Origin of the sequence: Acinetobacter sp. SH024 (assembly GCF_000163635.1) — a bacterium.
Lineage (GTDB): Bacteria > Pseudomonadota > Gammaproteobacteria > Pseudomonadales > Moraxellaceae > Acinetobacter > Acinetobacter pittii.
Map to the genome: position 1 here is coordinate 47,525 of NZ_GG753600.1, position 41,131 is coordinate 88,655.

At 40.1% G+C, this 41,131-nt stretch carries 39 protein-coding genes; 34 read left to right on the forward strand and 5 right to left on the reverse strand.

Going from position 1 to position 41,131, the window contains the following annotated elements; all coding sequences use genetic code 11:
- Positions 1–126 precede the first annotated feature (126 nt).
- The 17 genes from HMPREF0013_RS06190 (at position 127) to HMPREF0013_RS06270 (ending at position 17,251) form a co-directional block, all read left to right on the forward strand.
- Entirely contained in the window at positions 127–798 is a 672-nt protein-coding gene (locus HMPREF0013_RS06190) for a 3-oxoacid CoA-transferase subunit A (protein WP_005069060.1), read from the forward strand.
- Between the two features lie 18 nt (positions 799–816).
- Entirely contained in the window at positions 817–1,470 is a 654-nt protein-coding gene (locus HMPREF0013_RS06195; protein WP_005802097.1) for a 3-oxoacid CoA-transferase subunit B, read from the forward strand.
- 12 nt (positions 1,471–1,482) lie between these two features.
- Complete coding sequence (pcaF, locus tag HMPREF0013_RS06200; RefSeq protein ID WP_002121083.1) at positions 1,483–2,694, forward strand: 3-oxoadipyl-CoA thiolase; 1,212 nt, start codon at positions 1,483–1,485, stop codon at positions 2,692–2,694.
- A gap of 2 nt (positions 2,695–2,696) precedes the next feature.
- Positions 2,697–4,055, forward strand: coding sequence for a 3-carboxy-cis,cis-muconate cycloisomerase (gene pcaB, locus HMPREF0013_RS06205; RefSeq protein WP_002121047.1), 1,359 nt, complete (start codon positions 2,697–2,699; stop codon positions 4,053–4,055).
- Positions 4,052–4,837: a 3-oxoadipate enol-lactonase gene (pcaD, locus tag HMPREF0013_RS06210; RefSeq protein ID WP_002121023.1), complete on the forward strand. Its 786-nt coding sequence runs from the start codon at positions 4,052–4,054 to the stop codon at positions 4,835–4,837. Before pcaB ends, pcaD begins: the two co-directional genes overlap by 4 nt.
- 42 nt (positions 4,838–4,879) lie before the next feature.
- Positions 4,880–6,235, forward strand: a complete 1,356-nt coding sequence (locus HMPREF0013_RS06215; RefSeq protein ID WP_002120905.1) for an MFS transporter — start codon at positions 4,880–4,882, stop codon at positions 6,233–6,235.
- A gap of 15 nt (positions 6,236–6,250) precedes the next feature.
- The gene (gene pcaC / locus HMPREF0013_RS06220; RefSeq protein WP_002121127.1) at positions 6,251–6,664 is read left to right on the forward strand and encodes a 4-carboxymuconolactone decarboxylase; all 414 of its coding nucleotides are present in this window, start codon (positions 6,251–6,253) and stop codon (positions 6,662–6,664) included.
- Positions 6,665–6,674: 10 nt separating this feature from the next.
- Positions 6,675–7,400 (forward strand): protocatechuate 3,4-dioxygenase subunit beta, encoded by a 726-nt coding sequence (gene pcaH, locus HMPREF0013_RS06225; RefSeq protein WP_002120975.1) that lies wholly within the window; start codon positions 6,675–6,677, stop codon positions 7,398–7,400.
- Positions 7,401–7,414: 14 nt separating this feature from the next.
- The gene (pcaG, locus tag HMPREF0013_RS06230) at positions 7,415–8,044 is read left to right on the forward strand and encodes a protocatechuate 3,4-dioxygenase subunit alpha (protein ID WP_002121089.1); all 630 of its coding nucleotides are present in this window, start codon (positions 7,415–7,417) and stop codon (positions 8,042–8,044) included.
- Between the two features lie 69 nt (positions 8,045–8,113).
- Positions 8,114–8,941 carry a type I 3-dehydroquinate dehydratase gene (gene aroD / locus HMPREF0013_RS06235; RefSeq protein ID WP_005802098.1) on the forward strand — a complete coding sequence of 276 codons (828 nt, stop codon included), beginning with the start codon at positions 8,114–8,116 and terminating at the stop codon, positions 8,939–8,941.
- A 19-nt stretch (positions 8,942–8,960) separates the two neighbouring features.
- On the forward strand, positions 8,961–10,415 hold the full coding sequence (locus tag HMPREF0013_RS06240; protein ID WP_002121121.1) for a right-handed parallel beta-helix repeat-containing protein: 1,455 nt from the start codon (positions 8,961–8,963) through the stop codon (positions 10,413–10,415).
- Positions 10,416–10,484: 69 nt separating this feature from the next.
- Positions 10,485–11,804 (forward strand): carbohydrate porin, encoded by a 1,320-nt coding sequence (locus HMPREF0013_RS06245; RefSeq protein WP_002120967.1) that lies wholly within the window; start codon positions 10,485–10,487, stop codon positions 11,802–11,804.
- Between the two features lie 82 nt (positions 11,805–11,886).
- A complete protein-coding gene (locus HMPREF0013_RS06250; RefSeq protein WP_002121035.1) occupies positions 11,887–14,316 on the forward strand; it encodes a glucose/quinate/shikimate family membrane-bound PQQ-dependent dehydrogenase in 2,430 nt (809 codons plus the stop codon).
- Positions 14,317–14,945: 629 nt separating this feature from the next.
- Positions 14,946–15,413: a DUF6438 domain-containing protein gene (locus tag HMPREF0013_RS06255; protein WP_001211835.1), complete on the forward strand. Its 468-nt coding sequence runs from the start codon at positions 14,946–14,948 to the stop codon at positions 15,411–15,413.
- A gap of 135 nt (positions 15,414–15,548) precedes the next feature.
- Positions 15,549–15,962 (forward strand): YeeE/YedE family protein, encoded by a 414-nt coding sequence (locus HMPREF0013_RS06260; RefSeq protein WP_002120948.1) that lies wholly within the window; start codon positions 15,549–15,551, stop codon positions 15,960–15,962.
- 4 nt (positions 15,963–15,966) lie between these two features.
- Entirely contained in the window at positions 15,967–16,380 is a 414-nt protein-coding gene (locus tag HMPREF0013_RS06265; RefSeq protein ID WP_000789128.1) for a DUF6691 family protein, read from the forward strand.
- A 4-nt stretch (positions 16,381–16,384) separates the two neighbouring features.
- Entirely contained in the window at positions 16,385–17,251 is an 867-nt protein-coding gene (locus HMPREF0013_RS06270; RefSeq protein WP_002120908.1) for an MBL fold metallo-hydrolase, read from the forward strand.
- A 94-nt stretch (positions 17,252–17,345) separates the two neighbouring features.
- Here the strand turns inward: HMPREF0013_RS06270 and pcaU are convergent, their stop codons facing one another.
- Together pcaU and HMPREF0013_RS06280 are read right to left on the reverse strand one after the other, a co-directional pair.
- Complete coding sequence (pcaU, locus tag HMPREF0013_RS06275; RefSeq protein WP_002120879.1) at positions 17,346–18,158, reverse strand: IclR family transcriptional regulator PcaU; 813 nt, start codon at positions 18,156–18,158, stop codon at positions 17,346–17,348.
- 42 nt (positions 18,159–18,200) lie between these two features.
- Entirely contained in the window at positions 18,201–19,121 is a 921-nt protein-coding gene (locus tag HMPREF0013_RS06280) for a LysR family transcriptional regulator (RefSeq protein WP_002121073.1), read from the reverse strand.
- A gap of 88 nt (positions 19,122–19,209) precedes the next feature.
- On the opposite strand from HMPREF0013_RS06280, the gene HMPREF0013_RS06285 reads away from it, so the two are divergent.
- Genes HMPREF0013_RS06285 through HMPREF0013_RS06300 form a run of 4 tightly spaced genes read left to right on the forward strand, consistent with a single transcriptional unit; the run spans position 19,210 to position 23,044 of the window.
- Positions 19,210–20,451 carry an acyl-CoA dehydrogenase family protein gene (locus tag HMPREF0013_RS06285; RefSeq protein WP_002120889.1) on the forward strand — a complete coding sequence of 414 codons (1,242 nt, stop codon included), beginning with the start codon at positions 19,210–19,212 and terminating at the stop codon, positions 20,449–20,451.
- Between the two features lie 17 nt (positions 20,452–20,468).
- Positions 20,469–21,590 (forward strand): phosphotransferase family protein, encoded by a 1,122-nt coding sequence (locus HMPREF0013_RS06290; RefSeq protein WP_002121055.1) that lies wholly within the window; start codon positions 20,469–20,471, stop codon positions 21,588–21,590.
- Positions 21,587–22,285 (forward strand): histidine phosphatase family protein, encoded by a 699-nt coding sequence (locus HMPREF0013_RS06295; RefSeq protein ID WP_002121108.1) that lies wholly within the window; start codon positions 21,587–21,589, stop codon positions 22,283–22,285. Before HMPREF0013_RS06290 ends, HMPREF0013_RS06295 begins: the two co-directional genes overlap by 4 nt.
- 15 nt (positions 22,286–22,300) lie before the next feature.
- A complete protein-coding gene (locus HMPREF0013_RS06300) occupies positions 22,301–23,044 on the forward strand; it encodes an SDR family oxidoreductase (protein WP_002120998.1) in 744 nt (247 codons plus the stop codon).
- Between the two features lie 37 nt (positions 23,045–23,081).
- On the opposite strand, the gene HMPREF0013_RS06305 is transcribed toward HMPREF0013_RS06300, so the two are convergent.
- The 3 genes from HMPREF0013_RS06305 to HMPREF0013_RS06315 all read right to left on the reverse strand — a co-directional run bounded on the left by HMPREF0013_RS06305 (position 23,082) and on the right by HMPREF0013_RS06315 (position 26,665).
- On the reverse strand, positions 23,082–24,338 hold the full coding sequence (locus HMPREF0013_RS06305; protein WP_005074147.1) for an OprD family outer membrane porin: 1,257 nt from the start codon (positions 24,336–24,338) through the stop codon (positions 23,082–23,084).
- A 110-nt stretch (positions 24,339–24,448) separates the two neighbouring features.
- Positions 24,449–25,798, reverse strand: a complete 1,350-nt coding sequence (locus HMPREF0013_RS06310; protein WP_002120978.1) for a spinster family MFS transporter — start codon at positions 25,796–25,798, stop codon at positions 24,449–24,451.
- 399 nt (positions 25,799–26,197) lie between these two features.
- Entirely contained in the window at positions 26,198–26,665 is a 468-nt protein-coding gene (locus HMPREF0013_RS06315) for a MarR family winged helix-turn-helix transcriptional regulator (RefSeq protein WP_002121038.1), read from the reverse strand.
- A gap of 150 nt (positions 26,666–26,815) precedes the next feature.
- On the opposite strand from HMPREF0013_RS06315, the gene HMPREF0013_RS06320 reads away from it, so the two are divergent.
- From HMPREF0013_RS06320 to HMPREF0013_RS06380, 13 genes are all read left to right on the forward strand, one after another.
- Entirely contained in the window at positions 26,816–27,925 is a 1,110-nt protein-coding gene (locus HMPREF0013_RS06320; RefSeq protein ID WP_002121119.1) for an amidase, read from the forward strand.
- Between the two features lie 36 nt (positions 27,926–27,961).
- Entirely contained in the window at positions 27,962–29,110 is a 1,149-nt protein-coding gene (locus HMPREF0013_RS06325; protein WP_078210529.1) for an acyl-CoA dehydrogenase family protein, read from the forward strand.
- A gap of 28 nt (positions 29,111–29,138) precedes the next feature.
- Positions 29,139–29,498 (forward strand): hypothetical protein, encoded by a 360-nt coding sequence (locus tag HMPREF0013_RS06330; RefSeq protein ID WP_000387554.1) that lies wholly within the window; start codon positions 29,139–29,141, stop codon positions 29,496–29,498.
- A 4-nt stretch (positions 29,499–29,502) separates the two neighbouring features.
- Positions 29,503–30,036 (forward strand): nuclear transport factor 2 family protein, encoded by a 534-nt coding sequence (locus tag HMPREF0013_RS06335; RefSeq protein WP_078210525.1) that lies wholly within the window; start codon positions 29,503–29,505, stop codon positions 30,034–30,036.
- Between the two features lie 29 nt (positions 30,037–30,065).
- A complete protein-coding gene (locus tag HMPREF0013_RS06340) occupies positions 30,066–31,343 on the forward strand; it encodes an aromatic ring-hydroxylating oxygenase subunit alpha (RefSeq protein WP_002120952.1) in 1,278 nt (425 codons plus the stop codon).
- Positions 31,344–31,353: 10 nt separating this feature from the next.
- Complete coding sequence (locus tag HMPREF0013_RS06345; protein WP_002120925.1) at positions 31,354–31,839, forward strand: aromatic-ring-hydroxylating dioxygenase subunit beta; 486 nt, start codon at positions 31,354–31,356, stop codon at positions 31,837–31,839.
- A 10-nt stretch (positions 31,840–31,849) separates the two neighbouring features.
- Entirely contained in the window at positions 31,850–32,587 is a 738-nt protein-coding gene (locus tag HMPREF0013_RS06350) for an SDR family NAD(P)-dependent oxidoreductase (protein ID WP_002121069.1), read from the forward strand.
- A 34-nt stretch (positions 32,588–32,621) separates the two neighbouring features.
- Positions 32,622–33,575 (forward strand): PDR/VanB family oxidoreductase, encoded by a 954-nt coding sequence (locus tag HMPREF0013_RS06355; RefSeq protein WP_002121017.1) that lies wholly within the window; start codon positions 32,622–32,624, stop codon positions 33,573–33,575.
- Positions 33,576–33,620: 45 nt separating this feature from the next.
- Positions 33,621–34,577: a p-hydroxyphenylacetate 3-hydroxylase reductase component gene (locus HMPREF0013_RS06360; protein ID WP_002121008.1), complete on the forward strand. Its 957-nt coding sequence runs from the start codon at positions 33,621–33,623 to the stop codon at positions 34,575–34,577.
- A 198-nt stretch (positions 34,578–34,775) separates the two neighbouring features.
- On the forward strand, positions 34,776–35,690 hold the full coding sequence (feaR, locus tag HMPREF0013_RS06365; RefSeq protein WP_002120995.1) for a transcriptional regulator FeaR: 915 nt from the start codon (positions 34,776–34,778) through the stop codon (positions 35,688–35,690).
- Between the two features lie 208 nt (positions 35,691–35,898).
- The gene (gene tynA / locus HMPREF0013_RS06370) at positions 35,899–38,214 is read left to right on the forward strand and encodes a primary-amine oxidase (protein ID WP_078210526.1); all 2,316 of its coding nucleotides are present in this window, start codon (positions 35,899–35,901) and stop codon (positions 38,212–38,214) included.
- A 144-nt stretch (positions 38,215–38,358) separates the two neighbouring features.
- Entirely contained in the window at positions 38,359–39,576 is a 1,218-nt protein-coding gene (locus HMPREF0013_RS06375) for a hypothetical protein (protein ID WP_078210530.1), read from the forward strand.
- A gap of 33 nt (positions 39,577–39,609) precedes the next feature.
- Positions 39,610–41,097 (forward strand): NAD-dependent phenylacetaldehyde dehydrogenase, encoded by a 1,488-nt coding sequence (locus HMPREF0013_RS06380; RefSeq protein WP_002121058.1) that lies wholly within the window; start codon positions 39,610–39,612, stop codon positions 41,095–41,097.
- The last annotated feature ends 34 nt before the right edge of the window (positions 41,098–41,131 follow it).

The following is a 41,131-nucleotide window of genomic DNA, read 5'->3' on the forward strand; positions in this document are numbered from 1 at the left end:
AATGTTTAAAAGGGAAATCTAAGGGAAACACTCGGGATTGAGTGAAATATTTATCTATTCTTCTCGCCTCAGTGTGCCTAACTCTCTTATCTCTCTCTTCTTCAATGAGCACAATGGAGTTGTCTAATGATTGACAAAAGTAAGTCCTCACTAAGCGAGGTTCTATCGCAGATTAAAGATGGTGCAACCATTCTGATTGGTGGTTTCGGTACCGCAGGACAACCCGCTGAACTCATTGATGGCCTTATTGAACTCGGTGTTAAAGGCTTAACCATCGTCAGTAACAATGCCGGTAATGGTGACTATGGTTTGGCGAAACTGCTTAAAGCCGGTTCGGTTAAAAAAGTCATCTGTTCTTTCCCGCGTCAGTCAGACTCTTATGTGTTTGATGAACTTTACCGTGCCGGAAAGGTTGAACTTGAAGTGGTACCGCAAGGTAATCTGGCGTGTCGTATTCAGGCAGCGGGTATGGGCCTAGGCGCTGTGTTTACACCAACAGGCTTTGGAACACTTTTGGCCGAAGGTAAAGAGACCCGTGAGATTGATGGGAAAGATTATGTACTTGAATATCCGATCAAGGCTGACTTTGCCTTGATTAAAGCCTACAAGGGCGACCGCTGGGGCAATCTGGTTTACCGTAAATCTGCACGTAACTTTGGCCCGATTATGGCGATGGCTGCGGATGTCACCATTGCTCAGGTTTCTGAAGTGGTAGAGCTAGGTGGATTAGACCCAGAGCACATCATCACCCCAGGTATCTTTGTACAGCACGTTGTACAAGTAGCGCCAGCACAGTAAGCAATAAGGAGAAATAACATGAGTTACCAGAAACTCAGCCGTGACCAGATTGCACAACGTGTGGCACAAGATATTCCAGATGGCGCCTATGTGAACCTAGGCATTGGCTTACCGACCAAGATTGCCAGCTACCTACCTAACGACAAAGATATTTTTCTTCATTCTGAAAATGGGCTGTTGGCCTTTGGTCCTCCTCCAGCTGCAGGTGAAGAAGATCCTGAACTGATTAATGCGGGTAAAGAGTTTGTGACCATGCTTGAAGGCGGCAGCTTTTTCCACCATGGCGACTCGTTTGCGATGATGCGTGGTGGTCACCTTGATATTGCAGTACTCGGTGCATTTCAGGTTGCTGCGAATGGTGACTTGGCCAACTGGCACACGGGAGCACCAGATGCGATTCCTGCGGTAGGTGGTGCGATGGATTTGGCTGTAGGGGCCAAGAAAGTATTTATCACCACAGACCATGTGACCAAACAAGGTGAACCAAAGATTGTCGCTGAGCTGAGCTATCCGGTTACAGGTAAAAAATGCGTGGATCGTATTTACACTGATCTGTGTGTGATTGACGTGACTAAAGATGGGTTAAAGGTGATTGAGAAAGTGGAAGGTCTTAGCTTTGATGAGTTACAGGCTTTAACGGGTGCAACTTTGATCGATGCGACTCAAGGGTAAGGAAGTAGGGAAATGACATTAAAAAACGCTTATATCATCGATGCCATCCGTACTCCATTCGGTCGTTATGCCGGTGGCCTTGCACCTGTCCGTGCCGATGACCTTGGCGCTGTGCCGATTAAAGCCCTCCTGCAGCGTAACCCGAATGTAGATTGGGAACAGGTCGATGATGTGATCTATGGCTGTGCCAACCAAGCCGGTGAAGACAACCGTAATGTTGGTCGTATGTCGGCACTGCTTGCAGGTTTGCCGTATCAAGTACCGGCAACGACTATTAACCGTTTGTGCGGTTCTTCACTCGATGCCATTGCCATTGCTGCCCGTGCCATTAAAGCAGGTGAAGCGAATCTAGTGATTGCAGGTGGCGTAGAAAGTATGAGCCGTGCACCCTATGTGATGGGTAAGTCTGACAGTGCTTTTGGCCGTAGCCAGAAGATTGAAGACACCACCATGGGTTGGCGCTTCATTAACCCAAAACTCAAAGAATTGTATGGTGTAGACACCATGCCCCAGACTGCCGAAAACGTGGCTGAACAGTTTAACGTGAATCGTGCAGATCAGGACCAGTTTGCCTTGGTGAGCCAACAACGCACCGCAAGCGCGCAAGCCAAAGGCTTTTTTTCTAAAGAAATCGTGGCAGTTGAAATCCCTCAGCGTAAGGGTAATGCCATTGTCATTGATACCGATGAACATCCACGTGCATCAACCACACTTGAAGCTTTAAGCAAACTTAAACCTGTCGTAAAAGCAGATGGTTCTGTGACTGCAGGGAATGCTTCAGGTATTAATGATGGTGCAGCAGCTTTGCTGATTGCTTCTGATGAGGCAGTTCAAGCCTACAATCTCAAACCACGTGCCAAGATCATTGCTTCAACAGCAGTCGGTGTAGAACCACGTATTATGGGCTTTGCTCCGGCACCAGCCATTAAAAAATTACTGAAACAAGCCAACCTGACTTTAGAGCAGATGGATGTGATTGAGCTTAACGAAGCCTTTGCTGCACAAGCTTTAGCCGTGACCCGTGATTTAGGTTTACCAGATGATTCTGACAAGGTAAATCCAAACGGTGGTGCAATTGCTTTGGGTCATCCACTTGGTGCATCAGGTGCCCGCCTCGTAACTACAGCCCTAAACCAGCTTGAGCAAACAGGTGGTCGTTACGCTATGTGTTCAATGTGTATTGGTGTGGGACAAGGCATTGCTTTGATTATTGAGAGAGTTTAATCATGAGCCAGTTATATGCCAGCTTGTTTTATCAAAAAGACGTCACTGACATCTTTAGTGACTCATCTTTAATCAAATACATGATTGAGGTTGAAGTTGCCTTAGCTCAAGCACAGGCAAAAGTTGGCGTGATTCCTCAAAGTGCGGCTAATACCATTGCCCAAGTAGCTGAGCAGGCAATAGAAAAGTTTGACTTTTCAGCTTTGGCTGTCGCAACTGGTTTGGCTGGAAATATCGCAATTCCATTTGTAAAACAGCTTACGGCAATTGTTAAAGATGTAGATGAAGATGCTTCACGTTATGTGCATTGGGGTGCAACGAGTCAGGATATTTTAGACACAGCCTGCATTTTGCAATGCCGCGATGCGTTAAACATTGTGGAAGCACAACTTCAACAGTGCTACAGCACTGCATTACAACAAGCTAAGCAATATCGCTATCAAGTCATGATTGGACGTACATGGTTACAGCAAGCTTTGCCAATTACTTTAGGGCATAAACTCGCTCGCTGGGCTTCTGCGTTTAAACGTGATTTAGACCGTATACAAGCTATGAAATCACGTGTATTTACTGCTCAGTTAGGTGGCGCTGTGGGTTCATTAGCATCTTTGCAAGATCAAGGTTCACTTGTGGTCAGTGCATTTGCTCAGCAGCTGAATCTGACTGTACCGACAAGCACATGGCATGGTGAGCGCGACCGTATTGTAGAAATCGCAAGTGTGCTTGGCATGATTGTTGGGAATACGGGCAAGATGGCACGTGATTGGTCACTCATGATGCAAACTGAAATTGCCGAATTGTTTGAACCAACTGCAAAGGGCCGTGGTGGTTCATCAACCATGCCTCATAAGCGGAATCCAGTTGCAGCAGCTTCAGTACTTGCAGCAGCAAATCGTGTACCAGCACTTATGTCTAGCATCTATCAAAGCATGGTGCAGGAACATGAGCGTAGCTTAGGCGCATGGCATGCTGAATGGTTAGCAATCCCTGAAATTTTTCAGCTTTGTGCTGGAGCATTAACCCGTACTGGTGAAGTTTTACAAGGTTTCGAAGTTAATGCTGAGCATATGCAGCAGAACCTTGACTGTACCAACGGGTTGATTATGGCAGAAGCTGTGATGATGGCACTTGCTCCAAAAATTGGACGTTTAAATGCTCATCATGTTGTTGAAGCAGCTTGTAAAACAGCCGTAGCTCAAAAGCAGCATTTATCTGAGGTTGTTAGTCAGTTAGATGAAGTAAAAGAACATTTTAGTCAAACAGAAATTTTGGAAATATTTAAAGCAGAAAACTATTTGGGCAACATTCAAGCTCAAATTGATGCTGTTCTGCAAGAAGCACAAGGAGGAGACATAAAGTGAAACAGCTTATAACCAATCGACAAGGTAAACAGCTCGCTGTATATACCGATGGATTAAAAGATGCTCCAGCACTTGTGTTATCTAACTCGTTAGGAACAGATCATGGAATGTGGCAGCCGCAAGTAGATGAGCTTAAAAGTCATTTTAATGTCATTACATACGACACACGTGGTCATGGCGAAAGTGATGTGATCGCTGAAACATCTTTACACAATTTAGGTGAAGATGTTGCTGATATTTTAGATGCCTTAGATATTGAAAAAGCTCATTTTTGTGGCATTTCAATGGGCGGAATTACGGGGCTTTGGTTAGCTATCCATTACCCAGAGCGCTTTTTAAGTATTACTGTTGCGAACTCGGCAGCCAAAATTGGTCAGGCGGAGGCTTGGTTGAGTCGTGCTGATTCTGTGGAGCAGAATGGTTTAGCTGAGTTGGTTAAAACCACGCATACACGTTGGTTTAGTGAAAAATTTGACTATCAACATAATGTGGTTGCACAAACGACGATTCAAAGTCTGGCAAACACACCAGCACAAGGTTATGCCAATGCGTGTCGTGCTTTAGCACATGCTGATTTAAGAGATGAAATTACGCAAATCCAAGTTCCGGTATTGCTCATTGCAGGAACGGCAGATCCAGTGACAACAGTAGCGGATGCTGAGTTTATGCAGAATGCTATTAAGAACAGTCAAGTTGCTAAATTGGAAGCATCTCATCTTTCTAATATTGAGCAACCACAAAGATTTACTCAGGAATTGACTAGGTTTATTCAGCAAATCTAATAGCTTAGTAGTTTAAAAGGAATTGGCCTTAAGGAGGCAAATATGGCGTCTCAGGATTACGCTGCACCAAATAAAAGTATCGATGCTCAAGCATTAATTAATGATGCTCCCCTCAGTAAGTATCAATGGATGATCGCAATCATCTGTTTCTTAATTATTTTTACTGATGGTATTGATACTGCTGCAATGGGTTTTATTGCACCAGCTTTGGCACAAGACTGGGGAGTTGATCGCTCTCAGTTAGGACCAGTGATGAGTGCTGCACTTGGTGGAATGATTATTGGAGCTTTGGTTTCTGGTCCGACAGCTGACCGTTTTGGTCGCAAAATCGTACTGGCTTTTTCGATGCTTGTATTTGGTGGCTTCACCTTGGCATCTGCTTATGCAACCAACTTAGATAGCCTTGTCGTTTTACGCTTTTTGACAGGTATTGGTTTGGGTGCAGCTATGCCAAATGCCACTACATTATTTTCTGAATACTGCCCAACACGCATTCGTTCACTGCTGGTGACATGTATGTTCTGTGGTTACAACTTAGGTATGGCAACCGGTGGTTTTATCAGTAGCTGGCTTATCCCGACTTATGGTTGGCACAGTTTATTTTTACTTGGCGGCTGGTCACCTTTGATCTTAATGATTTTAGTGATTTTGGTTTTACCTGAGTCTTACCGCTTTTTAATTGTTAAAGGTAAGAACCCAGAGAAAGTACGCAAAATCTTAAATCATATCGCGCCAGCTCAAGTTCAAAATGCGACCGCATTCCACGTACCTGAAGAGAAAACTGAAACAGCTCAAAAGAAAAATGTCTTTGGAATTATGTTTTCTAAACCATATGCGAAAGGAACGCTTTTGCTTTGGTTGACCTATTTCATGGGCTTGGTGGTTGTTTACTTGCTTACAAGCTGGTTGCCAACACTTATGCGTGAAACAGGTGCGTCAATGGAGCGGGCTGCATTTATCGGTGGATTGTTCCAGTTCGGTGGTGTGGTAAGTGCATTGTTCATCGGTTGGGCGATGGACAAATTCAACCCTAACCGAGTGATTGCTATTTTCTACTTTGCTGCAGGTCTATTTGCGATTGCTGTTGGTCAAAGCTTAGGAAACTCAACATTACTTGCAGTATTGGTGCTTTGTGCAGGTATCGCGATTAATGGTGCGCAATCTTCAATGCCAGCTTTAAGTGCTCGTTTCTATCCAACGCAGTGCCGTGCAACTGGTGTTTCTTGGATGACGGGTATTGGTCGTTTCGGTGCGGTATTTGGTGCTTGGATTGGTGCCGTACTACTTGGTAATGATTGGTCGTTTACTGCCATTCTCAGTTTATTACTAATTCCAGCAACTGCTGCGGCTGTTGCTGTATTTGTTAAATCACTTGTTGCGCATACCGATGCAACTTAATAGAGGTCTATCACAATGAATGATGAACAACGCTATAAACAAGGCATTGAGGTGCGGACTGAAGTTTTGGGTGAAAAGCATGTTGGTCGGTCTTTGCAAAACTTAAATGACTTTAACCAAGATTTTCAAAACTTTATTAGCCGTTACGCATGGGGTGAGGTGTGGTCTCGTCCGGGCCTACCGCGTCATACACGTAGTTTAGTCACTATCGCAATTTTATTGGCGCTTGGTCGTGAAGACGAACTACGCATGCATTTACGTGCTTGCTTTAACAATGGTGTAACTAAAGAAGATTTAAAAGAGCTGATCTTACACAGTTCACTCTATGCAGGTTTACCTGCTGCAAACGCTGCAATGCATATGGCTGAAGAAGTCTTTAAAGAGTTGGGGATAGAGGTAAACCCAATTGCAGCGAAAGAACGGGATTAAGGAGATAAAGATGTCACAACATAGCTGGGGTGCTTACGCCCAACGTAATACTGAAGACCATCCACCTGCATATGCGGAAGGTTATAAGACAAGTGTATTGCGTTCGCCAAAAAATGCATTGATCTCAATTAATGAGACTTTAACTGAAGTCACTGCACCGCATTTTTCTTCAAATTTGTTTGGCCCAAAAGATAACGATTTGATTTTGAACTATGCCAAAGATGGTTTGCCAATTGGTGAGCGTGTCATTGTTCATGGCTATGTTCGTGACCAATTTGGTCGTCCTGTAAAAAATGCACTTCTAGAAGTATGGCAGGCCAACGCTTCTGGTCGTTACCGTCATCCAAACGACAAGTTTATTGGTGCAATGGATCCTAACTTTGGTGGTTGTGGTCGTACCTTAACTGATGAAAACGGTTTTTATATTTTCCGTACCATTAAACCGGGTCCATACCCATGGCGTAACCGTATTAATGAATGGCGTCCTGCACATATTCATTTCTCTTTAATTGCTGATGGTTGGGCTCAGCGCCTAATTTCGCAGTTTTATTTTGAAGGCGATACGCTCATTGATACTTGCCCGATCTTAAAAACGATTCCTTCTGAAGATCAACGTCGTGCCTTGATTGCACTAGAAGATAAAAATAACTTTATCGAAGCTGATAGCCGTTGTTACCGTTTTGACATCACTTTACGTGGCCGTCGAGCGACTTACTTCGAAAACGAATTGACTTAATCGGGAGCACGAGCATGAATAACTGGAATTTTCAGGAACTAAAAGAAACTCCATCTCAAACAGGTGGTCCTTACGTTCACATTGGCTTATTGCCACAACAAGCAAATATTGAAGTGTTTGAAAACAACTTTAATAACCAGTTAGTACAAGATCAGACCAAAGGTGAGCGTATTCGTCTTGAAGGTCAAGTGTTTGACGGGTTGGGTTTACCGCTACGCGACGTGCTGATTGAAATTTGGCAGGCTGATGCGAACGGTATTTATCCAAGTCAGGCAGATACGCGTGAGCAAAAAGCTGACCCAGCATTTCAAGGTTGGGGCCGTACAGGTGCCGACTTTGAAACAGGCGTTTGGAGCTTTAATACAATTAAGCCAGGTGCAACAGCAGGCCGCAAAGGTTCAACTCAAGCACCTCATATTGCATTAGTCATTTTCGCTCGTGGTATTAACTTGGGTCTTCATACACGAGTTTATTTTGACGATGAAGCTGAAGCAAATGCTAACGACCCAATTCTAAATAGCATTGAATGGGCACCACGTCGCCAAACACTTATTGCAAAACGTTTTGAAGAAAATGGTGAAGTTGTTTACCGCTTTGATATTCGCATTCAAGGCGATGACGAAACTGTATTTTTTGATATTTAAGAAACACCTAAGGCTACACCTGATTATTCAAGGATGCGTGTAGCCTTTTTAAGGACGAACGATATGAACATGAAAACATTATTAAGCCTAAGTTTGCTTGCACTCCCATTTTTTACAGCACAGGTGAATGCTGAACCTGTTGCTTTAGCCGCTCAAACACAACCTGCTAATACAGTCGTTAAAACGATTGTTCCGATTACCGCAAAAACCAAAGAACAAGCTTTGGCACAAGCTCAAGTCATTGCAAATACAGCAGATGCTGATTTGGCAGAGTTTCGTATCGATTTACTCAGTTTTGCGAGTGATACGAAACAAGTGATTGCATTGGGGCATGAATTAAAAAAGATTCTAGGTAATAAACCAATGATCGCCACAATTCGTACGAAAAACGAAGGCGGCCAGCTTGAAATTAGTGATTTGGATTATGGTAAGACTTATCAAGCTTACTTAAAGAATCCATTCATGGATTGGTTAGATGTTGAAATGTTCCGTGATCAAAAAGTAGTTTCAGAAATTGTTCAAAAAGCACATCAAAAGAAAGTGCTGATTGTCATGTCTAATCACGACTTTCAAAAAACACCAAGCCAAGATGAAATTGAAAAACGCTTGTTAAAACAAGACCAGATGGGTGCAGATATTCTAAAAATTGCCGTTATGCCAAAATCTAAACAAGATGTTTTCACTTTAATGAACGCAACTTTAAAAGTAAGTCAGCAAACCACTAAGCCTTTATTGACGATGTCGATGGGGCAATTAGGTACGATTTCTCGTGTTGCGACTGCCAACATGGGCGGAAGTTATAGCTTTGGCATGATTGGTCAGGCTTCTGCACCGGGTCAAATTGATGTGACCAAGCTCAAACAGATTTTACAAACAGTTCAACCAACAAACCCATAAATCATAAGGATATGATGAAATGAATACATTACGTTTAACTACTCTTGCATTAGGTTTGATGGTTTCAGGCATAGCTGCGGCTCAAACTTATGTGGTTGACCGTTATCAAGACGATAGCAATAAAGGCTCTTTACGCTGGGCAATTGAACAAGCTAATGCAAACCCAGGCGAAGCTAGCGACATTTTGATTCAAGCAGTAGGCAAGGCGCCTTACGCGATTAAATTAAACAGCGCTCTTCCTGAAATTAAAGCACCTGTCAAAATCATTGGTACTCAGTGGGATAAAACTGGCGAATACATCGCAATTGATGGTTCAAACTATATTAAAGGTGAAGGTGCAAAAGCTTGTCCAGGTGCAAACCCTGAGCAGTACGGCACCAATGTACGTACTATGACTTTACCGGGGTTGGTACTGCGTGACGTCAACAATGTCACTTTAAAAGGTTTAGACATTCATCGCTTCTGTATTGGTGTATTGATTAACCGTTCAAGCAATAACCTCATCCAACACAACCGTATTAGTAATAACTACGGTGGTGCCGGTGTCATGCTTACTGGTGATGATGGTCAAGGTAACCCAACTGCAACCACGACCAATAACAACAAAGTTTTAGACAACATTTTCCAAGACAATGGTGATGGCCTAGAACTGACACGTGGTGCAGCATTTAACTTAATTGCGAATAACCATTTTGTTTCAACGAAAGCAAATCCAGAACCATCACAAGGTATTGAAATTTTGTGGGGTAATGACAATGCTGTAGTCGGTAATAAGTTTGAAAACTACTCGGATGGCTTACAGATTAATTGGGGTAAGCGTAACTATATTGCCTACAACGAAATGACCAATAACTCGATTGGTTTCAACATGACGGGTGATGGCAATATTCTTGATAGCAATAAAGTACATGGTAACCGTATTGGTGTAGCCATCCGTTCTGAAAAAGATGCAAATGCAAAAATTACACTGACTAAAAACCTGATTTGGGACAATGGTAAAGATATTAAACGCTGTGAAGCCGGTGGTTCATGTGTACCAGATCAGCGTTTGGGTGCAATTGTATTTGCTGTGCCTGCACTTGAGCATGCCGGATTTGTAGGTTCTCGTGGCGGTGGTGTGGTTGTTGACCCATCTAAACAACAAAAAACATGTACTCAGCCAAATGAACAAGGCTGTAATGCTCAACCTAATCAGGGTATTAAAGCTCCTAAATTAACTGCGAACAAAGGTTCATTGGCTGTAGAAATTAATGGTTTACCAAATCAACGTTACCAAGTTGAATTTTTTGGTAATCAAAATGCGGCATCAAAAGAAGCTGAGCAATATTTAGGAGCAATAACTGTTGCTACAGATGCACAAGGTAAAGCAAAAGCGAATTGGAAGCTGTCTGTAAAAGTTGCCTCAATTACAGCGAATGTAACTGATCGCTTTGGAGCGACGTCTGAACTGAGTTCGGCCTTGCAAACTAAATAATAACAATAAGGAAAGCGCCTCAAACTGAGGCGCAGCATAGAAATATAGAAATGATAAAAGGGACTTGAAATGCCAAATTTAATGAAATTGAGTGTTTTAACGCTCGCTGTATTAGGTAGCCAATTTGCGCTCGCGAATGAGCCTTGGTCACAAGACCGTCAATGGTTGCTAGGTGACTGGAATGGAAAACGCCAGCAATTAGAGCAGCAGGGCTATAAATTTACAGCTTCTATTATGAGCCAAAGTGCTACAAATTTAGATGGTGGTTACAACGACAGCAATACTTTTGAAAATGCTGCACAACTTTCTTTAGGTGCAAACCTAGATTTAGAAAAAATTGCTGGATGGAAAGATACAACAGCGAGCCTAGTCGTGACCAAACGTGATGGAAATGCGCTTACTTTGGAGCGTATTAAAGATCCACGTTCTAGCCAATTGGGTAATGCTCAAGAGATTTATGGTCGCGGTAAAATCTGGCGTTTATCTCAAGCATGGGTGAAGAAGGGCTTTATCGATAATACTGTACAGGTCAAATTTGGCCGTATGGGAATGTCAGAAGACTTCAATAGTTCTCAATGTGAGTTTCAGAACTTATTGCTTTGCGGTGGGCAGCTAGGAAAATCAATTGGTTCAATTTGGTACAACTCACCAGTTGGTGTTTGGGCTGCAAACGTTAAATATCAATTTGCGCCTGAGTGGACTTTGGGTGTCGGTGTTTATGAAGTAAATCCAGACAACATTAAAACCGAATCAAATAGTGATGGTTTTAATCTGGATATGAACAACGTGAAGGGTGCAACCATACCAGTTGAGCTCGCATGGAAACCAAAACTTGCTGCTTTTAATGGTTTACCGGGTGAATATAAAGTAGGTGCGCTGTATTCAACCGCAGAAGCGAATGATATTAAAACCGCGGGTAAAGTTCATGACGGAAAACAAAGTTTCTGGATTAATGCACAACAACAACTGACGAATAACGGCCAAGATCCGAAACGCGGTTTATATGTAAGTTTTAATGGCGTTGTAAATGATAAGGCAACAACTTTTGTTCAAAGTACGCAACAGCTTGCTCTTTGGTATAAGGGACCATTTGATAGCCGTCCAAATGATTCGATTGGTTTTGGTATAGCTAATTATGTAGTTAATGACCGTGCTAAAGATAAACAGATCGCAACAAACGAAAGTCGTGGATATTACAGCTATGATTCGATTGCATCTGACTATATTCCAATTCAAGACGACGAACTAAATGTCGAGTTGAACTATACCTATCAATGGTCTCCGGCCGTCATGTTACGTCCAAACATTCAATATATTCATCAACCTGCTGGTGTAAAAGAGGTTGATGATGCTTGGGTGGCTGGTCTTAGTGTGAAAGTCAATTTTTAACAATATTGATGGCTGGTTAGACATAGTTTAACTGGCCCAAATGCTTGAACTATTCGGGTTCAGTATATGTGGAGTAGGATCTATGTCTGAGTCAGATTCTAAGTTTCATATCTTATTCAAAATATGGTGTTTTATATTAGGTCTAGTTTTATTGGCTACTGGTGTTTTTTACATCGTAGGTGGTGGAAAGCTAGTATCTCTTGCTGGTTCTTGGTATTTCCTTATAGCAGGATTATTTATTACCATTTCTGCAATTAGTATTTTCCGAAAAAAAGCGCTGGGTGTCTGGATTTTTGCGGCTGTTTTTGTTGGTACCGTAATTTGGTCATTTGTTGATGCTGGATGGGAATTTTGGCCGTTATTTTCGCGCTTAATGTTTCCTGCTGGTCTTTTTGCTGCCTTGCTATTTACTTTGCCTTCAATCCGACGTTACCAATTTCAAACGAGTTTGGCATCTTCATCCTATGCGGTAGGTGGATTAGTTGTTGTGGGAATGTTGATTGCGCTCTATCAAATGTTCCAACCACATCCAACAGTAGCAAGTTCAGGTGAAAAACTACCTCTAGTACCAGTTGATCCTGCAAAAAAACAGGTAAATTGGGAAAATTATGGTAATGATGCAGGTGGTAGCCGCTTTGTTGCTCTCGATCAAATTAACCGAGATAACGTTCATAAATTAAAAGAAGCTTGGCGCTTTAGAACGGGCGACTTTACAACGGGTAGCGGTAATGGTGCCGAAGACCAAATGACTCCGCTACAAGTTGGAAATAAAGTGTTTTTATGTACACCACATAACAACATTTTTGCGATAGATGCCGACTCGGGCAAACAACTCTGGAAAGCTGAGGTGAACTCTACAGCCGATGCTTGGGAACGTTGCCGCGGTGTTGCATACTTTGATTCAACAAAACCGCTTGTACAACCAACTTTAGCTGGTGCAAATGCAGTAACTGCGGTTGCAACCAATACGGCATGTCCACGCCGTGTATATACCAATACACCTGATGGTCGTTTAATTGCAGTGAATGCAGATAACGGTCAGCGCTGTGCTGATTTTGGTGTAAATGGAACGGTTGATTTGCTAGAAGGTCTTGGGGCTGGAACAAAAGCGCCACGTTTTGAAGTAACTTCTGCACCGACTATTGCGGGTACAACCATTGTGGTGGGTAGCCGTATTGCCGACAACGTAGCCGCAGATATGCCAGGTGGTGTTATTCGTGGTTATGACGTGATTACGGGTAAACTTCGCTGGGCATTTGACCCGCGTAATCCAAATCCTAACTATGTTCTTAAACCGGGTGAAACCTATAAACGTAGTTCGGCAAACTCATGGGCTGCAATGTCATATGACCCGCAAATGAATACGGTGTTCTTACCTATGGGTAGTTCATCTGTCGACATTTGGGGGGGTAACCGTAATCCATTAGATCACAAATACAATACTTCTGTGTTAGCACTTGATGCGACAACAGGTAAAGAGAAGTGGGTATATCAAACTGTTCATAACGATTTATGGGACTTTGACTTACCAATGCAACCGAGTCTAGTCGACTTCCCATTAAAAGATGGTACGACTAAACCAGCTGTTGTCATTGGAACCAAATCAGGCCAATTCTTTGTTCTTGACCGTGTAACGGGTAAACCACTGACTAAAGTGATTGAACAACCAGTTAAACCTGCCAATATTCCGGGTGAACAATACAGCTTAACTCAACCTCGTTCAGTTGAAATGCCTCAAATTGGTAATCAGACTTTAACTGAATCAGATATGTGGGGCGCAACGCCGTTTGATCAACTGATGTGCCGTATTAACTTTAAGTCAATGCGTTACGAAGGTTTATTTACTGCACCGGGTACTGATGTTTCATTAAGCTTCCCTGGTTCTTTAGGTGGTATGAACTGGGGTAGTATTGCTTTTGACCCGACACATCGTTACATGTTCGTAAATGATATGCGTCTTGGTTTATGGGTTCAACTCATTAAACAAACACCTGAAGACATTAAGATTCAGGCGAGTGGTGGCGAAAAAGTAAATACAGGTATGGGTGCTGTACCAATGAAAGGTACACCATATAAAGTGAATAAAAACCGCTTTATGTCCGCTTTAAGTATTCCTTGTCAAAAACCACCGTTTGGTACCATGACAGCAATTGACATGAAAACTCGTCAGGTTGCATGGCAAGTACCACTTGGTACAGTTGAGGACACTGGACCACTTGGTATTAAGATGGGCTTGAAAGCCCCAATTGGTATGCCAACTATTGGTGGGCCAATGGCAACTCAAGGTGGCTTAGTCTTCTTTGCTGCAACTCAAGATTATTACTTGCGTGCTTTTGATTCATCTACAGGTAAAGAGCTGTGGAAGTCACGTATGCCAGTAGGTAGTCAGGGAACTCCAATTAGCTATGTTTCACCTAAAACAGGTAAACAGTATGTTGTGGTTACCGCGGGTGGTGCACGTCAGTCTCCGGACCATGGTGATTATGTGATCGCATATAGTTTAGAGAAATAATGAAAGAGGGCAAAAGGATAAATTCTCTTTTGCCCTTATTTTTTAATATCTTTTTTCTATTAGAGTATTTGCGTAAATTCTGTAATTTTAGTGAGATAGCTTTACCAAATAGTAAAAAAGTGCTTGAAGTTATTGCTAAACTTAAAATATTCCTATAATTGATTCATCCTGAACACTAGATATAGCCGAACTATTAAGCATTTTTTTATAATGTTTTACCTATAAATAAAATTTTAAAATTTATTAAGTTTTGTTTAACTTAAAGTTGTGAATTTTAATTAAAAATAAACATTATTGAGTTTTTAACCTTGAAAAACAGGTTTTTTTTGTTGGAAAAACGAGCGTAAATATATACTTATATTATATTTAAATAATGTATTGCATTAAGATAGAATGGTCGGCGCAGGTTATTACTACCCAGTAATAATTTGTATTTCAGGAATTTAAGCTTTAATTGGCTTAAGGCTCATCTAACGATGGGCCTTTTTTTATGTGCTTTATATCTTAATTTTCTTGATAGCTAAAAATAGCCTAAGTAATAGCAAATAAAACTATGAAAAATGAGTCTTTAATGACAATTTGGATATGATTTGTTAGATTAATGCCACTTGATAATAATAGGTGATGTAATGAGATTTTTAGTTCTTGCAACTTTATCCGGTTTGGCTTTAATGGGTTGTGCTTCTGTTCAACAAGCACCTAATACACAAGAAACCATTCGTTATGCTTCTAGTCCATGTTTCGGCGCATGCCCAATTTACTCAGTAGAAGTAACACCTACAGGTTTAATTCGTTTTGAAGGTAAGCAATATACAAAAGCAATTGGCGTTAAAGAAATTCAAGGTAGCGTAAAAGATTATCAAAAACTTGCTGATGAATTAAAAACTTATCGTCCGCAAACAGGAACCCAATCTAAAACTGCAGGTTGTCAGCAAACTGCGACCGATATGCCTAGCTATTACATCACCTGGATTCAACCCAATGGTACAGAAACAAAATTAAGCCATTACACAGGTTGTATCTCTCCAGCAAATAATAGATTAAATAAAGTTATGGAAAAATTACCTGAACAATTAGGCATTAAAGATCTAATTTAATGATAAAAGCCCCAAAATCTTGGGGCTTTTTCTTTTTAAGAAGAATTATAAACTCAAAAGTTTTATATTAAGTATTTCTAAAAGAATCAGCGTATAATACAGATTATAAAAACATATATTGTTAAGAGTGCTTATATGTCAAGTATTGTCTATGCCTTTGTGGGTGGTTTATTACTCGGTATCGTAACAGTTGGGTATTTATATATAAATGGTCGTATAGCTGGAATTAGTGGTTTGCTTGCTCAATTCATTAGCCCATCTAGAGATATATTTAAAAGTTCTGCATTCTGGTTCATAGCAGGACTCGTGATTACACCTTTCATATATGGTTATTTCTATCAGCCTGAAATCGAAATTAAAGCCAATTCATTTGTACTTATTCTGGCAGGGTTACTTGTTGGTTTTGGTACACGACTTGGATCAGGCTGTACAAGTGGGCATGGCATTTGTGGAATGAGCAGGTTATCAAAACGCTCAATAATAGCAACAGCAGTTTTTATGTTTGCCGGCATGTTAACGGTTTATATCATTCGCCATGTGTTGGGGTAATCTTATGAAAAATATCTTTGCTTTTATATTTGGTGGTTTGTTTTCATTGGGGTTAATGATTTCTGGTATGTCTAACCCTGCAAAGGTTTTAGGGTTTCTAGATATTTTTGGGCAATGGGATATTAGCTTAATGTTTGTGATGCTAGGTGCTATTGCTGTGGCATTTATTCCGTTTCAAAGGGCCATTAAAAAACCAAAAACGATTTTTAATGAACAAATTCAATTACCAACAAATACACAGATTGACCAAAGGTTAATTGTAGGCGCTTTTATTTTCGGTATAGGCTGGGGAATAGCAGGTATATGTCCAGCGCCCGCTTTAACTCTTATTGGATTAGGGCATTTTGAAGCACTTTATTTTATTGTCGCGATGTTAGTAGGAATGTTTATTTACCGAATTTTAAATAAAGGAAATTAAGCCTATGCAACAACCTCTAGTAAAAGATTTTTTTGATGAAAACACCAATACTTTTAGCTATGTTGTTGCGGATTTAGCGACTCTTCAATGCGCTATTATTGATAGCGTGCTTGATTACGATGCCGCATCGGCCACTACAAAAACATCCAATGCTGATCTGATCGTCGATTATGTCTTGGCGCAAAACTTTAAAGTACAATGGATTTTAGAAACCCATGTACATGCGGACCATATGACTGCGGCTCAATATTTAAAATCTAAATTGGGCGGTACAATTGCGATTAGTCAAAAAATCTCGGTAGTACAAGAAACATTTTCGGCTATTTATAATTTTGACTTTAAGAAATTCAATGAAAATCAACCTTTTGATTATTTGTTTGAAGATTATGAACATTTCAAAATAGGGGAGATAGAAGCCTATAACATTCCTACACCAGGGCATACACCCGCTTGCTTAAGCTATGTGATTGCCGATGCTGTTTTTGTCGGTGATACTTTATTTATGCCTGATTATGGTTCGGCCAGATGCGACTTTCCTAAAGGAAGTGCTGCTGAGCTTTATGATTCGGTACAAAAACTTTATACACTTCCCGACAATATGCGCATGTTTTTATGCCATGACTATAAGCCCGAAGGTCGTGATGAATATGTCTGTCAAACAGATATAAAAACTCAAAAGCAAAGCAATATTCATTTAAATCGACGAGTTTCTAAAGAATCATTTATCAAAATGCGTCAAAAAAGAGATGCTACTTTGGCAATGCCAAAATTAATTTTGCCTTCAATTCAAATTAATATGAATGGTGGAAATTTTCCAGAACCTGAAGCGAATGGGATCCGTTATTTGAAAATTCCGTTTAATTATTTTTAGAAATAGCCTAAGCATTCATCCGCGATCATTCTATCTATTCAAATAGCCTAAGCAAACAATAAAATTTACCCTGTCGAAATAGCCTAAGCAAGATTTAAAGAACTTGTCTTAAATCCCGCGAAGTCTCTTGCAATAGCGGCAGAATATGTTGAATTAAATATTCTTCAGTTGTTTTCATAGTTGGAGAAACAATATTTAAAGCTGCAACCACTTTAAAGTCTTGTCCATAAATTGGTACGGCGAGTGCATGAACTCCTAATTCGTGTTCTTCACGCGAATAACACCAATCTTGTTCTCGAATCTCTTGTAGTAACTCTAAAAATTTATCATTTTCGACATGCGTATATTTAGTTAAACGCTGAAGAGGATATTTTTGGAGCCAGTCCAATTGTTCTTCTTGGCTTAAATGTGCCAGTAAAATTTTACCCGCAGATGTCGCATGAGCAGGCAGACGGTTACCTAAGTGTAAGCCGTATGGATTTACACGGTCAGTTTGTTGGTGGGCCGCACTACGAGCAATAGTAATGGCTTCATAACCATCAAGTACCATCACCGAATAAATGAGAGAAGTTTGGTTAGTTAACAGATTTAATAAAGGCTGAGATACTTTCGGAAGCTGGGCTGCACCTAAATAAGCTCCTGAAAATTTAAGAACTTTCGGAGTTAAATAGTAATAGTGACCATCTGACTCAAGATAACCTAAATATTCTAAAGTTAATAAATGACGTCTTGCTGCTGCTCGGGTAAGCCCAGTTTTTTCAGCAGCCATAGAAATGTTTAAACGATGTTGATTACTACTAAAGCTATCTAAAATCGCCATGCCTTTACCAATACCAGCAATGTAATCTTCATGACGAATCGTTTTTTTGTTGTCCTGATTCTGGATTATCCGTTCATCTTTACTCATTACTGATCCTTGTACGATAGAAGCTTAGTAGATCAATTTGCTTTACTGAAAAAGTTTAATAATTTCATGTCGCAGAAATTGATGTCTTAAATTATCCCTTAAATCTTCGTGCCAAAACATACCCATTTTAATGTTGGTTATCTCAAAAGGCAGAGAATGTAAGCAAATTTCATGACTATAAGACAAATGCTGCAAAATCATTCGAGGCATGGTGAGTATTGCGTCGGCTTGGGCTCCTAAAACTTGTAACGCCGTTGAATAGTTTTGACAGCGCATAAATACATTTCTTGAAATTTTTTGGTGTTGGTTTAAATAAATATCTTCAAGTAAAGCGCCCGTACGGCGTGACGAAACACCAATGTGCCGACCACTGATATAACTAGCTAAATCGACTTCTTTAAGTTGGCTGCAAATGACAAACTCATCTGTTACCAAATGATCAAAGGTAATTTTTGGAGATAAGTATTGTTCTAGGTCAATCACGAAATCGAGCTGTTGTGTCGCCAAGTCCGCCATAATATGTTTTCGATCTAGCTTCATACTCACAAACTGCAAATCTAAATTAAGATTTTGAAAATGTTGAGCCAGTCTTGGAAGAATAATCGGCTCAATTTCATCATGCACGGCGATTTTTAAGCTTTTTAAACTGGTTGGATCAAAAACATGTTTCTGTTGGCTAATATTTTGAATCGTTAAAAGTGCTTGCTTAACAGTTGGGTAAATCTGCTCGGCAAAAGGAGTGGCAGACATTTTATTGCCTACTCGTATGAATACATCATCTTCAAGTTGCTGGCGTAAACGCTGCAAAGCATGACTTGCCGCTGACTGCGTAATATTAAGGCTACTTGCGGCATTCGAAATACTTTTTTGTTCATAAATCGCGATAAAAAGCGGATATAAATTGATATCAATCCGGTGGAAAAAACTTAGATCTAGGCCATGTAAGTTATGAATATTATTCATGAGGTGTTATTTAATAAAATCATTTCATTCATATTAAGTTTCAAGTTATGTTGATGTAAAGACCAGATAATGATGTAAAGGAAAAAGAATGTTTGAACTCTCAAAAAAAGCTCAGGATTTTGCTGAGCGAACTAAAAAATTTATTCAAGAAGAAATAGAACCTGTCGAAGCAAAATTTTGGGAAGAAGTTCATGAGTTAAATCCAGATGGAAACTGGAAAAAATGGCAATGGCCAGACCTTTTAGAAACTCTGAAATCTAAAGCTAAACAAGCCGGTCTTTGGAATATGTTTTTACCCGATGAAAAGCTGGGTGCTGGGTTATCAGTTCAAGAGTATGCGCATATTGCTGAATTGACTGGCCGCAGTTTATTGGCACCAACCGTTTTTAACTGTAATGCACCAGATACAGGAAATATGGAGGTGTTATGGCGCTATGGCAGTGAGCAGCAAAAACAGCAATGGTTACAGCCTTTACTAGACGGAAAAATTCGTTCGGTTTTTTGTATGACTGAACCCGATGTTGCGTCAAGCGATGCAACCAATATGCAAGCGACTGCACTCATCGACGGTAATGAAATTGTTTTAAATGGCAAAAAATGGTGGTCGTCTGGTTTAGGTGACCCAAATGCTAAAGTCATTATTTTTATGGCGCATACCCCAGATGAAACCAAAGACCGCCATCATCAACACTCCATGGTTTTAGTACCGATTGATACCGCAGGCGTCGAAATTCAACGGATGTTACCTGTGTTTGGTGACTACGATGCGCCGCATGGACATGGTGAGGTTCACTTTAATAATGTTCGAGTGCCTATTGAAAACTTTATTGGTGGAGCGGGGCAAGGCTTCGAAATTGCACAAGGTCGTTTAGGGCCAGGGCGTATTCACCATTGCATGCGCTGTATTGGAGCTGCTGAAAAAGCTTTAGAGCTTATGATTGATAGAGGCATGTCTAGAACGGCGTTTGGCAAAGAAATTCTAAAACTTGGCGGAAACCTCGAACGCGTGGCTGATGCTCGAGTCGCCATAGATCAAGCCAGACTTTTAACCTTGTATGCTGCTTATAAAATGGATACTTTAGGGAATATGGCTGCTTTAACAGAAATATCTGCAATTAAAGTGGTCGCTCCGAGCGTTTTAGAAAAAGTAGTTGATATGGCAATTCAGCTACATGGCGGTGCAGGTGTTTCAAGAGATACACCATTAACGGGTTTCTTTGCCCAAGCACGCAGTTTACGTTTAGCTGATGGTCCGGATGAAGTGCATAAAGGCATGATTGCCAAATTAGAGTTAGCCAAACGTGGTTATGGTCGTCATAAGAAAGTATAAGTTTAAAGGAAGTGAATATGTCGGTAATTGATGTAGGCGGTGAAGTACGTGAAGGTGAAGAACTTGATATTGGGGCAGTTGAAAACTGGTTAAAGAACCAAGGGGTTGAGCTGGTTGGCCCAGCAGTTGTTACTCAATATACGGGCGGGGCGTCGAACTGGACTTATCGTTTAAAGTATAAAAATACCGATTTAATTTTGCGTCGTCCTCCAAAAGGAACTAAAGCGAAGTCGGCCCACGATATGGCCCGTGAATATATGGTGCAGAAAAATCTTGCGCCTTATTATCCAGTGCTTCCTAAAATGGTTGCACTTTGTCAGGATGAATCGGTCATTGGCTGTGATTTTTATGTCATGGAACGCATTGAAGGTATTATTGCTCGTGCAAAATTACCGCCTGAGCTTGGCTTTAATGAAGAAGATGTTCATGAGCTTTGTGTAAATGTTATTGATAAGCTGATTGAGCTACATCAAGTACCTTATGAGAACACGCCTTTAGCTGAATTAGGCAAAGGTGCGGGATATTGCCGTAGACAAGTTGAAGGTTGGGATAAGCGCTATGAAAAAGTCCGCACAATTAACGTTCCTTCATTTAAATATGTTCGAAAATGGCTAAACGATAATATCCCTCAAGATTCTACGACTTGTATTATTCACAATGATTGGCGTTTTGATAATGTGATTTTAGATCCAGAACATCCAACAGAAGTGATTGGTGTGCTCGATTGGGAAATGGCAACTTTGGGTGATCCATTAATGGATTTAGGCAGTGCTTTGGCCTATTGGGTTGAGCCAACGGATAACATGATTTTTAGATCGACGCGCCGTCAGCCGACTCACTTAAAGGGAATGTTCTCACGAAAAGAAGTCGTTGACTATTATTTGCAGAAAACAGGATTGGAGCCTCAGAACTGGGCTTTTTATGAAGTCTTCGGTGTATTCCGTTTAGCAGTGATTGCCCAGCAAATCTATTACCGTTATTACCATAAACAAACCCGAAATCCTGCATTTAAAGATTTCTGGATCGTGATTCATGCGCTACATATCCGAGCTTTAAAACTTATCGCACAGCAAAAATTGCAAGAATCTGAATTTGCTCAGCAATCTCTACAGAAAATACAGGGTATTTTAAGAAGATGACCACAATTTATCTGGTAAGACATGGACAGGCATCATTTGGTAAAAGTAACTATGATGAGCTGTCTGAAAATGGCGAGGCTCAGGCGACTTTGTTAGGTCGTTATTTTAAGCAAATATTGAAAGAACAACCGTATGTGGTTGCTGGAACTATGCAGCGTCATGAGCAGACTGCAAAGCTCGCACTTGATGAATGCTTTCCAGATGCGGTGATTCATCATAATAATTTATGGAATGAGTTTAACCATCAACAGGTTTTTGCCCGTTATGAACCGCGTTTTGAACAGCCTGAACTGTTAAAAGCTGACGTAGCACAAGAACAGAATCCACGCGCATATCTTGCCAAAATATTCGAAGGTGCCATTGGACGATGGACAGATGGTGACTTTCATCATGAATATGATGAGTCTTGGCCACACTTTAAAGAAAGAGTCGAAACGGCGTTGCAGCAACTTTGTGATGAGTTAGCAAAAACCGAACCTCGCTATGCAGTTGTTTTTACCTCTGGTGGAGTGATTTCTGTAGCAATTGGCAAGCTGCTTGAACTTAGCCCTAATCGAACTTTTGCGTTGAATTGGGCAATCACGAATACAAGTCTCACGACTTTGCGTTTGATTGGAAATGAAGCTCAGGTTTTAAGTTTAAATGAACATCATTTTATAAAAGCTAAGCGTCCAGATTTACTGACATGGATTTAAAATAAGGATAAAAGCATGGCAAAGACGATTTTAATTACAGGCGCAAGTTCTGGATTAGGCGCAGGTATGGCGCATGAATTTGCAGCGAAAGGTTATAACTTGGCGATTTGTGCACGCCGTTTAGACCGATTAGAGACTTTAAAAACCGAACTTGAAAATGAGTACGGTATAAAAGTCATTGCAAAAAGTCTGGACGTAACTAATTACGATCAGGTTTTTGAAGTATTTCGTGCCTTTAAACAAGAATTTGGCTATTTAGACCGAATTATTGTAAATGCCGGAGTAGGCAATGGCCGTCGTATTGGTAAAGGTAATTTTGAAATTAACAGAGCCACAGCTGAAACAAACTTTATCTCTGCCTTAGCACAGTGTGAGGCGGCGACTGAAATTTTTAGAGAGCAAAACGCTGGTCATTTGGTGATGATGTCATCCATGAGTGCGATGCGTGGATTACCAAAACATTTATCGACTTATGCGGCAAGTAAAGCTGCAGTTGCTCACTTGGCCGAGGGTATTCGTGCTGAATTACTAGATACTCCAATTAAAGTCTCAACCATTTTCCCAGGTTACATCCGAACTGAAATGAATGAAGGTGCTAAACATTTACCTTTTGAAGTTGACGCCAAAACAGGATGTAAAGCTTTAGTAAAAGCTATCGAAAAACAACCTGTAAAAGCTTATGTGCCACAGTGGCCATGGTTACCCATGAGTATTGTTATGAAGGTTTTACCATTAAAGTTGGTCAATAAATTAGGATAAAAAAATTACCCCCTAAGTTTTAGGGGGTAATTTTTATTTAGAATTTTTTGGTGTAATTGACGAATAAACGGTCTTCGCCAAAGTCATTGCCATGTTTTACATTGTAATCAATACGAATATATTGCAGGGCCACGCCTTTTAGGAACGGTTGCTGAAATGCGTAGTTTAAAATCACATTCGATTCGGTTTCATGGTTTTTTTCACCATTGGCAGCTTTAAAGTCATGTCCGTAAACATATTTCACCATCGCATTTAGGCCCGGAACATAATCTTTAAAGTCATAGCCGTACATGACATGGTAAGACTTTTCATCTTCTTTAAAGAAGCCCGTAGCATTCCAGTTAATAAAATAAGTTTCTGGTAAGAAACCATCTGGTAATGGGTAAGCTGATTCACCAATAATTTGTTGGTAGCCCAAGCCAAAGGTATGGTTTTTTACTTTGAGCGTTTCTAGCACCCCGATGTTCTGCGCATCAATATCAAAAGTATTGCCATCATCTTTTGCATTAAAGTATTTAAACTTAGAGGTCAGAGCAAAACTTGGTTGCTTCCACGTATGTTCCAGTCCTACATAGTGTTTGTTATACAGATCTTCTAAATTACCGAAGTAATATTCACCCTTTAAAGACGGCGTGAATTGATAGCGCAGGTCAATGTAGTTCAAACCATCAGATTCTTTAGTAACCCCATTTGATGTGAAAGAAAACTTTTTAAAGTCTTCTTCATTTCGTGGAGATACTTTTTCAACCCGACCAATTTCTGCGTAGAGTTGGTCTGAAAGTTGTGACTTTAGGTTGGTTCCCCAATACGAAGTGAGTAACTGACGACTAGCATCTACGGCAGTTACAGGTAAATCTAGCCAGAGTTCACCGACACTTAAAAGAGTTTTGTCATAACCCAGCTTTAAAGTCGCACCGTATTTTAAGAAGTCAGAGGCTTGAGATTGTGTTTCTTTATTAAAAGGCAAAACTGTATCCGCAACATGTTTGTCTGAACTTAAGCGCACGGCGTATTGGACAGAAGCATCAGCCCCAATCGTGATTGGCTTGTCTGCAATGACTAACGGGGTGTCATGCATTTTCGATTTATAAAATAATGACGCTGCCTGAGACCAACTACCAGTGTCTTTGAGTGCATCATTATCAAAATCACGGTTAATGTAGGCATTTTTTAAAGTGAATTTCCATTCATCTTCAGTTTGCTGATTTGGATTTGCGGCCCATGAGTTGCTACACATAAGTATTAAAGTGGCAACAGCTAAAGTGCGTGGTTTAAAACGGTGAAATAATTCCATAATCCATTTCCAAAAAGATGCGCCAGTCCTCGGCACTACGTAATTTTGAATATTTCGGTACTCTCTAAGCGTTTAGTTAGAGAGTAGATTTTTGCAATTTGTGAGATCTATTAATTTAATTTTTCAAGCTTCATACTTTCACTAAAGAATTTGCAGCCTTTGAAAAGCAGAATTAAAGCAAGTACACAAGACAAACCACCTACAATAGATAAAGAAGAGCCCACCATTAACGTACTACCAAAAACTTTATCTGTAATAATGGCTACCAGTGTTGTGCCAATACCGAGTCCAATTAAGTTACTCACCAAAAGGAAGAGGGCAGAAAGGCGTGCTCTAAACTGGTTTGGGGCTAACATTTGCAAAGCAGTTGCTGAAATCACTAAAGGGAAAGATGCAAAGAACATTGCAGGAATCAGTAAGCTAACTGAAAGCCAAAGCTGATCTGTTTGGGTAAAAAATGCAATTGGAATAATCAGGCCAACAATACCAATTACACCCGTGAACATCGGCGCATCTTGACGACCTTTTTTAATAAACCAGTCATTTAGCCAGCCTGCACAAAATACGCCTAATGTATTTGCGACTAACAGAATGGTACCAAGCATATAGCCTGTTTCAGTCGGCGCGAGTTGAAACTTACGAATATAAAATGCAGGTGTCCAGCTAGTTAGGCTATAGAGTGCCATTGCATAAAAGGTAAAACCTAAATAATGACAAGCAAATGTTTTCGAATGTTTTTTAATAAACTGAAGACATTGTGTGAATTTAACTTGGTCAACTTGTCCATTTTGGTTGAGCTGTTGGCCTTTACGTGCAGGATCTTTAACGGTCAAAATAAACAGCAAACCAATAATGATGCCGGGTAAACCCACCACTAAAAAGGCAATTTGCCATGCTTTAAGGGCCCCTAATAAAGGAACTTCAATGAGTGTCACGCCTTTAAGCAGATTAATGACATAACCGCCAACTAAGAAGGCAATACCTCCACCTAAAAAAGCACCAATTGAATAGATCCCGACAGCACGCCCCAGTTTGTCCTTACTAAACATGTCGCTAAACATTGAATAAGCCGCTGGAGATAAAGCCGCTTCACCGACACCTACCGCCATACGGCTTAAGAACAGTTGAATAAAGTTTTTACTTAAACCGCAAGTTGCTGTTGCCAGACTCCAAACAATAATCCCGATTGAAATTAGTTTTGGTCGTGAAAAACGATCGGCAATGTAGGCTAAGGGTAAACCCATAACGGCGTAAAACAGTGAGAAGGCGAGGCCATGTAATAAGCTAAATTGAGTATCTGAAAGTTGGAGATCTGCTTTGATGGGTTCAATCATCAGCGCCAGAATTTGGCGGTCAATAAATGAAAATATATATGCCAACATACAAAGTATGACCACATACCATGCATATGCATTGCTTTTCTTCTGTGTCCTTTCAACAGCGATATTACTTTGGTTCATACACTTAATCCTTATGTATAAAACGCTTAAAGAAATTGATATCTAACTTTTATTATTCCTCTAAAGTTTTCGATATTTCCCCCTTTTAGATAAGAATAATAAATAGGCTAGAAATGAGTAATTTGGTCTCGTACAGACCGGAAGAGTGCGTCTAAACCCAATTACGAGTTAATGGGATTTTTAAGATCATGGAATTATTATTTTCTTTTTATATGTAAAATTCCATTACTTATTGAGTATGTTAGAATACCTAAAAAGTATGTTAAGTAATTATATATAGATAAGTTTACGATATAAAAAATTGATTTTATTTATTTTTATTGTTTTAACGAAAGAGCAGCTAAAGAAAAGGAAATTTTTAACTGCTTAAGAGAGCTAATTTATCATGATGAGAAATATTTAGCTGGATGGCATCAGGTCAAATAATTTCTTTAACTGGGTATTTAAATTATGTAGCTCGTCTTCTGAAAAAGCATTCAGGATGCCTGCCAAGGTGACCACACTAATTTGATTAATCTGTTCAACCAGTTCAATACCTTTGGCCGTTAATTTCACCATCGAGATCCGTTCATCAGAAGTAGAAGAGTAGACCTCGACAATTCCATCTTCTACCAAGCGATATACAGCTTTTGTTGCCGTCGTTAACTTTAAAGTAGAAAGATTGGCAATGTCGGTAATACTAGCTTCCCCAAGGGCATTAGTACTTAAAATAATTTTACGGCGTGTATTATCAATACCTAGCTTTTTTATTGATTTTTCAATCAGTTGTGAATACTTTCCATTCACTTGGGAAACCCAAAAAAAAGGAAAATTTTGAATACTCGACGGTTCTTTATTAGGAAGAAATTGTTCTAAATGATCAAGCATAGCTAAGCAATAACTTAGTGAAAAAAGGGTAATCCTATTATAAACAAAATTTTGCATATTTCCTTGAGAACAAATTATAAAAAAATACTTGACAATTCCATTAAATTTTCCGATATTTTAATTAATCAATAAAAATACATGGAAAAGTGAATGAATATTGTTAGCCAAAGCGTGCACAAAGGAAGTGGCAAGCTCAAGGTCATGGTGAAAGACACAATTGATATTCAAGGTCTAAAAACCATTGCTGGCAGTCGAGCTTTATTAAATGTTGAACCTGCTCAAGATGATGCCGAGGTTGTTAAAAACATTCTAAAAGCAGATTGTGAAATTATTGCGAAAACAAATTTGCACGAATTGGCTTTTGGTATTACAGGCATTAATCACGCTTTTGGTACACCCATCAATCCTAAATATCCTGAACTTATCCCAGGCGGATCTTCAAGTGGTTCGGCTGCGGCAGTTGCTGCTAAACAAGCTGACTTTACTCTAGGCACAGACACGGGTGGCTCTATTCGTATGCCTGCTGCATGCTGCGGAGTTTTTGGTTTAAAACCGACTTTTGGTCGCGTGAGCAGAAAAGGTGTATATCCGCCGTCAAGTTCTTTAGATTGCGTTGGTCCTTTTGCGAATTCAGTCGAGATGATTGAAAAGGCCATGCAAATTATTGATCCAACTTTCAAACCTACTGAATTTACTAGTGCACCAAAACTTGCTGTTTTAGATGTAAGCGCAGATGAAGTCGTTTGGAACTGTATTCATCAAGCACTTCAAAAAGCAAATTTAGATACCACCTTAGAAAAAGTTGAATACTTTGAAGCGGCTTATGACGCAGGCATGCAGATTATTAATTATGAAAATTGGCAAGCTTTTGGTGAATTAACTGAAACGGGTTTAATTGGTTCTGATGTAAATGGTCGTTTATTAAAAGCGGCACACACCACTTTAGAGCAAGTAAAACAAGCAGAAGTTGTGAGAGCGCAGCTGACCCAAGAACTCGATGCTTTATTAGAAAAATATGATGCATTGGTTCTACCGACACTTCCGCAAATTCCACCGAAAGTTTCTGAAGCTGAAAACACGGTCGCTTTTTTGAATCTTACAGCTTTAGTTCGACCATTTAATTTATCAGGTCATCCAGCCATTTCAGTGCCACTTGAAACCAGTGAAGGTTTACCAGTGGGCTTACAGATCGTATCAAAGCATCAAAAAGATGAGCAATTATGCGCTATAGCTAAATTTTGTGTTGATGCAATGCAATAAATTACAAGGAGTTAGATGATGAATAAGTTGTCTAAAATGGAGTTTGCTTCTCAAGACAAAGCAGTTGACTTAGACGCTTTGTGTCAAGAAATTCGTGAGCGTGCCTGTACAGGTGAATTTGATAATCAGGCGTATGTGAGCCAAGACATTATCGAAAAACTTAAACAGATTGGCGTTTACCGTGCATTAGTTCCTAAGCGTTTTGGTGGTGAAGAATGGTCTCCAAGGCAGTTTTGTGAATTGATCGAAACTTTATCTAAAGCTGATGGTTCAGTCGGTTGGGTGGCAAGTTTCGGTATGAGCCCTGCGTATTTAGGAAGTTTGCCTGAGGAAACACTTAAAGAATTGTACCAAAACGGGCCAGATGTGGTGTTTGCCGGAGGTATTTTCCCGCCACAACCTGCTGAAATTACTGATGAAGGTGTCGTAGTTCGTGGACGTTGGAAATTCTCAAGTGGCTGTATGGGAGCTGACATTGTTGGTGTAGGAATTTCACCGCTTAAAAATAATGAAATGCAAGGCTTACCTCGCATGGCAGTGATGCCTGCAAAAAAAGCTAAAATCGAAATGACTTGGGACACCGTTGGCCTAAAAGGTACGGGAAGCCATGATTTGGTGGTCGAAGATGTATTGGTCGAAAAGAAATGGACCTTTGTACGTGGTGAACCTTCGAAACTCAGTGAGCCATTTTTTAAATATCCGTCACTGTCTTTAGCGACGCAAGTATTAACCGTGGTGGGTATTGGTGTTGCAGCTGCTGCATTAGAAGAATTTGAAAAATTAGCACCGGGTAAAGCATCTATTACAGGCGGTTCAGAAATTGCAAATCGTCCAGTGACTCAATATGAGTTTGCTCAAGTTGATGCAGAATTTCAGGCTGCAAAATCATGGTTTTATCAAACCATGGATATTGTTTGGAATGAAATTATTGCTGGTCGTGAAGCCACTGCTGAACAAATTAGTGATATGCGTCTGGCATGTACCCATGCAGCGCGAGTTTGCGCCAAAGTCACCCGAAAAATGCAAATGCTCGCGGGCATGACAGCAATTTATACCAACAATCCATTTAGCCGTTTTGTGAATGACACCAACGTGGTGACTCAGCATGCCTTTATGGGCGATGCGACCTTACAAAATGCAGGCTCAATCAGTTTCGGGTTAAAGCCAACCCCAGGTTATTTATAAGTTTTAATTTTTAAAAAAGGATATTGAAATGGAAGCTAAAAAATCATTACGCGTTTTGTTCTGCATGGGTATTAACCAAAACTTTTTTGACGCGGAACCTGCTGAAGCAAAAGCAGTTTGGGCAGCATTTGGTGAAATGTGGAATGGTATTCATGACTTACCGGGCGTACATGTTTTTGGAAATCTTGATGATGACCAAAGCATGGTTGGCCCAAGTGCAGGTTGGCCTTGGACAACTTATTTGCTTGCTGATGTTCCGGATATTGAAACCGTACATGCCGCTTGTAACTTGTTTAGAACGACCGTGGTGGGTGAAGGGCCATACAAACTTTGGAAATATTGCAAAGTTGAAGCTCGTGTTGGGCGTGAATTGATTATCCAACGTTAAGGCGATGGCAATGAATGACAAAGTGAATATGGCAGAAATCATAGAGCGGCTAGAACAGTTAGAAGCGCACAACGCCATTCGTAACTGCCTGAACCGCTATATGGAAATCTGCGACGAGCTCAATGCAAATACAGACCTTGACGAGCTGATGAATCTTTTTGATCAGGACTGTATTTGGGAAGGTATTGGCGAGAAATATGCCAAATCGTTTGGCCGTTATGCTTCTTGGCAGTCGATTTACGACATGTTTAAAAGCTATACCCAAAAAGAATCTCACTTTGTCATGAATGCACACTTTGTAAATTCAGAACAAATTTATGTAAATCAAAATGATGCAAATGCTTCATGGCTGATGTTGCAGACTTCAACGTTTAAAGATGGCCGTAGTCATCTGAATACAGCAAAGCTCAATGTGAAGTTTCAAAAGCAAGCAGATGGAACATGGAAAATTAAACATTTCCAAACACAGAATATTTTCAGTCGTCCCGTATCGCATTGGCACAGTGAAGCTGAATTGCCGCTACCTTCCCCGGAATGACCCAGGACATATTTAAAAGGACTATTGATATGAACAGTATTATCCCGACGCATAACATTGGCACTGATTACGATGCTTTAGTTCAAAGTGACCGTGCCCATACTTCTCTTTATAAAGATGAACGCATTTTTGATGAAGAAATGGAAAAAATCTTTTATAGCACTTGGGTGTGGGTTGCACATGCAAGTGAAATTCCAGAAGGTGGAAGCTATAAAACCATTAATATCGGTAAACAGCCTGTGGTTGTGGTGCGTGACCGTAAAAAGAAAGTCCATGTACTTTTAAATCGTTGTCGTCATCGTGCAGCAACCGTATGCGAACATAAAAAAGGAAAAACTAATAGTTTTGTATGTCCGTACCACGGTTGGAGTTATGCACTTGACGGTAGTTTACGTGGTGTGCCATCTCCGGAAAGCTACGGCGATTGTTTAGATAAATCAGAATTACCACTGGTGAGTCTACGGGTAGAAGAATATAACGGCATGATCTTCGCTTCATTTAAAGAAGACATTCAACCGCTTGAAGAGTTCCTTGGGCCAGCAAAAAAATGGATTGACCTGTTTATGAAACAAGGTGCGGGTTATCCAATTAAAGTGTTGGGTGAACACCGTTTCCGTTTTCCGGGTAACTGGAAAATTCAGCTTGAAAATACCACCGATGCCTATCACTTTCCATTAGTACACAAGTCATTCTTAAGTTCTGTCGATGAAAAAACAGAAGAGCTCTTTAACTTCGAAAACCAACCGGGCTTTGTTGAAGACTTAGGAAACGGTCACAGTGTCATGGTGATGATTCCTGAACTGGTCGATTTAGACGAAAAACTCATGGAACGTCCAATTCAAGAGCGTTTCGAAGACTTGGCTCAAGCTTTGCGCGACGAAGGCCATGAAGAGTTAGAAGTACGCCGTATTGTTCGAGCAGTTGGTGGTTCTGGCTTTAACTTAAATTTATTCCCGAATATTGCATGTTCGATGGCGTTCTTCCGTGTGTTACAGCCAATTTCAGTTGCTGAAACAGAAATTCATCACTCGGTGATTACGATGGATGGTGGCCCGCAAATTGCCAACCAATATCGCTTACGTTTGCATGAACATTTCCAAGGTCCATTTGGTTTTGGTACGCCAGATGACTCAGAAGCTTGGGAGCGCGTACAACACGGTGCCAATGCGGGTAATGATTTATGGATTATGCTCAACCGCGGTTTACCGGGCGAAGTCAAAACCGAAGATGGCTTAAAAAGTGATGTTAGTGCTGAAACAGGTATGCGTGCAGCATATCAGCAGTGGAAAAAGATGATGACGGCTTAAGGAGAGAGCAATGAATATGAATCTGCAATTATTAAATGAAGTCACTGCTTTCATCTGGGCTGAAGCAGATATGTTAGACCACAGCGAGTACCGTGAATGGCTCAATTTATGGAATGAAAAGGGCGTTTATATCATTCCGATTGACCCGAACCTTACTGACTACGAGAACAACTTAAATTATGCCTATGACGATAATCATATGCGTACTTTACGTGTACAGCGTCTTGAAAATGGTGAGGCAATTTCTACGGCACCAAAGGCGAATACGGTACGCAGTATTTCGCGAGTACGAGTCATTCAAGACCAAGATGATGAAATCGTTTTGCGTTGTGCTCAAAACTTACGTGAATTCCGTAAAGAAAACCTTAAGCATTACACAGCTGATATTACCTACCATCTAACTCGTGATGCGGCTACAGGCTTTAAGATTAACCGTAAAATCATTAACTTGGTTAACTCAACCGATACCTTAGCTGGTATTAGCTACATTCTTTAGGAGCGGTAACATGAAACAGGTTGTTTTAGTGACAGGTGCTGCTTCTGGACTCGGTAATGTCATTGCTGAATATTTTGCGAGCCAAGGCCATCAAGTGATTTTGTCGGCAAGTACGCTTGAAAAAGCAGAAAATGCCAAGGCTCAAAGTCAATATGCCCAAAATATGTTTCCCTTGAAATTAGATATTTCAGTTGAGGCAGATTTTCATGCAGCGGTGCAATGGATTGAAGAGAAATTTTCTAAACTTGATGTGTTAATTAATAATGCTACCGTCACCAAAGCAACGCCAGTATTAGAAATTACCGTAGCCGATTTTGATTGGGTGACCCAAGTCAACCAACGCGGCACCTTTCAGGCTTGCCAAATTATTGGCCAATATATGGCTAAAAAAGGCTATGGACGCATCATTAATATGGCGTCGTTAGCAGGACAAAACGGTGGTACTGCAACAGGTGCACACTATGCGGCAACCAAAGGCGCGATTGTGACGTTAACCAAAATTTTTGCCAAAGAGTTTGCGGCAAAAGGGGTAACGGTCAATGCAGTTGCACCGGGACCTATGGAATCACCGATCGTTCATAGTGTGGTGTCAGACGAAAAAATGGAACAGTTCATCCAGAATATTCCGGTTAAAGCCTTAGGAAGTATGCATTTTATTGCTGAAACTTGTGGGTTGCTTGCGAGTCCAAATGCGGCGTTTGTGACTGGTGCAACATGGGATATTAACGGTGGTTTATTCATGCGTTAAGCCAATCGCTTAATCATGAAAAGGGAGTTGAATCATGACTACACTTTATGATGTTGTCGTTAAAAATCGCCATGTGGAAGGTGGAAATATTGCAGTCATGGAATTTGAATCTGCAACTTCTACAACATTGCCAAAAGTTGAAGCAGGTGCGCATATTGATGTGCACTTACCGAATGGCATGGTGCGCCAATATTCACTTTGCCAAAATCCAAATGATGAAGGTAAGTTTCGCCTTGGAATTTTACGTGACCCTGAATCACGTGGTGGCTCAATATCCGCTTTTGATGAAATTAAAGATGGCATGCAAATTCAGGTCAGTGAGCCAAAAAATTTATTTCCACTTTTAAAAGCCAAACACAGTGTCTTGATTGGCGGTGGAATCGGGATTACGCCATTAATCACGATGGCGTATCAACTTGCACATGAAGGCGAATCATTTGAGCTTCACTACTGCGGCGCTAGCCCTGAAAAATGTGCTTTTGTTGATGAAATTAAAAATGGTGAGTTAGCAAAACACACAACTTTTCATTTTAAATCGGAAGGTGCAAGCCACCGAGCATTTTTTGAATCTGCCATTAAAGATATTGACCTAGAGAGCCATATTTACACCTGTGGTCCAGTCGGTTTCATGGATTGGGTGATTAACCTCGCCACGACTCACGATTTTCCTGAGCAGCAAATCCACAAAGAGTATTTCCAAGTCGAAACCGACACATCGGGAGATTCATTTGAAGTGGTGGCTGAGCGTAGCGGAAAAATTATTATGGTTGAAGCTGGCGAAACCATTTTGCAGGCTTTGGCTAAAGAAGGCATCGACATTGAAATGTCTTGCGAGCAAGGCGTATGCGGAACCTGTATGTGCGATGTAATTGAAGGCGAACCTGATCATCGAGATGTTTATTTTACTGACGAAGAAAAGGCCAGCAATGAGCAAATATTAGTGTGCTGTTCACGCTCTAAAACACCGAGATTAGTTTTAGATATTTAATGCTCTCGCGATTTATATGGATGTAAGAGAAGGTTTAGGAGAAAGATGATGAATGTATTACAACAAATAGATGAGTTTACGGTCGATCCACTACAGTTCCGACGAGCATTAGGAAATTTTGCAACAGGCGTTACCATTGTTACTGCACAAAATGCACAAGGTGAGAAAGTCGGTGTAACCGCAAATAGTTTTAATTCAGTATCACTCGATCCACCGCTTATTTTGTGGAGCATTGATAAAAAATCGTCAAGTTTTTCAGTATTTGAAGAAGCAACACATTTTGCAGTCAATATTTTATCGGGCACGCAAATTGAGCTGTCTAATAAGTTTTCGAGACGCAATATTGATAAATTTGCCGACACAAATTTTCAACTTGGCGCAGGATGCGCACCTATTTTAGAAAATTGTTCTGCGGTGTTTGAGTGCGAACGTTATCAAGTGATCGAAGGTGGTGACCACTGGATTATTATTGGTAAAGTGGTTCGTTTCCATGACCAAGGCCGAAGCCCGCTGGTTTACCATCAAGGTGCATATTCTTGTGTCATGCCGCATCCAAGCCTTCAAGTTAAACAAACTGAACAGAACGGCGTAGACCAAACACATTATGGGCACTTATATAATAATGTCTGCTACTTAATGAGCCGTGCTTTTAAAGCCTATCAAACCGACTATATTCCTAAGCAAATGGCTTCGGGTTTCCGTACCAGTGAATCTCGTCTCTTGCTTGTTTTGGCAAGTGGTACTGCTTCTAGTAAAGAAGATTTACCGCGAGATATTGCTATGCCAATGCAAGAAGTTGAAAGGTCGGCTGAAATTCTAAAATTTGAAGGATTATTGGTCGATCATGATAATTTGTACGCCCTGACCGAAAAAGGCAAACAAACGGCGCAGTATTTATTTGATATTGCCGACAGCCACCAAAATGAGGTGTTTAAAAAGTATTCTGAGGAACAAAAGGATATTTTTATCACCATGCTGCGAGATTTTGCAGGAGTAGCATAAGTCCCATTAAGCTGATAAATTGAATTGATTTATCAGCTTCTTTACATCTAGCTGACTATCATCAAAACAATTCCACGGATAAGGAATTTTTGGCACACAATTTGTTTATCAATAAAACATGATTGCAAATATGCCAAGACAGTGCACCACCACAAGCGCAAAATCTTGAGCGGTGGCACATGTATAGAGAGGTAAGGGATGAACCAATATGTAAGTGATGCATTACTCACATGGACGCACCATATTAAAAATGTGTGCGGCAATTTTGAAACCGATTTTGATGGAACCCGTAATTTATTCATTGGTGAGGTTCAGTGCTTTTTATTGGGCGATACCGAAATTGCTTTTATTAAAAATAATGCCAATAAAATTGTCCGAAAAGCCGATGAAATAGATCGAGTGAATAATCGTTTTTGTTTTTTGATTTTGCAGTATTCGGGAAAAATGCTGCTCGAGTATAAGAATGAGACTCTAAGTCTGAATGAAGGCGATATTGTGTTGGTAGACCCGGTCGAAACTATTTCGATGTATCCGCAAGGTTTGGTGAGTCAGATTTCAGTCCATCTCTCACGTGAAAAATTACTTAAAGAAAATATTAGTACTGAATATTTTGGAAAACTGATTACTCAAAATATGAGTGGTTTTTTACTCAAGAATATTTTGAAAAATATGTCTGCAGAAAACATCAAACTTTGGTACGCAACCGAAGACGGTAATGCTTTTGAAGATGCGCTGATCGCCTTAATCAAACCCACAATCAATTATAAAAATGTTCATAGCTCCAATAATCTAATGGAAAAAGCCGAGCGCTATATTATAGAAAACTTAGCAAAACCCGATTTAACACCTAAATTAATTGCAGAGCATATTGGGGTATCTCTACGTCATCTCTACCGTTTGTTCCTTCAAGAAAATTTATCTATTAACAAATATATACAGCTCAAGCGTCTAGAAAAAGTCAAAGCAGATTTGCTTGATAAAAAGAACAAACAGAGTTCGATTACCCAAATTGCCTTGAAGTGGGGTTTCTGGGACGGTGCTCATTTTTCAAAAATCTTTAAAAAGACTTATGGTATTTCTCCTAAAGAATTTAGAGAGGGTATGCCGGTTTAAATATTTCTTCTTTTAATGTCATTTTTAGACAAATTCGACGTCATTCTTGAACAAGCTAGCCCTATGTAAGTGTGTTGAAATTAAATTCATTAGAGCAGGTTAGATAAGCTTAATAACCATAAAACTATTAAGTTGGTCTAATGAATTTCACTCACAGGAAGTGCATTTTAACTGTCTGATTCAGATAGTTCAGGGATAGATGAAAAGGATGAAACCAATGCGTAAACAACGATTATTGAATGACATACAAAAAATACTGGCACTTAACTTATCAATCGCTGCAAGCTTTTGGGGACTCAATACTCAAGCGTTTGCTCATGGTGGAAAGGCCGACATGGTCTCACTTTATCAAAACATGAGTGAGCAAGGCGCTAAAGTTGTTAAAGATGACTTTACTAATACTTATATGATCACCAAAGGTTCTATGGTGGTTCGAGCTAAACCTAATTCAGATCAGGTTTTGATAAATGGCAAACCTTTCACGCTCAGCGTGCCTTTATTAATTAAAGATGGTAAACCTGTTATTGGAAAAGATTTTTTTAATGAAGTATTCCAGTCTGGGTTAGATCAAACTTTTAAAATTGAAAATACGTTTCATCCACTCAATAGCTTAAATTCTGACGAAATTAAAAAGACATTTGATGTGATTAACCGCTCGAAATACGCCTATAAAAATATGCGTTTTGCCGAGTTAAAGCTTAAAGAACCTGAAAAAGCAAAAGTTTGGGACTACTTTATTAATCACAAAGAATTTAAAGAAGATCGTATTGCCTCATTTATTTTATTAAAGGGGAGTCAAGCAATTGAAGGTGAAGTTAATCTTAACACTCAACAAGTCACAAAATGGAATGTACTTAAAGACACTCATGGAATGGTGTTGCTCGATAATTTTGAAGCCGTACAGCGTGTAATTGAGACAAGTAAAGAATATCAGGAAGCTTTACGGAAACGCGGCATTACCGATGTGAAGAAAGTGATTGCTACACCGCTAACTGTTGGATATTTTGGCGGTAAAGATGGTTTGGACAAACAACTCAATATATTAAAAGTTGTTGCTTACCTTGATGTCGGTGATGGTAACTACTGGGCGCATCCGATTGAAAATTTAGTTGCCGTAGTCGATTTAGATAAAGAAAAAATTATTAAGATTGAAGAAGGTTCAATCATTCCTGTACCAATGGCAAATCGACCTTATATGTCGAATAAGCCAGTACCAAGTAAGCTAAAACCACTCAATATTACTGAACCTGAGGGTAAGAACTTTAGCATTACAGGTCAAACCATACATTGGGGCAACTGGTGTTTGCATGTGGCCTTAGACTCTCGTGTTGGCTTACAGCTTTCAACCGTGACCTATAAAGATAAAGGCGTTAAGCGTAAAGTCATGTATGAAGGGAACTTGGGTGGAATGGTGGTTCCATATGGCGACCCGGATATCGGTTGGTACTTCAAATCCTATTTAGATTCTGGCGAATATGGTATGGGAACACTTACCTCATCTATTCTTCCGGGAACAGATGCACCAGACAACGCTGTTTTACTTGATGCTGTGATTGCAGACTATAAAGGCCAACCACAAGTAATTCCAAATGCGATTGCTGTATTTGAACGTTATGCTGGGCCTGAATATAAACATCACGAAATTTTTGGCAACCAAGATGCGAGTGAAGCCCGCCGTGAACTTGTTGTGCGCTGGATTAGTACAGTGGGGAACTACGATTACATGTTTGACTGGGTATTTGCCCAAAATGGTGTAATTGGGATTAATGCGGGTGCAACAGGTATTGAAGCTGTTAAAGGTGTTAAATCACGCACCATGCATGACAGTACCGCAAAAGAAGACACTAAATATGGAACTTTAATTGACCATAATATTGTGGGTACAACGCATCAGCACATCTATAACTTCCGCTTAGACATGGATGTAGATGGGGAAAACAACAGCTTTATGCATATGGACCCTGTGGTGAAAGCCAATGACAAAAGTGGTGTCCGTACAAGCTCAATGCAAATTGACAGTAAAGTCATTACGAATGAGCAAAATGCAGCTGAAAAATTTGATCCATCCACTATTCGCTTACTCACGAATTTCAACAAAGAAAATAAACTAGGTAATCCGGTTTCTTATCAACTCATTCCTTTTGCAGGTGGAACACACCCTGTAGCAAAAGGAGCCAATTTCTCTAAAGATGAATGGTTATTTAAACGTTTGAACTTTATGGATAAGCAAATTTGGGTGACTCAGTACAATCCAGACGAACGCTATCCTGAAGGTAAATATTCAAACCGTTCAACTCATGATACAGGGTTAGGACAGTTCATTGGCAACAATGAGAATATTGAAAATAAAGACCTTGTGGTGTGGATGACAACAGGCACAACCCATGTGGCACGTGCTGAAGAGTGGCCAATCATGCCAACAGAATGGGTGAATACACTCATCAAACCTTGGAACTTCTTTGACAGCACCCCGACTTTAAACTTGGGTGAAGAAGAGCAAAACACTCAGCACGACCATCACTAAACGGGTGCATGATCTAGAGTGGGTAACGAATCGATTACCCACACTTGAGCACGGTTAGGCCGTTCGCAAAAAAGGAATTTCTCAATGAAAAATTTATTTTCTCAGGTTGTGAGAGGGACTCTCTTTGTCTCATTTTTTTCAACTGTGCATGCTGGTGAGCTTGAAATTAAGCCAACTTTTGAAGCAACTTTTGGGGCTTTTAGTAGCGGTAAAAGCTATAACGGCGAAAACCTAGATGATGAAATAGTCAATTGGCAAGAAGGTCATCTTAAATATGGTGCGAAGGGAAACTACACCTTTAAAAACAATCAGCTCTATGCAAGCTTGAGCGGTATTAGCTCGGCAACATTTGGTGATGGTGACGCAGGCCAAAATAGTAATGGCAAAGAACGTAAAACAGATGTGAATGAATGGATCATTGGTTTTAAAGACGGTACCAATAAAGATGAGTTGATGACTTATGATTTAAGTATTGGTCGACAAAATATCATGATTGGTGATGGGTTCTTTATTGCGGGTGATGCGTTAAACCTAGGAAAAGTGCCTGCGGACGGCACACTAGATCGGGGCGGAGCATATTATCTGGCAGCTCGTCGAAGCTTTGATTTTATAAGTTTGCTTCAATACAAACCGCAAGAGAATACAACGCTAAAGCTGGCTTATTTAAAATCGGACAATAAAGCACAATTTTCCCCAGAACTCTTTGTGACTGATCTGATGTATCAGCTTAAAAATAAGGGCGTTGGGTTTACCTATTTAAATGTATTGGATCTTGAAGATGCTGAACACGTTTCAGGGCGCGAAGATCTTAAAAATTATGCTTTACGTTTAAATTATCAACCTTTGCCAGAGCTGCAAGTTAAGACTGAGTTTGTAGTTCAAGATAAAAAAGATAGCCACGAAAATGCTGGCTACTTAGCGCTGAACTATAACTTTTTATCTTCAAAATATACACCCTCATTAGGCTACCGTTTTAGCCATTTTTCAGACCAATATGACACTATGTTTTATGGAAATACAGTCGGCTTTGGTACATGGTTTCAGGGCGAAGTTGCCGGAAATTATGCTGGTCCATTCAATAAAAATGCCGATATTCATCAAGTTTCTTACATGATGAATTTGAAAGAAAATTTTATGTTGGGTGCTTTGGCCTATAAGTTCAAAACAGTAAATAAATCTTTAACTAATGTAGATGGACATGAGTTAGATGTCTTTTCAGTCTGGTCGGTCAATAAAAAATTCAATGTTATTCCTTTAGTTGGGCTCTATAAACCGAAACACGATATCCATAGTGGTGGTACTCAAAACTACGATGATAAGACCAATGTGTATGCGCAGTTAATTTTGCAATACATCTATTAATAAATCCTTTTAAATGAATTGAGAGAAATAAAAATGAGTGAAGTTCAGATTTTAGAAAGCGTACAGCAATTTATGGCGCGTCAACATGGACATTTTATTGATGGAAAATTAGTTGCTGCCGAGCTTTTAGATAAAGTGGATATTGTGAATCCATCGACTGAAGAAGTGGTTGCTCAAATTAGTATTGGTAGTCAACAAGATGTAGATAGTGCGGTAAAAAGTGCTGAACATGCTTTTCAAAATGCTTGGGCTGAAACAACGCCGTATGAACGTGGCGTTAAACTGAACAAGCTAGCAGACTTAATTGAGCAATATGGTGAAGAACTTGCACAGCTTGAAACTTTGTCTACCGGAAAACTTATCAATATTTCCCGTCATCTTGAGGTCGCACAATCCGTTATTTTCTTAAGATATTTTGCGGGTTGGGCAACTAAAATTAATGGTCAAACCATGCAACCGTCTATTCCTTCTATGCAAGGTGAAAAATATACAGCCTTTACTTTAAGACAGCCTATTGGCGTGGTTGCAGGGATTGTGCCTTGGAATTTTTCACTGATGATTGGTGTTTGGAAAATTGGTTCAGCTTTAACCACTGGTTGTACGATTGTGCTTAAACCAAGTGAGTTTGCCAGCTTATCTTTATTACGCTTAGCTGAACTTGCCATTGAGGCAGGTATTCCAGTGGGTGTAATTAATGTGGTTACGGGTAAGGGGGAGACAGGACAATATTTAATTGAGTCGCCGCTCGTTAAGAAAGTCTCGTTTACAGGTTCAGTACCAACAGGTATTGCGATTGGTAAACTTGCGATGAGCAGTGATTTAACCCGTGTAAGTCTGGAGCTGGGTGGTAAAAATGCCATAGCTGTTTTGGCCGATGCAAATATTGATGAGATTTTACCGACTTTGTTGCAAGCAACTTTTGTACATCAAGGTCAAGTTTGCGCATCCCCAGAGCGTTTTTTTGTACACCGTGCAAAATATGATGAACTGGTCGAGAAACTCTCGAAAGCACTTTCTAGTTTCAAAATTGGATCGGCTATGGATGAAGGAAGTATGTTTGGTCCACTTTCTAATCAGCCACATTTTCATAAAGTGAAACATTATTTAGATATGGCTAAAGCCAAAAACCAGATTATTGCCGGTGGTGAGACTCTAGATCGATCAGGATATTTTGTACAGCCGACTTTGATTTCCTTCAAAAATACGGATGATCCTTTATTTTCAGAGGAAACTTTTGGTCCGGTGGTCGGGATAATGCCATTCGAAACTGATGAAGAACTCGTTCAACTGATGAACCAGTCACGCTTTGGTTTAACCGCAAGTATCTGGACAAATGATTTGTCTAAAGCTTTGCGATTAATTCCTAAAATTGAAGCAGGCACCTTGTGGGTCAATATGCATACTTTCTTAGATCCTTCAGTTCCATTTGGCGGCGTGAAAGCTTCAGGAATTGGCAGAGAGTTTTCAGATGCATTTATTGAAGATTACACCGAATTAAAATCGGTGATGATTCGGTATTAAGTTTCTACGAGATATAAAAAAANGCGTTACTTAG

Coding starts and splice junctions, on each gene's coding strand:
- HMPREF0013_RS06250 (WP_002121035.1), top strand. CDS start 11,887: ATGTCTGAGTCAGATTCTAAGTTTCATATCTTATTCAAAATATGGTGT.
- HMPREF0013_RS06330 (WP_000387554.1), top strand. CDS start 29,139: ATGGAAGCTAAAAAATCATTACGCGTTTTGTTCTGCATGGGTATTAAC.
- HMPREF0013_RS06245 (WP_002120967.1), top strand. CDS start 10,485: ATGCCAAATTTAATGAAATTGAGTGTTTTAACGCTCGCTGTATTAGGT.
- HMPREF0013_RS06325 (WP_078210529.1), top strand. CDS start 27,962: ATGGAGTTTGCTTCTCAAGACAAAGCAGTTGACTTAGACGCTTTGTGT.
- HMPREF0013_RS06320 (WP_002121119.1), top strand. CDS start 26,816: ATGAATATTGTTAGCCAAAGCGTGCACAAAGGAAGTGGCAAGCTCAAG.
- pcaC (WP_002121127.1), top strand. CDS start 6,251: ATGAATGATGAACAACGCTATAAACAAGGCATTGAGGTGCGGACTGAA.
- pcaG (WP_002121089.1), top strand. CDS start 7,415: ATGAATAACTGGAATTTTCAGGAACTAAAAGAAACTCCATCTCAAACA.
- pcaH (WP_002120975.1), top strand. CDS start 6,675: ATGTCACAACATAGCTGGGGTGCTTACGCCCAACGTAATACTGAAGAC.
- pcaF (WP_002121083.1), top strand. CDS start 1,483: ATGACATTAAAAAACGCTTATATCATCGATGCCATCCGTACTCCATTC.
- HMPREF0013_RS06300 (WP_002120998.1), top strand. CDS start 22,301: ATGGCAAAGACGATTTTAATTACAGGCGCAAGTTCTGGATTAGGCGCA.
- HMPREF0013_RS06340 (WP_002120952.1), top strand. CDS start 30,066: ATGAACAGTATTATCCCGACGCATAACATTGGCACTGATTACGATGCT.
- pcaB (WP_002121047.1), top strand. CDS start 2,697: ATGAGCCAGTTATATGCCAGCTTGTTTTATCAAAAAGACGTCACTGAC.
- HMPREF0013_RS06255 (WP_001211835.1), top strand. CDS start 14,946: ATGAGATTTTTAGTTCTTGCAACTTTATCCGGTTTGGCTTTAATGGGT.
- tynA (WP_078210526.1), top strand. CDS start 35,899: ATGAAACCAATGCGTAAACAACGATTATTGAATGACATACAAAAAATA.
- HMPREF0013_RS06280 (WP_002121073.1), bottom strand. CDS start 19,121: ATGAATAATATTCATAACTTACATGGCCTAGATCTAAGTTTTTTCCAC.
- aroD (WP_005802098.1), top strand. CDS start 8,114: ATGAAAACATTATTAAGCCTAAGTTTGCTTGCACTCCCATTTTTTACA.
- HMPREF0013_RS06310 (WP_002120978.1), bottom strand. CDS start 25,798: ATGAACCAAAGTAATATCGCTGTTGAAAGGACACAGAAGAAAAGCAAT.
- HMPREF0013_RS06350 (WP_002121069.1), top strand. CDS start 31,850: ATGAAACAGGTTGTTTTAGTGACAGGTGCTGCTTCTGGACTCGGTAAT.
- HMPREF0013_RS06285 (WP_002120889.1), top strand. CDS start 19,210: ATGTTTGAACTCTCAAAAAAAGCTCAGGATTTTGCTGAGCGAACTAAA.
- HMPREF0013_RS06305 (WP_005074147.1), bottom strand. CDS start 24,338: ATGGAATTATTTCACCGTTTTAAACCACGCACTTTAGCTGTTGCCACT.
- HMPREF0013_RS06260 (WP_002120948.1), top strand. CDS start 15,549: ATGTCAAGTATTGTCTATGCCTTTGTGGGTGGTTTATTACTCGGTATC.
- pcaU (WP_002120879.1), bottom strand. CDS start 18,158: ATGAGTAAAGATGAACGGATAATCCAGAATCAGGACAACAAAAAAACG.
- HMPREF0013_RS06355 (WP_002121017.1), top strand. CDS start 32,622: ATGACTACACTTTATGATGTTGTCGTTAAAAATCGCCATGTGGAAGGT.
- HMPREF0013_RS06290 (WP_002121055.1), top strand. CDS start 20,469: ATGTCGGTAATTGATGTAGGCGGTGAAGTACGTGAAGGTGAAGAACTT.
- HMPREF0013_RS06335 (WP_078210525.1), top strand. CDS start 29,503: ATGGCAATGAATGACAAAGTGAATATGGCAGAAATCATAGAGCGGCTA.
- HMPREF0013_RS06240 (WP_002121121.1), top strand. CDS start 8,961: ATGAATACATTACGTTTAACTACTCTTGCATTAGGTTTGATGGTTTCA.
- HMPREF0013_RS06315 (WP_002121038.1), bottom strand. CDS start 26,665: ATGCTTGATCATTTAGAACAATTTCTTCCTAATAAAGAACCGTCGAGT.
- HMPREF0013_RS06360 (WP_002121008.1), top strand. CDS start 33,621: ATGATGAATGTATTACAACAAATAGATGAGTTTACGGTCGATCCACTA.
- HMPREF0013_RS06345 (WP_002120925.1), top strand. CDS start 31,354: ATGAATATGAATCTGCAATTATTAAATGAAGTCACTGCTTTCATCTGG.
- HMPREF0013_RS06215 (WP_002120905.1), top strand. CDS start 4,880: ATGGCGTCTCAGGATTACGCTGCACCAAATAAAAGTATCGATGCTCAA.
- HMPREF0013_RS06380 (WP_002121058.1), top strand. CDS start 39,610: ATGAGTGAAGTTCAGATTTTAGAAAGCGTACAGCAATTTATGGCGCGT.
- HMPREF0013_RS06190 (WP_005069060.1), top strand. CDS start 127: ATGATTGACAAAAGTAAGTCCTCACTAAGCGAGGTTCTATCGCAGATT.
- HMPREF0013_RS06265 (WP_000789128.1), top strand. CDS start 15,967: ATGAAAAATATCTTTGCTTTTATATTTGGTGGTTTGTTTTCATTGGGG.
- feaR (WP_002120995.1), top strand. CDS start 34,776: ATGAACCAATATGTAAGTGATGCATTACTCACATGGACGCACCATATT.
- HMPREF0013_RS06270 (WP_002120908.1), top strand. CDS start 16,385: ATGCAACAACCTCTAGTAAAAGATTTTTTTGATGAAAACACCAATACT.
- HMPREF0013_RS06295 (WP_002121108.1), top strand. CDS start 21,587: ATGACCACAATTTATCTGGTAAGACATGGACAGGCATCATTTGGTAAA.
- HMPREF0013_RS06195 (WP_005802097.1), top strand. CDS start 817: ATGAGTTACCAGAAACTCAGCCGTGACCAGATTGCACAACGTGTGGCA.